Origin of the sequence: Streptomyces sp. NPDC015125, from assembly GCF_043080045.1 — a bacterium.
Classification (GTDB): Bacteria; Actinomycetota; Actinomycetes; order Streptomycetales; family Streptomycetaceae; genus Streptomyces.
This window is the reverse complement of record NZ_JBIBVF010000019.1, coordinates 109931-167601: the sequence shown is the minus strand read 5'-3', so window position 1 is coordinate 167601 and position 57671 is coordinate 109931. Positions and strand designations below refer to the sequence as shown.

Genomic DNA, 57671 nt, shown 5'->3' with positions numbered 1-57671 from the left:
GATCGGCATGACGTACTGGATCGAGATCGGCGGCTCCGAAGGTACGGCTGACTACTACGGCCGGGTCCCCGGCGCCCGGTACGAGATCGTCGAACACCACGGCACCTACCAGGACATCCTCGACGCCATCCGATGGGCGGTCGCGCAGCCTCCCATGAACGGCAAGCCGAACATGATCGTCGTCGACAACATGACGGTCCTGTGGGACATGCTCAGCGATGAGCAGGCTCTCTTCGCCCGCCGTCGGGCGGAGCGGAAGGCCCAGGAGAACCGGCGCCGCGCCCCGAGCCTCGACGACCCGGTCGTCATCGACTCTGACCTCTGGAACCGGGCCAAGGACCGATGGGGCGAGATCCTGTGGATGCTCCGGCGGCACCACGGCCCGACCCTCCTGCTTGCCCGCCAGGAGATCGTCACTGCGTTCGAGAACGACAAGCCGACCCGGGACAAGACGCGGAAGATCAAGGCGGAGAGGAACCTCGCCGCCGCCGTCGACGCAATCGTCGAGCTGCACGCCTTCGGTGAAGCACACCTGACCGGCGTCCGTACCCTCCACTGGGACGTGAAGCCGGGGGAGTCCGTGCCCTTCGCGGACTTCTCCATCGACACCCTGTTGCGGCGCCTCGGTTTCGAGGAGGCCGCCACCGCCCGGCAGGTCACCGAGGCCCAGCCCGAGGCGTACCTGCAGGAGCAAGACCAGCAACGCGCCCAGCAACAGCGGCGGCCTGGCGAGAACGAGCTGGCCGGCCCGAAAGCAGCCGCGCTCATCAAGAAGGCGTTGGAGGACCCGACCGACCCCGAGACGGCTCTGCAGGGCATCCGTGAGGAGTGGGGCATCCGCACCCTCAAGCAGATCCCCACCGAGTCCCGGCTCGGGAAGATGAGTGCGGACGACCTGATCACCCGCTCCCTTGCCTACATCAAGGCCCAGGCCGAGAAGCGCCAGCAAGGCGTGGGGGACCAGCAGCAGGGAGACCAGCCCGGCGCCGGGCAGGGCGAGGCGACCGGTGCCACCCCGCCGACCGTGGTCGAGCCGGCCCAGGCGCGCGAGCACAGCGAGACCCCGCCCGAGTCGCCGGCGCCTGCCCCACCCGCGCCCGAGCCGGAACCGCCGACCGAGGCCGCCGTCCCTCCTCCGCCGGACCCGCATGCCGAGGAGCCGCCGCCCGCCGAGACGCCCGAGGACACGAGCGCGGCCGAGGAGCCGCAGGACATCCAGGCCCGACCTGCGGCAAGACGCGCCCAGACGAAGAAGCCGAACGACCCGACGGAGATCGCACGCCAGGCGCTGCTCGACGAAGCCGATGTTCAGGCCCGCTTGAAGTTCACTACGCGGCGTGACCACCTCCAGCCCATCTACACGGAAGGGGAGCCGGGCCTGGCTCAACTCCGGGACTTTGTGCAGGCGCAGCGCGCCGAGGTGATCGCACTCCTTGAGGAGAACGACCAGGCCGTTCTCGCCGACGTCTACCGGCGCGCGCCTATGCCGGATCTCGGACTCGCGAGGAAGTTCGCTCCCTACTTCGACGGCGCACCCACAGGGCAGTGAGGTGACGCGCGCCCGGGGCCTTTGGGCGCGCCCACCGCTGTGGCCGCGCCTCCCTCCCCGTGTCACCTCACATCACCTCACGGGGCGCGCGGCGCGCCATTCGCCCCTCCTACAGGCGCGCCTCCGGCCGGCGGCCGGCGCGCCCATGATCGCCCTCCCGCCGCGCGCCCGCGCCATCCGCCGCGCGCCCTCCGCGGCCCCGGCGCGCCTCCGTGGGGCGCGCCGCGCGCTGATCTTGGCGCGCCACCGAGGCTGCGCGGTGGCGCGCGTCGAGGAGGCCGCGCCCTGATAGGCGCGCGGCGCGGCTACCGGGGCGCGCGGCGCGGCGCGCCTGATCTCGGCCGGTGCGCGCCTGCGTCTCCACAGCCGCGCGGCATGGCGCGCTCAGGACGGCGCGCCCCCGGGACGGATGGCGCGCACCCTGTGACCTGCGAATTCGCCGAGGCGCGCCCCCGGCGGCCACTGGGCGCGCGCCTACCCCGAGCGGACCGAACAGGTCCGCGAAGAAGGCGCGCGACGGGTACGGCGCGGGTCTTCGAGTGCGCCGTCGACCGCGGGGGTCCGTCGCGCCGCGCAGCGCGGGTACCGGTCGGGCGGGCGCGCCAGTTCCCCTCGAGCGCGCGTCTGCAGCGCGCTTGGCCGCGCCGACCGAGGGCGCCCGGAGACGACGAAGGGCGCGCCCCAGGCGCGCCCTCTCCCCATGATCCGGCCCGTGCCGCGCGCCCCTACGGCGCGCCTTGTCCCGCGGCCCGGCGGACCGCGCGCGCGTCTCGGCGCGCCTGCTTCTTGCCCTGCGTCAGCTCCTCGCGGACCTGGCGCAGGAGACTCGACAGTTCCTCCGGGTGCTGCTCGCCGAGGAGACGGAGCGCGCGCAGTCGGACGTTCGGCTCGCTCGGCATCCGGCCATGGCGTGCCTCGGCGTACTGGATGCCGTAGCGCAGGAAGCGCGCTTCCGTCTCGACCCGGTCACGGAAGTCCTTGATCCGGGCGTCGCGCGCCTTGCGGCTCTCGCCGGCCGTGGCCGCCGGCAGGAACCGGGCCGGTTCCTCCTCCATCAGACGGCAGATCGCCTCCGCCTTGCTCGCTACTCTCGGTGAGCGGAAGGCGAGGGCCTGCACGCGCCGCGGCACTGGTCCGGTGACCGGTTCCTCGCGGACGAATGCGGTCCACCGCCGGGCGAACGTCTCGTCGTCGAGCGCGGCGAGCTGCTTGGCTTCCTCGTGTGCGAGGTCGTCGACGACATCCTCGTACGGACGCGTGGCTGTTTGGAGAGCTGCCCGGAACGGAGCGATGCGGGCAGCCTGCTGGCTCTTACTCTCGCCCTCCTGGCGAGGCATGAAGCTACGCACTCTCTTGAGTGCCAGCTCCAGCGCATCGAGGGTCCGCGAGGCCATCTGGGGCGAGCACAGTGCCGCGCCCTGGACGTCGCGCGGAGCACCGGTCTTGGACCCGCCGGTGACGTATTGGACGACCGCGTTCATCAGGCCGTCGGGAGACATGCCCGACAGGCGCTTGATCTCCGCCTCGATGTCCTGCGCTTCGGCCATGCGGTCTGTTCCTCCTCGGGTTGGGCCCGCTGCTCTCGGGGCCGAAGGTGCACGTCTTTCTGCCGGGGCAGCAAGAGGTGGCCGCACCGAGCCTTGCGACAGCGTGTGCCGGATCATCGCTGAGCAGTGCTCCCCGGCCCCGAGTGCTCTGCATGCACCCGGTGGTCTCGATGCCTGGTGTCAGGCGCGTCCCTGGAGAAGGGTCACCGCGGTGTCCATATCCAATGACGCCTGACGGCTATCTCAACGCTGTTGTCGCGGCAGCGGTACGGCCACCTCGAGTGCTGATGGTACCCGCCGGCCGGAGGCCGGACGGGACCGTGGGTCTTACTCGGCCTGCTGAGCCGTCTTCTTGCTCGTCAGGGACTCGATCATCGGAGCGAGCTTGCTCGGCTTCCAGACGAGGTCGTAGCTCGTCTGTGAGGCCGCCAGGACACCGAGGAGGGTGGCCAGGGTGAGCTTGCCGTGCTCAAACTGGTCCCAGCCGCCGTCCGCCGCCACGGCGAAGACGCCGGCGACGAACGCGGCTACGACCGCGACGACCTTCTTGTACTTCGCCGACCAGGCGGGGCGCTGCACAACCGCGGTGAGCAGCGGGAGCACAGCGCCTACCTGGCCGCCGGTGGAGAGAGCTTCAAGCGTTGCAGACATGGGGTTGCCCTTCATGCGTGGATGCGTGACGGGCGGACTGTGCACGCGGCCGGCGCCTTACGTCGCGTCGTCGGCCAGGTCCTCGGCGATCTCCCGCGGCGGGGCCGGGGCAGGGCGCTCGTACAGCTTGGCAACCAGGGCGCGGAGCTGGTGGATGTACTCGACCGCGGCCGCCTTCCAGCGCCTCCACTGACGCTGTTCTTCCTCCAGGCGCTCGACGCGGTTCTCCAGCGTGGCCACCCGCTCGAGAGTCTGCGCGGTCGTGGCGCGCTGCTGCTCGAGGAGCTGGGTGAAGCCTTGCGTCACGGTCTGGACGGACGTCACGAACGTAGTGGCCTCCGCAGTCTCTGTCTCGGCATCGGTCTTGCGGTTGGTCTGGCGGTACACCATCCAGGCCCCGCCCAGCACGCCCGCCAAGCCGGACAGGGGGGTGAGGACAGGCGCCAGAGAGATGAGCCACTCCATGAGCGCCTCCTCGGTCATCGGTCGTCAGGTGGGATGCGCGGGGGCCGGGGCCCGAAAGCCCACGGCCCCCCGCAGCCGGCACGCTGCAACACGGCCACCCCTTACGTCGCCGCCTACACCGCCTCGGCAGGCGTGACCGGAGGAGCGACACCGGAGACTGCGTTCCATCCCGCGCGTACCGCCTCCAGGAGCTGCTCGTCGGTGATCGCTGTGGCCATGGCCACGGGATCTGTCGTATTGGCGGCCGCAGCCGCGGCGAGCACGCCCGGGTAGACGACCAAGGCGACCATCATGGACGCGGCCTGCGCCTCGGTCGGGGAAAGCACGGTCTTCGCGAGGTTCCAGCGCAGCGGGTAGCCGGGGGTATTGGCGGATTCGACGAACACTTCCTGCGCGACGATTGCGATGGCCATGCGGACACGAGGCAGTAAAGACTTCTCGCAGGCCAGGGCGCACATCGTGGACAGGGAAAGCGGCAGGGTAGGCATGGGTATGCCTCCTCACTTGGTATAGGTGACGCGGAGTTTCGGGGGGTTGGTCTGGCCGTAGCCACGGGCGCGGCCGTAGTACGTCGAAGACGTCGAGTTCGGGTCCAGGGCGATGCCCCGCCACTTGGTGGAGTCGAAAACGCTGGTTATGTCAACCCACTTGCCCTCGTTGCGGGCCCAGGAGATGGTCTGCGACTCGGGGTCCGAGGAGAACGTCGACGGCCTGGACGTGAAGCTGTGCGCCTTGATGACGGCCTTGCCGCCGCTGTTCGAGTACCAGTGATCGAAGTAGAGATAGACGTCCGCTTTCTGGATCACGGCGCCGGACAGGTCCGTGCCGAGCGACGAGGGGAAGCCGATCAACGAGCCTTGAGTGCCGTTCGTCGACGAGTAGTAGCCCTGGTAGCAGGAGTTCCCGTAGTACGAGTTGTAGGAGCCGCGGTTCGCGTAGGAGCCGGACCAGGAGCACGCGTAGGTCTTGGTGTACTTCTGCACCGGCGGTGTGGTGGAACCGCCGCCCGTGTTGTATTGGCCGGTCTCCGGGACGTGCGGCCCGATGTCCTCGACGTAGAACTTGCCGAGCGACGAGGAAGCCCCGTAGAGGGCAATGGTCTGTCCGCTCGGCCCGAAAGCGTTCACGAAGCTGATCAGCATGCGCTTCGTACCCGCGCCCAGATCGCTGCCGGGGACGATGTGTTCCAGTCGCGCCGTGAAGGAGTTGCCCACAGCCATCGGCCAGATCGCGACGTGCAGTTGCGGGCTCGTGATGGTGGGCGCGCCGCCCCCGCCGTTGCGCAGCCGTAGCTGGAGTTCGCCGCCCGCGACCGACGGGTTGGCTCGAACCTCAAGCACGATCCGATACATGCGTGTCGGGTCGATGTCGACGCTCAGCTCCACGAATCCCAGCTCGCTGCCGGAGGCCGTGACAGTGCTGGCCTGGTAGTCGATGGCGAGGATGCCGCGCGGCAGCTGGTCGAGGTACGTCATCCAGTCGGCACCGCCGACGGTGAAGCCCTCAGCAACCGTGAGGCGTTGGAAGCCAGCACCACCGTTCTGGTCAATAGTGGCGACCGGCAGCCCGTCCGAGCTGAGCGTCAGATAGTTGGGGCGGCCGGTCATAAGCGCCACAGCTTCCTCGCCCGCCTCGTCGTAGAGCTGCAGACCTTGCGGGCTGATCTCAGCTCGGGCTCCAGCTACGCCGGAGGCCATGACGATGCGGCATGAGGTGTTGTCGTACTGCACGGTGCCCGTGGTGCTGTCGGTCGTGGAGCACGCGACGCGGAGCTGCGTGGTGCCTGCCGGTGCCGCGTCGGTGGGCAGGCCGGTAATACGTGTCCAGGCGCCCTTGATGGCGAGGCCATCCCCAGTGGCGATGGTGCTGTATCCGAGGACGTTGCCTGAGGAATCGAGCCACTGGCCGTACATGCTGACCCGCAGGCCGTTCCAGTCCGTGGAGGCGAGGTAGTCCATACCGAGCCAGAGCTTCTGACCGGGGACGGCCGGCAGGGTGGCGAGGGTCATGGAGCGTGTGACGAGTGTGGTGTTGACGGCCGAGACCCGCAGGGCCCGCGGGGTGCCGTTGCCCGGTGTGACGAGAGACCAGTACGCGCTGCCGGCCACCCGCTGGTCGGAGATGGCTCCCTCGAAGGAGGGGTCGGCAATCAGGTTGCCATCGGTGCCGAGGGATAGCCGGTCGGAGGTGATCGCCCCGGCCTTGATGTGGGTGGCGTCGATCGTGCCGGCAAGGATCTTGGCCGCTGTGACCGAGTTCGCGGCCAGCTTGTCGGCGGTCACTGACAGTGCGGCGATCTTGTCCGCCGTGATGGCCAACGCCGCGATCTTCTCCGCGGTGATGCCGAGCGCGACGATCTTCTCTGCCGTCACGGAGTTCACGGCGAGTTCGGTGGCGCTGATCGACCCGGCGACGACCATGCCGGCCGTGACGACGGTGCGGGCCTCGACGTTGTCGAACCACACGCGGCCGACGGAGGCTTCCGACGCCTCGATCCGCAGGGATGCGCCTGCCGTTCCGACGGGCGCCTGTACCTGGGTGACGGCGCGTGCCCATGGACCACCGAGGACTGGCTCTGTGGTGGCGACGCCGTAACCGAGGGGGGCTCCGGCTGCATCGTCGTAGCGCAGGAATAGCTTCGCCCCAGTGCCGTCGAAGTCGGCGGAGACCTTGTAGTCGAAGGCCAGGTAGTGCCGTTCACCGGGCAGCACGGGCAGATACGCCAATTCCAGGCTCTTCCAGGTCTTACCTGTGTATGTGCTGTCCACGCTCAGTGCGGTGGCGCTGCTGTTGCCTGGGGTGACGAGTGTCCAGTCCGGCTTGTCGGCGACGAGCTGTGCGGTCAGGGGCCCCTCGAAGGACGCATCGGGGGCAAGGTTGCCCACGCCCAGGGCGAGTTGGTCGGCGCCGATGGCGCCGAGCTTGACCTTCGCTTGGGAGACCGCCTCGTCGGCCAGCTTGACCTCGGTGACCATGCCGTCGACGAGGTCCTGCTCCACGGCCTGGCGCGCCTTGCCCTGAACGGCCGCGGACGGGGCGCTGAAGAGTCCGGCGGTGCTGAGAGCGAGGAGCCGCACCCAGCAATCGGTGTAGTCGTTCAGCGCGATCGTGACGCTTCCGCCGGAGACGTCGATGATGGCCGCGGCGAGGGTGGTGACGTCCGGGGTGAAGTCAGCAGCCGAGCCGATGTGCACCTGCATGGCCGCGAAGTCGGTGGGCGGGGCGTCGGAGTCGTCCCACCAGCCGTCCCAGGTGGCCACCACACCGGACAGGGACGACGTCACGGTCGGGGCGCCGGGCGTGGGGGGCGGGGTGGCGGCCGCGGCTTCCGGGACGAGCGCGATCCCGCCGTCCGGCTGCACGCCGACCGACCCGGCGAGCTCTCCGTCCTCGGTGTAGATGTCGAGGGCCCCGCCCTCGACCGAGGTGTATGCGGCCTTGGAGGTGCGTTCGAGGTCCCGGAGACGCCGGTCATAGTCGGCCAGGAGCGCGGCGAAGCGCTTGGAGTCCGATTGATCGTCCAGGAAGTTGACCATGGCGCGGGATGGTCAACGGCCCAGGTCGTTAGTGTCGCGTCCTGGCTAGTAGTGGACGCTGTCACTTCGTTTCAGGGTGAGGGTGATGAACCCGTCGGCGCTGATCTCGTCACTGATGATGCGGTGCCACACGTCGATCGCGCCGACCCACGGGACGTGCACCTGGACGCGGATGTCGTCGCCCAGGGTCCAGGACCCGAACCTCGCATTGGGATGGTCGATGATCTGGATGGCGGGGATCTGCAGGGCGGCGGTGCGGCCATTGAGTTCCTGCTGTCCACGCCTGCGTAGCGCGTCAGCCGACGACAGCTTCTTGTCGGTGACGGTGACGACCCGGCGTAGCCGGCCCGCGGCCCGGGAGTAGTTGTGTACCTGCGCTCGCTTCATCTTCTGGCCTTCGCCGCGTCCGAGGACGACGACCTCGTTGGCGTAGTCGTCGCCCATGCCCTCGGGCCGGGCGATGGCGACGATGTTCTCGCCCTGGGCAAAGCGCAGGTCGGGGCGCTTGCGGCCCAGGCGGGGGCGGCCAAGTCTCAGCCGGTGGGTGATGGTGTTGCTCGTCGCGTCGTTCCAGGCGTGCGTCTCCATCCAGTCGAACTGGAACTGGTTGACGAGGGTGTCGAGGGTCTGGCCGCAGTCAGGAGAATCCCACCAGGCCAGCTCCCACGGGTCGCTGCCGTCCGAGGCGCCGAGTAGTTCGCCCTTGTCGTGCGTGTCGAGGACCAGGCCGACGTTGCCGTACGGCCGTGTCTGGACGTGCTTCCAGATCAGGCGTACTGCGTCGTACACGTCAATGCGCGGGCCGCCGAAGGGCTTCGGCGCCGGCGGCACCTTCCTCTTCGGGTTCGAGAAGTCGATGTACCCGTCGTGGTTCTTGTCCTTGCCCGCATACGGATTTTTCGGTGTGATCTTTTTGCCGGAGATGACGTAGGACTCGAACGGGATGCCGTGCGGGTACGCCGAGAAGCCTTCGCAGTTGATCGTGGCCTGTTCCCCGTCGTATGCCGTCTTGGTGACCAGGCCGCCCCAGCGGATTGCTCCGTCCACCTCCAAGTAGAGCTTGGTGCCCCACTCCTGCAGGATCGGGTCCCCGTCCGGTCCGAGCATCCGGGAGTACTCGGGCTCGATCTTGCCTGTCATCGCCCCCGGCCCGGACAGATCCCGCCGCGGGTTCGACGACAGAGTGAACGGCACTTCCCAGTCGAGGACTTCTTCGGTGATCGCGTCCTGGGCGATGAACCGCCAACCGGCCGGCACCGCTCACACCTCTTCTTCGTCGGGGCTCTCGACGAATTCCACGTCGGCGACGATCGACGTGCCGGAGTCGACGGACACGTCGCCGGTCTCCGAGCGGTACATGTACGTCTGCACCGTCAGCTTCTGCGTGGTGCCGCGTATCGAGCTGGAGATGGCGAGGTTGTCGGCGAGGACAATGGTGGAGCGGCGGGTGTTGGAACCGGAGTCATCGTCGATGTAGGTGTCTTGGCCGAGCATCGAACCGAACTTGGTCTGCATGCGGGCGAAGACGTCGGATCGAGTCATGCGGAATCCGGCGAACGTCATGACGATCTTGGCGCGTGTCGCCCACGACGGTACGTCGATGTCCCAGTTCGCCGCGCCAGGCCAGTTGTGCCATTTGTTGTCGGAGTAGGCCAGCGTTGTCAAGGAGCCAGGGAACGCGGTGTAGAGCACGCGTTCCCGGCGCGGACTCACCATGTCCCGAAGGTCCCTGATCATCGCCTGGGTGATCGTCGAGGTGTTCGCCGGGATGTCGAGCCGCGCCAGGGTGATCGCCGAATCCCCGGGGCGCACTTGCCGGATGTTCGTCGTCGTCTTCGGCACGTTGGAGACGATCCGCGTGAAAACGTACGGGCCAACGGTGGGGTCTGAGGGATTCGGCCAGGTCTCCCCGGCGGAGTAGGGGTTCTCGACGCGGGCGATGACCAGATCTGAGCGAGCCGACGCGCCGGTCGCGGCGACGTTCACCGTGTCCGACGACGGCAGCCGGCCCGCGTACGCCTGGTACGTCGACCCGGCAGCACGGTTCAGGATCGCGCACGCCCCCGACCTCACCTGCACCTGGGCCGCAGGCGACGACAAGGCCCTCACCGCCAGATCGCCGGAGCCGACGACCCCCTGCGCGCCTCCGAAAGCAGCGAACGCCAGAAGTCGCGCCACCTCGCTGGAGTGCTCGGCGCCACCCTCGGTGAACCACGGCACGCTGTCCCACATCTCTGCTGCTCCTCGCTGCTGGTCCTGGTGGACAGCGGAGGATCACGGGCCTGGGGCGTTAACGTCGCGCCCTGGTGCCCCTACAGGTAGGCGTAGGCATCGCGCCAGGCCACGGTCATGAACGCGGTGGCGGTCGCGTCGATGCCGCGTAGCAGGAAGTCCTGCCGGCCGGTCGGGATGAGCAGGTACTCAAGCAGCGGCGAGGACCTGGTGATGAGTCCCGCAACGCTTCCGCTGCCCCTGAGCACCGTACGCACCCACGGCCGCGGATCGACGGTGACCTTCTCGCCCGCTTTCAGCGTCAGGTCCAGGCCCAGCTTCCACCTACCGACCAACTCGCATACGGGTTGAGAGATTGGCCCGTTGATGGTGATCACTGGCCAGGCCGGGCGGTTACCGCCCACGATGATCTCTCCCGGGACGCGTACGCTCCCTTCGCCGACCATCGTCAACGGTTCCTTGAGCGGGCCCACGATCCCGCGGTGCGGGGGCGGCGCCATATCCACGCGCACCCACTGCTCGATGTCGTCGAAGCTGCCGGTGTGCGCGGTGGCGAACGTCGCGACGACTGGGGTGTAACCCTGTCGCGTCAGCTTCGACGCGGCCTTCGTCCACTGCCGAGGACGCCCGTACCAACGCCGCGCGCGGCCACCCTGGGTCGTGGACAACACTGCGGGCGTGGCCACACGGTCCCGGACCGCCTTCGCGTCCCATGCCTGCTTCATGACCGATACCGCGTCCAGGTTGGCGCCGTGTCGGTCCAGCAGGGTGCTTCCGGCGTCGACGGTGTCTACTCCGACCTCGAACGTGATGGTGGCGCCGGTGGTGAAGTCCTGCCCGTACCGCACACCGTCCCCCCGGGGAAGAGGGGTGTCGCCGACGTTCGCGTCCGTGTCCTTCACCTCGAAGTCGTCGAGCAGGTAGTAGCCAGTTCGCACGGTCCCGAAGGTGAAGGCCGCGCCCGGGTGAACTCCGTTCGAGCTATACGTCAGCTTGAACTCGCCCTCAGCCAGAGGCATACGCACCTCCCAGTTTGATGCGGCGAAGTTCGAACATCGCGTCTCCCAGGGCCTGACTTGGGCTCATGGGGGTGCTGTTCATGGTCAGGTTGAGGTCGCCGCCGACGAGCGGATTGAGCGTCGGGGCGGTGGTCGCGCGGGGCTTGTTCCTGCTCGAGCTCGAATAACGCATGCCGCCGGCCGCGTATTGCCGGAGGGCGCCCTGGGCGAAGTAGACGACCTGACCGCCGAACATCTCCGCAACCTTTTCGAGGATGGCCTTGCTCCGCTTGCGCTTTGCGGGCGACAAAGGCAGGTAAGCCTCCCCTTGCGTCTCCGGCTCATTCCATATGCGCGTTTCGCCCGGTCTGCCGATCTGGGCGATGTGATTCTCGGACCCTGCGGCGAACGCCTTAATCCGGTTGGTAGCGGCGCGGATGCCGCCATTGGCGTAGTGGACGATCCCGCCGTCCGCGTGGGTCCGGACCACGGCCGGCTTGCCGGATTCGCTGTACTGCACGGTGACGTGGATCGTCTTGCCGGTCATGCCGTTGATCGCGCCCTGGATACGCTGCACCTGGGAAATCGGTGTCCCAGTCGGGGCCGTGATCTTCACCGTCTTGCCGCCCTTGTCAACGTTCTGGATCTTGAATCCGAGATCCTTGAGCGCCTTCTGAGCAGTCTGCGTGGGGGCGCTGACCGTGATCGACTTCTTGTCCTTAAGCCCCGCGACCTTGTCCTGCACACCCTTCAGATCGCCCACGGCCTTTTGAATGATCGCCTGGACGGTCACCCTCTTCTTGTCCGGCGCAGCGGCGATGTCCGCGGCCAAGGCGGCGATGCTTACGCGGGCGCCGCCGGTCGGGGCGGTGACGGTGACCTTCTTGGAGCCCGGCACCTGGGTCACGGTGAAACCGAGAGCCTGGAGCTGCTGCCGGGCCGCCGTGGTGGGCGCTGAGATCGTGATTTGCTTGCCGGGCTTGATCCCTTCGAGCTGGCTGCGCAGCCCGAGGAGTTCGGCGGTGGCCTTCGGGATTCCGTCGGCCGTGATCAGGGTGGTGACGGTGTCGGGGACCAGACCCATCTGGTCTGCCAGGGCCTTCGCCTGTTCCTTCGGGATGCCCATGTCCATCGCGAGCTGGATGGCTTTTGTGCGGGCTCGCTCCATGGATGCCTGGCTCTTGTTCATCGCCTCCGACATGGGCATGAGGCCCTGTTCTGCCGACTCCTTCGCCTTCGTGGCCATGCTGAGCATCGAGTCGCGGAGTTCGGTGAGCTGGGAGTTCAAGGTCTGACCGTTGCGGCTGGCGGTGTTGACGAGCCCGTCGCTGTCGATGAGGGCCTTGCCCCAGCCGTCGGAACGCTCGATATTGCCCTTCATCGTCTCGTCGATCTGCAGCATCATGGCGTTGAGTTGCGCGGAGGCGTCGTGGAACGACTGGGTATTGCCGTTGAGCGCGTCCAGGGCCTTCTTCAGGTTGTCGACGCGGCTGTCTGCCGATTGCGTCTTGTCACTGAACCCCTGCACGGCGGCGGACAGGCGGCTGTACGCATCGGTGCCGGTCGAACCCCCCTTGTCCATCGCGTTGGCGGCTTCCTTGGCGTCCCGCTGGCTCTTCTTCAGCTCCCCGTTGACGTGGCCAAGAGCGTCCGCCGCATCCTGGTATTTCTTGCCCTGGTCCGTGTATTCGAGCTTGGACGCCTTACCGCCGGCGTAGTCCACGTACTCCCGGTTGGCGTCGGCCAGGGATTGCAGCTTCTTCTGTAGGCCCTCGATGCTGCCGCCCTGCTCCAGGTAGGAGTCGGTGAGCGTTTTGAGGCTCACGTCGGCGTCCCTCATGACGTCGACTAGCTTCCCCTTGCCGTCGGCAAGCTCGGCGTCCTGGAGGAGTTGCACCGCGTGCGCGCGCACGTTGGCGTCGACGACGCCGTTGGAATCGGCCAGGGCCCGGGTCAGTGACTGGATGCGCTCTTGGTGTGCCTGGGCTGCGCGGGCGTTCTCCTCCTGCTTGGAAGCGAGGAGACCGAGGCCGATGGTGACGCCGGCGATGGCGATACCGAGGGGGCCGCCGAGGGCGGAGGTGATGCCGCCGATGGCGGTGGACGCCACGCGGTTGGCCGCACCGATGCCCCGCATGGTGCCGGTGAAACGATTCCCCTGCGTGGCCGCGCCCTGGTAGGCGAGTCCCATCCGCTGCCACAGGCTGATCTGTGGGCCGATCGTGACGGCTGTACCGCGCACGGTGCTGTTCAGGGTGCGCATGGAGGTGCCTGCGGCAACGACTGAGGTGCCGAAAGAGCGCAGCATGCCGGCGACGCCCGAGACCACCTTGAGGGCGAGCATCGTGCCGAGAAGGACAGCCAGGGCGGTGTTCGCCCCGGGGACGACGGCCATCAGCGTGTTGAAAACGTTCAGCAGGCCGGAGAAGGCCAGCAGCAGGACGCCCAGCCCGGAGCCGGCTGCGGAGAGGTTCCCGATCGCCGTGGCGATGTTCGAGATGACCGAGATGATCTTGGGGCCGACGGACTGTCCGAGGGCACTGAAGAACGTCCCCAGGGCAGGCATCAGCTCGGTGCGGATCTGCCGGACGACGTCGGTGACTCCGCCGTCCTTCATCGACCGGCCGAGCCCGCGCATGAGGTCCCCGAAAAGGAGGTTGACCTCGTGGAACGCGGGCGCCGCGTCGCTGAAGAACTGCTTCATGGCCTTCTGGCCAGCGCCGGAGTTCGCCCAGCGCTCGAACCGGGTCATGCTGCCCTCGAGACCGTCGAGCAGCGCGTTGCCGGTGTCCATGGCGGCCTTGCCGACGCCGCCGAGGCCGCGGATCAGGCTGCCGGTGGTCCGGCCGAGCTGTGCGGCCTTGTCACCGGCGTGGTCCAGGAACTTAGCGAGGCTGCCGGTCTCACGGCCGGCCTTGACGGAGGCCCGCATCCACTGGGTCAGCCGCTCGCCGCCACGTGCGACCCGTTCCACGAACGGACCGCTGGCCACGAGGAAGTCCATAGTGGCCGCGCCCATGTTGGCGAGGCCGTCCGTCATGTGGCCGACGACCCGCGAGTTCGACGACGCGATGGTTTTGAAGTCCTTGCGGAACACGCCGGTCTGCATCGCCTTGGCGCCGCGTTCCGCCAGTGACCCCATCTGCGAGGCGGAGTCCCCAAGGGCGTCCTTCAGGAGCGGGAACACCGACTTTGCAAGGGGCTTGATGTCGTCGGCGACCTTGGAAAAAAACCGGTCGCTGACGGACATGCGGACCTTGCTCCAGGCCCCTTGTATCGAGGAGACGGCCTTGACTGCGTCGCGCGCCGATGGGGAGAGCCTGTCCAGTGCCTCCTTGAGCTTCTTCTGCTGCGCCTCGGTGACCTTGCCGTCCGCGGCGAGCATCTTCTGTGCCGCGTTCGACTGCTTGAGCGCTTCACCGAAGCCGCTGAAGGCAATCTTCGTGCCGATTGCCGCGGTGCCCGCCGCGGCAATCAGCCCGGGTATCGCGCCGAGGACACCGACCGCGGGCGCGGCTGCCGACACGAGTGCGGTCAGGCCGGCGCCGTACTGGCCGATGAGGGCGACCGCGGGCTCCAGAAGGGAGACGATCGCGCCGATGCCGAGCATCCGCAGGGAGCCGCGGCCGCGGCCGGGCAGACGCATCTGCACGGGGACGTTGACCGGGTTCCGGTCGGCCTCGCCCTGGGCACCGGTGATCAGATTGCGCAGGCCGCTGAGCAGTCCGCCTCTGCGCTCCCCGTCTCCGTCTTCGTTGGGGCGGACGGGGAGGTTGAGGTCGGTGGCGTCGAGACGGCGGCGGATGCCGTCGATCTCGGCGCGGAACCGCTCCTCGTCGACCTTGACCTTGACGGTGGCGGTGACGCCCTTGGATGCCTCTTTGACGACGTCCTTGAGGCGGCGCCGCAGCCCCTTGGCGTCGATCTCTACCTTGATCTTGGCGGCCAGCCCCTCGGCGGCCGATTCGACCTCGGTGCGGAGCTTCGCGGCGAAGCCTGCAAGGTCGGCGACGACCGGTACGTCGAGGCGACCGGCCTGCAGGCCCTCAGCCACTGCGGATCATTCCTCTCTGCATGGCGGCCATGAGCATTTGCCGGTGGCCGGTCATGCGGGGCGCCTGCTGCTCCGGTGCGGGCTGCGCTGACTGCGGTGCGGAACCGCTGCGTTGGCGTCCGGCGCCGTCGCTGGAGCGAGGCGGGCGGATGACGTGGGTCGGCTCCTCGCGCCGCTTGTCTGCGGCCAGGAGCCCGACCTCGTCGACGATCAGTGCCAGGAGTTCCAGGACCTTGGTCCAGCCTCCGATGGGGGCGGAGCGGACCTGGGAGTCGTCTGGCAGGCCGTCGACGAGGGAGATCAGCCGTCGGAGTCCGAGGAATCCGGGCTGCCCTGGTCGGAGCCAGACGCGTCGGGCGTCGATCCGGTGGTATCGGGAGAGGTCGGCTTCGACGTCTGCGAATCGGTCGCGGAGGAGTCGGCCGACCGAAAGAGTTTCCCCAGCTCAACTCCGTAGACGCGGGCCAGGCCGGTTGTCAGGCGGACGTAGTCGCCGATGTACGGGTGCTGTTTGAGGAAGTCCGGATGCTGGTCGCGGAGGAGGATGGCGTACGTCTCCCGGATCGCGGCGAGGAACTTCCGAGGCAAAGACGGCCGGCGGAACAGGGCAGTGACGACCTCAGTGATTCCGGCGTCACCGCCGGCGGAGTCGATGACGTCGCCGAGGAGTCCGACCAGGTCCAACTCGTCCGAGAGGATCGGATCGAGGGCTTCGGCCGGCAGCTCCGCGGGGAAGATGAACTGCTCTCCGCCGAACTTGACCGGGATGCCGTCGGGGTACTGGACCTCACGGCGTTCCGCGTCCAGGTCGATGACGAACGACATGTGCGTGACCTCTCGTGTCTGCGTAGCTGAGTCGCGGAGTGCGGCAGCGCGCGGACAGTGGCAAGCCGGTGGGACTTGTGTCGCGCGCTGCCGCGAGAGGTCACGAGGCGAGCGCGAACGCCGGGTCGTCGGTGAGGACGTACCAGGCATCGAGGTCGTCTCCGCCCTGGACCGCAAGCCGGAGAGGCAGCACAGCCTCCTTCGTCTTCGCGAGGTCCTTCGAGACGCCTTCCATCTGCATGCAGCGGGGAATGACGTACCTGTAGTGCTTGCCGCCGTCGATCACCTCGATGACGGCCATCACCTCGGTACGGGAGCCGATCCGCGGCGGCGTGAATTTGAAGTGCTTGCCTGCACCGCCGCCGCTGGGCGTGATCTCGCTGATGGTGCCGCCGCCGTACACGGCCTGGAAATTGGGGCCGGACCACTGCTGCAGGTCGACTTCGATCGTCGCTGCGTCCGAGGTTTGGAAGGTGCGGGTCGGGTACGAGGACTGAGCGGACTTGACCTGCTCGAAGTTCGGTTCGGAGTTGAACTTCAAACTGTCCTCGGTGGTGAGGCCCACGCTACGCAGAGCTGCGGGCATGGCCACGGTGGCGTCTGCCGGAGCGGTGGTGCCAACGGGGGCCAGGTAGATCCGGGTGATCGACGGGATGACGATCTCGTTGTTGTTGGCGGTTGTGCCTGCCATAACGGGTCTCTCCAAGGTGTCCGGTGCTGAGGCGGACACCTTGGAGAGCCGGGTGGTTAACGTCGCGTCGTCATGGGTGCAGGGTCACCGAGAGGTTCATCAGCCATCGAGGTTGGCCGTCGACGAGCGGTGACCAGACCAGAAGGCCGGATGGCCTCACGCCGTTGACGACGGGCCGGCCGGGCGTGTGCGGCGCTTCGACGATGTCCTGCGCGGCTTGGGCACAACGCACGAGGATGCGGCGTAGTTCGGCCTTCCCAGGCCAGCCACCCGGGTCCCCGTGGATTTCGAGTGTCACCTCAGGGGCAGTCGCCCAGTTCAGGTCCCGCAGATCTCCGCCTGGGCCGTGGCCAATGACCAGGTGCGGCCATGGTGCCTCGGGGATGCCGGACACGCGGTCGGGGCCGCCGAGGGCGTCGGCGGTCTGGTCGCTCTGTTGGAGCCACGCCAGGAGCACGGAGACCGGGTCGGCATCGGCGAGAGTCAGCTCGGTCATCAGGTGCGGGCAACGAAGCCCTGACCGCGCAGGCGTCGGGCATAGTCGGGGGACACGGGGATCTCCGCGCCGGGCGTGTAGTCAGTGCCGTTGATTCGCAGGTGGTGGGACAGGGTGACGGTTACGGGCTTCTGGTCCGCGCCGAGGGGCGGGCCGACGACGTCCGGCGCGCGGCGGGCACGCTCGGGGTGGGCCTCGACGGACTCGGCGATCTCCTCCGCTGCGGTGGCGGGCTTCTTGGTGATGGTGTTGGTAGCCATGGCGCGCACTGTGCGGGCGGGAGCCGCTTGTGTCGCGTGCTCAACGTCGGGCGGCGACGATGGCGGCACCGCGGGACATGAAGTGCGCGCCGTCGGCGACGAGGTTGCCGGGATAGACCGTGCCGACTTCGGCCTCGACGACCAGTCGGCCGCGGGCGGTGACGGTGACGGTGACCTTCTTCCCGGAGACGACGGGCGGGCTGGTGTTGATGTTCTTCGCGATGCCGTCCGGGTCGCTGTGGGTGGTGCACCGGCAGTTCTTGATGTTGGCGACGGCGCGGGACGTCTGGTCCTTGGGCTCCCGCATGTACGTCTTGTCGCCGAGGCCGCGATGCCGGCGGTCCCAGTCCATGGAGTTGATGGCGAACCGGAGGTTGGCTGGGACCTCTTGGCCCTGGGCGGCGATGTGGGTCGGGCGGACCTTGTCGTCGCCGACGGTGATCCAGCGCTTGACCGGCGGGGCGAGCCGCTTGGCCTCGATCTCCACGTGCTGAGCGATCCGCTGGACGTGGGGCGCCATTACTCGGGCGAGCGCCTCCTCGAGCCCGGGGGCAGCTGTGAACTTCGCCATCAGGGGACCTCCGGCGGGTTGAGGGTGGCGGTCGCCTGGACGTAGTCGGCGTCGGAGCACCTGGGAACGGTGTGGTTCCGGGTGCTGGTCAGTGTCCAGGTCCGGCCGGTCTCGTCCTCGACGGTGTCGCCCTCCTTGACCGGCCACGCCTGCGGGTCGAGGCGTACCGACCATGAGCCGTCGGTCTGCTCGAGGACCGACCCGGGCCAGGTGCCGCGCGGGGCCGGCTTCTGGTTGGGGTTCGGCGGTACGGGCACGCCGTTGGCGTCGCGCACCCAGGGGTGGGCGAGCGCGAGCACAGTCAGTGTGGCGTTCGGCAGGATCACGGCCATGCGGGGCAGCTCCCTTTCAGCGGCGCCGGTAGCGGGTGGAGGAGTACGGCCACGGCTGACGCGGCGGGATGGCGAGCGGTTGCCAAAGGCGGCGCTTCAACCGGGACAGGGTGTCGATGGTCGGCAGGGCGCCGGCCTGGCCGGTAGAGGGCGCCGAGTCGTATGAGATCGACTGTCCCTCCGCACTGACGGAGGAGACGCGGCGGCCCTGGGCGCCGATGCCGCCGGGCCGGTTGCGTTCGGACTCCGCGGCGTGGGCGGTGACGTAGCGGACGATGGGTCCTTCAGCGGCGCCGTTGAGACCCACGAGGAGGTCGACGTCGTACGTGCCGTCCCCGCGGTCGCGGTAAGCGGATACCCGCCAGTCGTCATCGACCTCGAACGGCCACGCCTCGGGATCGGTCAGGTCCTCGTCGGTACGCCAGTGGGGCGTGACCGCAGTGCGGGTGACTACGCGCGGAACGAGGGACCGCCCCAGGTAGCCCTCGACGTCGGCTTGCGCCCGGCGGATCGCAGTCGTGAGGTCGTCGCGCTGGGCGGAGGTGAGCGGGAGCGGCACGCTGAGATCGTCGGCGACGGCCTCCGGGGAGGTGACGAGCCCCAGCCCGAGGGGAAGGTCCAGTCGTACCGACTGGTCTTTGACGGGCTGGGAGCCACTGCTCGGGGTGAAGGTGACGGTGGCCCAGTACCGGCCGGGCGGCACGTCGGGCAACGCGAACCGGTATGTTCCGGGCCGCAGTCGAGTGCCCGGCCCTGCCGCGGCAACTTCGGTGGTGCGTTCCGGGCCGTGGTAGAGGACGAGGCTGGTGACCTGTCCTCCGGCCGGTTCGGGGTCGTAGCGCGCCCCGCCGTACATGGGTTCGTAGTCGACGACCGACACCCCGGTCCTCCCTTACTTCGTGGTACCGGTCGCGTCGGCCTGGGCGACCAGACGCTCGCGGATGCGGGCGGCGATGCTCTCGGAGACGTGCGCGCCCTTGGGCTGCAGCAGCCGCTCGATCGGGTTGCGGTGCGGGCCCACGTAGGTCCGCTCGACCAGACGAACGGTGCATCGGAGCGTAGAGCCGTACGGGGTGACGGGCTGGAACACGGCGTCGATGTCGGCCGGGGGCTGCTTGGTGGAGTCGTCGAGGATGATCTCGGCGATGTCGTCGGGGATGACCTCGGTCGGGGAGACGTAGCCCGGTTCTGCAGGAGCTTCGGGGGCCTCGTGGACAGTCGGCGGCTCCAGCGGTGCCACGTCGGGCGCCTTCGGGCTGGCCTCGATCATCGGCGTCTTCTCGGCGGCCGCCGGGGAGGTCGTCTCCTCAGTGGCCGGAGCGCCTGTGGGCTCCGCGGTGGTCTGCTCGGCTTCGTTGACAGGGGCGTCGCCGGCGTCCGCGGGTGTGGGCGCGGCGGTCTTGCGGGTACGGGTGGTGCCTGCCATGGGTGGCTCTCTCTCGGGGTGATGGTCTGGTCGGCGCGCACCCTGCACACCGGCCGGCGCTTGTGTCGAGCTCCGCCGCCGGGGTGGGCAACGCGGGGCGTACCGCCGCGCCGGACGCCCCGGGACCGCGCGCGGGGACGTCTGGCGCCCAGGGTCAGGCGGTGTAGGTGAAGCCGCTGGTCTTGGTGACGTTGCCAGCGTCGTCGACGAGGACGATGTTCACCGCCCCGGCCGCGCCCACGGGCGTCTTGACGCGCAGCTCGGTCGCGGAGACAACCTTGAGTTCGGTCCCGGCGGTTGCTCCGAAATTCACGGCGGAGACGCCGTCGAAGGCGGTGCCGGTGATGATGACCGTGGTGCCGCCCGCGGCCGGCCCGGTGGCTGGCGTGAGGGTGGCGATCGTCGCCGCGGTGAACAACCGGTCGATCACGGACTGAGGAACAACGTCCCCGGCCTCGTAGAGCAGGTGGCGGCGGGAGCCCTCGGGGAGGCCGTCGCCACGGCCGTAGGGCTCAGTCTGGTAAACGTTCTCGGTGATGCGCCTGGGCGGGTCGGTGAGCGCGACGGACGGGAACGCCGCCTTCGTGATCCGCTGCCCGTTCTCTCGGTAGAGCCCCATAACTGTCCTTCCGCTGCTTCCGGTGTGGTGGCCGCGGAAGGATGAGGGGTTGGAAGTACTACGGTCGCGCCCTGGGCCCGTACTAGGGCATGAACGTCGTCGGCGGACTGCCAGACGGGGCGGTCGGTTCGATGACGTAGCGACAGCGCCACACAGGTCGGGTCACCGCGTCGTCGCCTGGGTTGTCGCGGTGCCAGGCGGCCGGGTCGTGCTTCGCCTGCGCGAGGCGGACACGGAAGCCTTCGGGGATGGCGAGCCCCATCTCCTCGACGCGTTCACGCCAGTCGGCTTCGCCGCCGGGCTGCGCCTCGGTGGACGGGGCCGTGACGACCATCGTGCCGCCGTGCTCGTACCGCACCCCCGTCTCCCAGCCGCGGGGGGCGGTCGGCTGCGTCCTCTGCGCTTGTGCGGGGTGGTTCTGTTCGTGGGAGGCGGGTTCGAGGAGCGCCCGCAGGTCGCTGTCGAGGCTCATCGCTCGCACCGGCATCCGTTGGACTGCCCACGGCGGCGGTGCCGGGCGACGGTGTACGCCGTGACCGCGTCGCCGTACCGGCTAACGGTGTCGGCGATGGCCTTTGCCGTCACGCGGTCGGAGTCCAGGGCCGCGCGCAGAGAGGCAGCTGCCTTATCGTCCACGGCGGCTAGGAAGGCGCCGACGCTGCACTGTGGGCCCCGGTGGGTGGTGGGGGAGTTGGCGAGCGCGTCCAACTCTTCCGCGAGACCAAGGGGTTGTTTGTCGATCATCGGCGTCCTCCGTGTTCTTGATGGTGGTACGGGGAGGGGTGCGCCCGCCCACGGCGGGACGCACCCCTTTATCCGCGTCCGGGTCAGCCGGTCGGTTGGGTCCAGGTGCCGATGACGAAGGATTCGGGCCGTGGGACCTCGAGCGCCAGGCGCTCGTCCGCGCGGAAGGTGATCAGGCCCTTCTCGAAGTTGTCTGCGTTCTCCGAGGAGACGGTGACGCTGACGTTCTCCCTGTCGTGGAGCTGGGCGCCGAGGCCGAAGGCGCCGATCAGGAAGTCCGTGTCTGCCATGGCTGTGGTCTCGACGACGTTGAGGCGCCAGACCTTCTTCTCCGCGCCAATGGCGACGGCGACCGCGACGCGGAAGGCCCCGTTGTCGTCCTCTTCGACCTCAACGTTTTCCCACATGGTGGGCGACAGGACGATGCCGGTCGGCTCGTACTCGGCCAGCAACGCCTTGGTGATGGCGCGTCGGATCTGGACGCTGTACTTGTCGGTCGCCAGGCCGGTGTACTGCTGGACGCCGGGGGTGTTGTAGACGCCGGTGAGGGACTGGCCGTCGCCGACGGAGTGCAGAAGGTCCCAGTCCTCCTGGTACTTGACGCCCTCGATCATGCGCCCGTTGATGAACGTCTTCAGACGCGGTTCGTCCGACAGGATGTTCTTGTGCGCGTCGATCAGGTGCGCGACCTCGGCGACCGGGTACATCACCGGGGTCAGGGACAGCTTCGACCGAGGCGCGCGGCCCCAGGTGTCGGTGTCCGCGCCGGTCGGCGGGCTGGTGCCGTCGGCGGCGTAGCGTTCCTTGACCTGCCGGGCGTTGTTCGTCCAGCCGGTCTCCCGGGCACCGTAGAGGACGGCCTGCCGGGTGGAGGACTTCGGGAACAGATCCCGGATGTGCCACTTGCGGTAGGCCCGCTCGGCGATGCCCAGGTTCTGGACACTGCCGAGGGTTTGGTGCGTGACCGTGCCGGCGCTCAGGGAGAAGATGGACTTCCCCTCCAGCGCGGCGCGGATGTACGGGCGGTCGTCGAAGCCCGCGGCGCTGGCACGCTTGAAGGAGTCGGAGGCGATGAACAGGTCACCGAGGGACTTCTCCTCCATGGTCGGTGTCTTGCCGTAGTGCGCGGCCGCGGCCGGCATGGTGTCGGGGGTGTCGAGGTACTGCTTGATCTCGACCAGGCCCTGCTCGGCGTCGATGAGCGCCTTGATCTCCTGGGCCTCGCTAGAGACCTTGCGGAACTTGGTGGCCTGCTCAGTGGAGACGACGAACCCGCCGTCCTCGACCTTGAAGGACTTGCTGATCTCCTCGGCCTCGGCGCTCTTGGCCTGGAGCTGCTTCTGCAGTTCCTTGATGCGAGCGTTGTCGGGCATTGCTGCTCTCTCCCTGGTGCTGGGTGCGGTTGACGTGCGTCGCTCCGCCCGGCCAGCACCGGGACAGCCTCAACGCGAGGCGGGAGTGAAGAGGGAGAGAGGTGTTAACGTCGCGCGCTGCCTGCTCAGGGAGTCAAGAGCGGTCAGTACATAGGGTTTGACCTGCGGCATTTCATCGCGCGATCGGGGCGCCCGCGGGAGCGGGGTGCGGCTGAGTCGCGCGACTCAGCCGCATCATGGCGAGCATGGACTTCACTTCGTCCTCGTCCAGCCGGACAGTGTCCGTGTCGTCCTCCGCGTCGACGTCGTCCTCGGCGGGCGGCGGAGCGCCCTCCGTGGGCACCTCGTCTTCGTCTTCGTCGTCGGTGAACGTGTAGTCGTCCCACAGGTCCATGCCGGTGGGTCCGGCCGCGCGGTCCCGGGCGGGGGCGGGCTTCGGCGTGCTGGTGTCGACGGCGACGTCGAGGCTCTTCGCGGACAGGGCGGCGATCAGCGTGCGCACCTTGTCCCGTACGCCCGTGAGTTGACCCGGGTCGGCCTCGAAGGCGGTGATGCGGGCGGTGGCGTCGGCCAGGGCTTCCACCGTGGGCGTGACGACACGGGCGTCGACGTCCTCGGCGTTGGTGGCCGCGCGCTGGGCGTTGGCGCCCTCCGGGAGTACGACGGTGGCGAGTTCGACGGGCTGAGGGGTGCCGAGGCTGATCTCGCCCTTAGCGGTGACCGTGTACGGGATGGCGTAGTGGCTGCTGCGCCGCTCGTCCTCGCTGTGCACCGAGACGATGACACGGTCCGGGTAGGTGCCCTCGATGCACGTCCAGGTCTGGCCGTCCTGGTCAAGGAGTTCACGGATGCTGTCGGAGAGGCGGGCGCGGAACTGCTCCTGAGACTCGGGCAAGGGGTTAGGGGACATCACAGAAGCCTCCGGGAGGGGCGTGGGAAGACTCTTGGCCGCGGCGACCGTGCAGCGGGCGGACTTGTGCTCGACGCGCGGCACGACGGCTCGGGCGGCGGTCACCGCGGCGTGCGCGGACTTCGCTTCCGCGGCGCCGAGAGCGGCGTAGGTATTCATGACGCCGGCGGCGAACTGTTCGGCCTCGGCGCTGGGCTTCTTGCCCGCCGGTCCTTGCGGCAGGGTGGCGCCGGCCAGGAGGGACCAGGGGGTGTCACGGCACGCGGGCCGCAGAAGGGACATGTCGGGGAGGGCGGTGATCGGCCACCACGCGGTGATCTCCGGTGCGTCGCCCTTGGAGTCGTCCGGGTTGGTCACCCGCCGGTCGCTGGGGGGCCGGTTGAGCCGTATGTAGGACTCGCCGGGGACCATGGCGACGAACCCGCGGTAGATGCCGTTCGGGGCCGTCCAGGAGCCGACGATGCTCGTCGAGCCGGGCAGCTCGGCGCCGGTCTCCTCCTGCCACTCGCGCAGCGCCGCGGCGAGCGCGTCCTCGCTCTCCTCCAGGTGCCCTCCGGGAAATTCCCAGGTTCCGGCCGCCGGGTCTTCGTCGTCGAGCGCGCGCTGGATGAGCAGCACGCGGCCGGTGTCCTCGGCCTTGAGGACGAGTCCGGCGACCTTGATGCGGTCCGCGTCCTTCTCCGCGTCGAGTTCGACGACGTTGGGCGTCGCTTTGTACTCCATGCCGGGGTTGGTCGCGGCCTTGACCTCGAGCGCCCGCGTCATCGGGTGCGCGCCGTGCAGGACGGGGCTCACCTCAAACAGGTCGAGTCGGTGGATGACGCGGACGCCGTCACCGCGGCGGGTGGCTCCGTCGGCGGGTACGCGATAGCCGATGGAGAACGCAGCTTCGCCGTGCTGGTACCACTGCTTGACCTGCTCGTAGGTATCGCGTCCCTTGCTGGTGCGCCGGTTGTACTCGACGGTCGCGACCAGGGCGCCAGCCTCGGCGGGCCAGTCGGGGATCTCGGCGAACCTGGCGTCGCCGGGTAGCCACTCCTCGACGTCCAGGACGACGCCGACGGCGTCCTTCCATTCGTGGTGCCACACGGCCTTGACGCGGCGGGTGGCCAGGGTGTGAGCGAAGGCACTGGGGACGATGAGGTCGTGGACCTCGTCGACCACGCCAGTAACGGCGTAGATTGCCCGGCTGGTGCCTCGCAGAGTGTTCGGGTGTGACGATCTGGTGGATGGAGCGCTCGGCACGGCGGGAAACCTCCGGCGGTGGACAGTGGGCCGCCGGGCACCGTGCCGTTCGCATCTGCCTAACGTCCTGCGCTGGCTCCTGCAGGCTCCTGAGCGCCCTCGGTGGCCGAACGCGCCGTGATGTAGCCGCGGGTCCAGAACTGGTAGCCGAACTGCTGCTCTGCGTTGCCGAATCGGTCGTACGGGCTGGAGTCGGCGGGGTCGCCCTTCTCGTAGGCGGCCTTGCCCTCCTGCTGGAGCGCCAGGGCGGTGCTGCGGGTCAACTGCACGTCGTCAGCTCCTTCACTGGAACATCGAGTCCTGTACGCCGCGGTTGCCGCTTGGCGGGGCGGCGGGTTCGTCGGCCTGGCTGTGCGTGCGGGTCATGTGCGCACCATCCACGTCGACCGCCCACGCGTCAGGGTCGGTGTAGCGCCACACCTGACCCGCGCCGTCCCTGACCCACCCGGTCAGTGTGCCGTCTTGGGCTCGGTCCAACCAAGCCTGTTCGCCGTTGCTGCCGGTGTACGCAGAGAAGGAGTCAGCCGGGTCGGTCTCGTCGCCCTCGTCGTACATGTCACCCGCCCACGGCCGGGCGTCGTCGGCCGGCGGCTCCGGTGCATCGACCGGCTGTTCACCCTCGGCCAAGGGCTCTGCTCCCTCGGCGGGTGGTTCGGCGGCCGGGTCCTCTTGGGGAGCGGCAGGGCCCCCGGTCGGCGCAGCGGAGCCCTCACCCATGTCAGAGAAAGGGTCCTCGAAGGCTGGCGAGGGCTCGTCGCCTTCGATCACTTCCTTCTCGGTACCCTCGGGCCGCTCTTCCTCTTCGTCCCCGAACGGCTTACCACCCTTGGGGAGAGCCTTAATGGCGAATCCGTATCTGGTCACGGTCGGAGGATGACGGGCGGGGCCGCTTGTGTCCCGGCCACGCCCCCTGGACCAAGACCGTTCTTGCGTAATTGTGCAAGCGTCCGGATCACCTGGGAACGCAGGCTCTTCGAGGTGCCCCGGGCCCCTCCTCGGCTACGTGGGTGTACTCCCGAAGCACTGCGAGCACGGTCGCCTCATCGCCCCCGGCAACCGTACGCACGGGCCCGGTCGGGGACAGGGAGAGCGGGCGGCCCTCGTGGAGCTCCACCAGGGCGGTGGCGCGGTGTGACCCGATCACCGGGCGGTCGGCCCGCCCGGTGACCCGCACGCTGTAGGTCGCCCCGTCATCGAACGCACCGGTGACGGTGAACGGCACAGCTACCTCCTTCATCGGGTGGCGAGAAGGCCCAGGAGGAACGCCCGAAGGTCGTCATCCAGGTACCAGTCGCCGTTAAACATCGACTGCATGGACCGGGCGAGGGTGTCACCGGTGTCCGGTTGTGTCTGCTGGCGACGCAGGATGCGGCTGAGGGGACTGCGACGCATGCGGCGGGCGCCCGGCCGGCCGGTGTGGGTCTGGTTGAACCAGAACGCCCGTTGAGCAGCGTCCAAGTCGTCCAGGTGCTGGACGAGATGCTGCGCCAGGGCGTACCCGGCGGTGCCCAGGCCGCCGTCGGCGAGATCAGCAACGGTGATCCGTTGCCCGTCGGGCTCGTAACGACCTTCGACGCCGTCCACGGCCGTCACCCCGCGCGCGGCCGGAGTGCTGAGCCATGCCCGCGGCACCAGGCGCTGCACGCCACGTACCGCCCGCTCGGCGTCCGGGCCGGAGTCAGGACCGAACACGATGCCGGCATTCCCCTCGGGACCCATGTCGCGAATCTCGGCGAGGGCCGCCGCGACGGCGTCCGGCACCGCCGTGGCGTAGCGAGTGCGCAGGTCGGCCCACTCCCGGCGCGCGGCCGCGGCTTCGGCCCGAGCCGCGGTTATCTCGACCTCGAGGTCGGGGTCATCCGGCAGGGTGCCGCCGGTGCGCGCGACCTGAAGGTTGACCAGGCGGCGCTCGGTGAGCGCCACGTAGTCGTCCGCGCGCTGCAACGTGCCGTGCGGATCGCCGCCGAAGACGTCACCGAGAGCGTCGGCCAGACGGCGGGTCACGTCCTGGTCGACGTCGCCGCCGGCGGCCCGCAGCGCTGCCAGGTGGCGGAGCGTGGTCAGGCCGGGGCCACCGTCCGCGGCCTGATCTGGCGCCCACTGGGTGTGGTTGCTGCGGCCCGGGAGCCGCCCGGCGGCAAGCTGCGCCCACGTCGTGGGCTTCCACCAGGCGACGCGGCGCTGAGTCAGGCCGAAGCGTCCGGGCTCCGGCAGCAGGTCAGCCCAGTGGGAAACCCGGGAGGCCAGGGACTCGCCGTCGGCTCCGGGCAGGTCGAGGGCGCGGTGCAGGCGGGCCAGGCGCCGGGACTCCGGCCACTCCCGGACGCGGCGGGCGAGGCGGCCGAGGAAGGCGCGCAGGCGACGCAGACGTTCACGGGCGCCGCGGTACTTTTCGGCGATCTTCCGGGCTCCAGCCCGTACGAGTTCCGCGAAGCGCTTGGCGAGGCGGATGAGCGCGGCCACGATCCGGGCGAGTAGCCCCGGCTGGCGGCCGGCCTGCGGGGACACGGCGGTGACTCTGCGGGCGATCTGTCGGGCGGTGCCCTGTCGGGAGCCGTCCATCTGCTGGGTGAGGATGCGGGCGATGCGGTCGGCGTCGCCCGGGTCCATGCCCGCGGCCTGGAACTGCTGGAGGAGCGTGTTCACAGCCTCGCCGACGTGCCCGCCGACTGCTCGGGCGACGTCTGCATCGCCGTCGTTGTCGGGCCTGTTGGGGGCGCCTCCCATCTGGTCAGGGATGAGGCTGAGGAGATCGCGGGCCCGCGCGGCGAGGTCCTCGTCGCTCTCGTCGGGCAACGGCTCCAGGTCGTTGATGGTCCGCAGAGCGGCGCGCACCGTTGCAGTATGGGCGTCCTGCCGTGCCCGCTTGAGGGCCTGCAGCGCTGCGGTCCGGTCGCGGCCGGTGATGCCTGCGGCGTCCAGCGCCGCAGCGGCGTCTCGGCGCGCAGCCTGACGTGAGTCGCGCAGGGCCTCGGCGGTGAGGCGCTGGGCGATCTGCTCGCGCAGCGCGTGGATGTCGCCGGGCGGCTCGGTGCCAGCAATCGCCGCGTCGATGATGCGTGCGGCGACCGCCCGCGGGTGGTCCGCGACGATCCGGTCGGCATTGGACTGCGGGGATGGGTTGGGGTCCCGCGGAGCACCGGCCGGCGGGAGCTCCGGGGCCGGCGCAGCCGGGGCACCTGGCACAAGGGCAGTGTCGTCCGGACCGCTCTCGCCGTCCGACTGCGGCTCACCGAGCAGCCATAGCGGCATGGCTCCATGGACGACACGGCGGCGCGTACGGCCGTCCTCGCCTTCCAGGAAGAGGCTGCGTGTACCACCGGGGCCGTCCTCGACGCCCCGAACTCGGTAGACGCGCACGCCGTTGCCACGCTCGTCGGGGACGGCGACCGTGTCGTCTTCCGCGACCTGGGAGGCGTTCGACGGCCGCGGCCGGTTGAGTTCGGGCGGAGGGGTCCGGCCGATGGCACGGTCCAGGTGGTTGGCGGCGCGCAGGGCGGCGCGGCCCTCCGGGGTCGAGGGGTCGGCAGAGTCCCGGAGCTGTGCGGCCAGTGCGGCGGCTTGCTCCGGGGTGACGGGCAGGTCGGCGGTGATCCGGGCGGCGGCTTGCTGGGCGTCGGGGTCGTCGTCCGGGCCGTCGGCGAGGTCGCCGATGACGTCCCGGTCGCCCGTCGTGAGGTCGGGGTCGACGGTCGGGCCGGTGACGGGCTCGACGCGGTTCGGTGGCTCGTGCACGGTCAGGTCGTCCGGGGTGTCCGGGGCGTCGTCCGGCCCGAGGTCGGGTGGGCTGCCGTCGGTGCCCTGGGCACGTGGGATGACTGCGGTGGCGTCCACGTCGATCTGGCCGATCTCGCCCGTGGTGGTGTCGGCGAAGTCGATGGTGACGCGGTCACCGTCGCGGTTGATGCCGGTGACCGCCACGGTGGTGGGCGTGCCGTCGAGGTCCAGGACCACGACGTCGTCCTCCTTGAGGTCTGCGGCCGCCGGGTCGTCGATGCCGGTGACGGGATCGAGGCTCGGGGCGTCGTCGCGGACTTCGCCGGCGACCCGAAGGTCTCCGGCGCTCCGCGTGATGGTGCCCTCGGCGGTGGTGATGGTGACGCGGTCACCGTTGACCTCGTCGACTGGACCGAGCAGGGCGCCGTCGGCGTCGGTCACGATGTGTCGCGGGGTCACACGCTGCCCGGACGGGGTCCAACCGTCGGGGCGGTTGCCACCCGTGACGGTGAGGGTGTTCGGCGACAGTCCGTCGGCAGTGTCGTCGTTGTCCCAGCGTACGGACACCGTGGAGTTGGTGGCGCCCGTGACGGTGCCCTCGCGGGTCTGGAGCCCGTCAACACCGATCACAGTGCTGCCCGGGAACAGGCCCCGGCCGTTCCGGTCCGTGGGGACCACGTCGGGCAGGTTGCCGGTCTGGACGGCGCTCTGGGCGCCGCTGGCCGGGGACCCGGGCACCACGTCGTCGGGCGCCTCGGCCCGCGCCGCAGCGGCGTTCAGCGGCGTGAAGACGTTGCCGCGCTTGCCTGTGCCGTCCGGGTGCTCCGTAACGTACGTGCGGAGCATCCGCTCGGTTCGGCCGTTACGGGTGACCTCCACGTCGACGGGCGGGGTGAAGACGTACCCGGACCGGGTGGTGACGCGGCCGGTCCTCGTCCGGCCGTCCATGCGGACCATGTCGCCCGGCACCAGGTCGCGGACCCGGGCCCAGTGCGCGGGCTGGCCACCCACGGGCTCGGGCTCGCCCTGCGTCTCGTCGGTCGGCGCCGAGGGCTCCGCGGGGTCCGGCCCCGCGGGGGCGCGGCCCGGGGTGGGCTGCCGACGTGTGGCGGGCGCGGCAGCGCGCGCGGGTTCCGGCTGCGGCGTTTCAGCGCGGCCGCTCCCGTCCTCCTCGCCATCTCGGGGGCGACGGAAGGCCGTCGGCCGGCTCGGGTTGTCGACGAAGCGCAGGCTGGGGCCGGTGATGCGCGAGCTGTCGCCGTCGATCTCCTCGATCCTGTCCGCCGTGCTGGAGCTGTAGTCACCGCCGATACCGAAGGGCCACTGGCCGACCTGGCTCTGACCGCCAAGGCGCAGGTCACCTTTGAGCCGACCCCGCTGGGTAACGGGTCGGTCGTAGCCGTTCGGGTCCAGTGCGCTGACATCGTCACCCACCTGGGAGTCCCGCACGTCGACAGGAACCGTGTACCCGTCGGCGATCTGCTGCGCTCGCCACTCGTCGTAGTACCGGTCGAGAGCCTCCTCCCGGCCAAGGTATGCGTGTGCCGTATCGATCTGGTAGTCCGGCCAGTCGGTGAGTTTGCCGGAGTCGGCGCCGTCGACCATCCGTTTGGCGATGGCCTCGCCGAGGACTTCGCCGTTGGGCCCGCGCCAGGTACGGGCGCGCTCGACGGCGTTGGGGGCGTCCCACGGGAACGGGTTGCCGTCCGCGTCGCGGATCTCCTCCAACAGGCGCGCGTACTGGAGTGCCTGGTCCCTAGTCCGAGCCTGGTAGAGACCTTCCATCGAGCCTGGCGCTGCGACCCACCACCAGGGCGCGTTGTACTGCGTCTCCTGGTTCGCGTCGCGGATGGTGAGGCGTCCGCCCGGGGTCAGCTCCAAGGTGGGGTTGTCCGCGATGGCGTTCAGCCGGTATTCGGCCGGTCCGGAGCGGGGGCTGCTCCGGTCGTCCAACTCGCCGCGGCGGACGCGGTCACGGATCTCGTCGAGGTCGTTGAACCGCGGTGCGCTCGTGTCCGTACCGGGCGCGTCGGGGCTGGCAGCATCCGAAGCTCCGGTGCTGGTCGTTCTCTCCAGGGCGTCGGTGCTCGCCTCGGCCTGGTGGCGCTGTTCCTCCTCGTGGCGCTGCCGCTCGATGCGGTCGTTGTCGCGGTGCTGCTGGCGGAACTGGTTGTAGGTGATGCGGCCGTTGGCGTTGTACCAGTCGATCAGTTCCTCGCTGGCGTACTTCTTCCAGCGGCCGAACTTGGACAGCTCTCCGCCGGAGAACAGCTCGCGCTCGGTCGGTCGGTCGTCGCCGTACTTGTGCTCGCGGTTGTAGAAGTAGCCGTTCGTCGCGTCGAGGGCCTGCTGGTAGCGGGCCTCGTCGAAGTCGGCGAACTCCGCGCGGATGATGTCCTCGCGGGTGCGGCGCACTCGGGGGACGTCGGCGCCAGCGAAGCCGAGGGCTTCGTCGACGGCCTTCGCGCGGCGCTCGGCCTCTTCGGCGTCGGCCGGCGGGGTGTCAGGAAGGACGCTGCGAACCCGCTGGTCGGTGTAGCCGTCGCGGCGGTCCATCTCCTCGATGAGGCGCTTCTGGTCGTCGTCGCTGAGGTCGTTGCTCCACGCGTCAACCAGAGCGTCGTCGTCCAGGCTTGTGAGGTCGTCCGGCAGGGGCCTCCGCTCCGGCTCGGGCTCCGGTCGGTCGGCGGCACGCTGCTGCTCGAAGTTGTCGCGGACGGCGTGGAGGGCGCGCTGCAGGTTGCGGCCTTCCCCATCGCGCCACTGGGCAACGGCGCTCGGGCCCCACGGCCGGAGCCAGTCGAAGGGCTGCCCGTCGTGGCCGGTGATCTCCTCGAAGCGGCTGGCAAGGGCGCGGGCTTCCTCGGGGTTGTCCGTGGACAGGGACAGGCCGGGTAGGTTGTTGCCGTTCCGGGCCTGCGCGAAGTGCCACAGGGTGGTGCCGTCCTCCTGCGGTTCGGGCCACGTCGCCAGGCCACCACCCGGGGAAAGCGTCAGACCGTCCCGGTCAGCTGCCTGGGCCAGGGCTGCGCGGCGCTCCGGGGTGTCCTCGGCGGCGGTGAGTCCGTCGCCATTCTTCCAGGCGCGCCGCAGGGACGTGACGTCGCGGTGCCGTGCGGGCGCGCGGCGGCCGCGTGCGGCCGCGCCGTCCCTGCCGTCGCCTTCACCGCCGTCGCCCCGGGCGTCCGGGGTGTTGAGGTCGGGGAGGTCCAGGTGCGGCAGGTCGGGCCCGCCAGGTCCGCCGGGTCCGCCTCCGCCGTTGCGGCGCCGACGCCGGCGACGGCGCTGCCGATCGTCGTCCTGCTCCTCCTCGTCCTCCGGGGCCGGCTCGTTCTGCTCGTCGTCAGAGTTGTCCGGGGCGTCGTCGGGGCTGCCGCTGTCGTCCTCGTCGTCGGCGGGCGCGTCGGGTGCACCGGCGCCGCCTCCGTCGGGGGCGCCGTCCGGGGCGGCGGCGTCGCCGCCTGTGTCCCCGTCCCGACGCTGTCGGCGTCGCTCGACGTCGTCTGGGTCCTCCTCGGAGTCCTGGTTCGTAGCGTCGGAGGTGTCGTTGTCGTCGTGGCGGCGGTCGTCCTCGTCCTCGCCCCGCGCGATGCGGGCGGCGCGCCGGAATAGGTCTGCGGCGCGCTCCCCATCAGGGCCCCCCAGCTCGTACATCTCCGCGAGATCGTCGAGCCGGTCGGCGGCGGAGCGCAGCTCGGCGTCCGGGGCGTCGGAGTCCTCGGCCCGGCCCAAGGCGTCGCGGATCTCACTGACCTCGGGCAGATCGTCACCGCCCGCCCCGTCAGTGGCCTGATCTATGAGCCCGGACATGCGGTCGACGCGGTCCTTGGCGCTGCTGCGGTCGCTGTCCACGGTCGTTTGCGGCTCGTCGGTCGTGGGCTCCTCGACGTCGGGCTCGGAGGTCTCCGGCTCGTCGACGGGAGGGGCGTTGCCGGCGTCGTCGTTGCTGGACCGCTCGTCGGTGTCGTTGTCGGGGATCTCCTCGTCCGGGTAGCGCAGGCGTACCTGGGCGTCGGCGTTGTAGAAGCGCTCCTCGCCGTCGTCGGTGACGATGCGTGTCCGGCCGCGGGGCGTCTTGACCGGCGGTTCGGACACGGTGTGCGTGCGGCCCTCGGCGTCGGTGTATCGGTTGCCCGACTCCAGTTCGGCGGCGTTGCGCATGCGCGCCGGGCGCAGCCCTTCGGTGCTGCGGCCCTCGGCGTCGGCGATCATGTCCGGCGTACCGAAGAGGTCGTCGGGCTGGTCGTCGGGGTTGTTGAGGTCGGCGGCGCTGCTCGGCTGCTGGGTGGTCGGCCCGTCGACGTCGAAGAGTCCTCCGGGCTCCTCGGTCCTCCGCTTCGGCTTGGGCTCCGGCTTCGGGGCCCGGCCAGCGCGGCGGGCCTCTTCCACTTCCAGGACCTGCAGGCGGGTGCGGTCCGCGCCGGACAGCTCGCCCGCCATCTCCTGGCCCATCAGGTCGACGATCTCGTCGCGGATCTCGGCATCGTCCATCGAGGACGGGGCTTTGGACCCCTGGGGGCGTACGGCGTTGAGCTGGTCGGACACCTCGTCCGGGGTCAGGGTGACGGAGTCGCTTTCCTCCGGGTCTTCCGTGGTGCTCTGGTCCTGGTCGTCGTCTTCGTCGTCCGGCTCAGCCGTGCTCGGGGCGTCGGCCGGGGGCTCATCGCTGCCGCCGTTGTTCGTGCCGTCGGTGTTCGGGGCACCGTTCTCCTCGGAGTCGGCGGCGGCCGGGCTGTCGGCCGACGGCGCGTCACCGCTGCTGCTGGTGTCGGGGGCCTCCATCTCCTCCGGGTCCGGCTCGCCGACGTTGGTGTCGGTGTCCGCGGCGTCGCGGTCGCTGGACTCCGGGGCGTCGGGCTGCGGGGTGCTGCTGGGCTCCGGGCTGAGGCGCGCGAGGGCTTCGCGCACCTCGTCCTCGGAGAGGCGAACGGTGTCGTCCTGCTCCGGCGCCGGGTTCTCCTGATCCCACTTCGCGAGTCCGGCGACGGCCTGGTCGACGGCGGCTTGCAGGGGCGCGCGCTCCTCCCGCCGCTCCTCCGCGATCATCTCGCGGTCGTGCTTCTTGTACTTCTTCTTGTCGAGTTCGTCGGGGTCGATCTCCGGCTTCGCGTCGAGGTCGGTGATCCGGGCGACGATCTCCTCGAGTAGGTGAGACCGCTTGCGGGCGTGGTCGATCTGCGGGGTCAGGTCGGCGGCCGCGTGCGCGGACTGGAGCAGGGCTATCTGCTCGTCCAGCTCCGGCACCTTGGCCCGGTCTGACTCCTGCAACGCCGGCGCCTTGTCAAGAGCGTTGCCGAGGCGGGTGATCATGCCTGACCCGGCGCCCCTCTTCTGCAGGTCCTCCACGGTGCGCTCGAAGTCGGAGTGCCGCAGGTCGGGGAAGCCGACGTGCGCGAGCAGCTTGCCGTCCGCGTCGCGCTCCGTGCGGACACCGAAGTCCAGGCCGCGGAACTGCCCGAGGATGTGCCACTCGCTCAGGCCCTCGCGGTCGTGCGCCAGGAGGCGGGCGGTGATCTCCCGGTGCAGGGCCTTGCCGGCATCGGAGCGCTCGCCGTACGGGGAGCCGCCGAGGGTCATGCGGAACTGGTCGCCGGCCTCCTGGATGCGGGGCAGGGCCCGCTCGCGGCGCTGGATGCCGTCACGGGTGGCTTGGGACTCCTCGTGCAGTGCATCGAGGGCTTCCGCACGGCGGATGCGCTCGGCGGCCTCGTTGTGCTGGTCGATCTCCAGGTCCTTGAGGTGGCGGCGGGCCTTCATGAGCTGGCTCATGTAGGGGTTGCCGCCTATCTCGGCTTCCATGGTCTCGTAGTCGAACTCGGCGCCGTCGATCTCCTGGACGACGTCGCTGGAGTCGCCGTCCTCCGGCTCCGGCCGCTGGATGTCGATCAAGCCCTCGGCCTTGGCCGCGACAAAGCCAGCCTTCCAGCCGTCCATGGAGCCCTTGGTCGCGAAGATGTCGATCTCGACCTCGGGGTTCATGTTCCCGTAGCGCAGGACACGGCCGTTGCGCTGCTCCATCTGCGCCGCGCCCCAGTCGAGGTCGACATGCGAGAGGGAGATCATGCGGTCCTGGGCGTTCATGCCCGTGCCCGCGACGGCGCTGGAGCCGATCATGACCGCGATTTCGCCCTCACGGGCACGGCGGAACAGCTCCGTCATGTCCTCGGGCTTGCCGGACTTCTTGGCGTCCTGGACAAAGGCAATCTTGTCCTCGGGGACGCCGCCCGCGACCATGAGCCGCTTGAGTTCGGCGTAGGCGTCGAAATGGCCCTTGTTCTTGCCGCCCGGGACACCTTCGTTCAGGAAGATCATCTGGAGGGCGCCGGGGACGGGGTGGTCCTCGTCGCTGCCGTACGCGACCTTGTAGACCCGGTCCTTGTTGGCGTGGTACCGCTCGATGTGCCGGTCAGCGACGGCCTTGAGCTTGTTACCCGCCGGGGCGTTGGCGTCGATCAGCCGCGGGTCCAGAGCCACGCTGGTGCCCTCGTTGGACACCGCGAGCATGTTGTCCTCGTGGCGGTCGACCTCACCGTTATGGATGGCGCGGCCGCGGGCAACGAGCCCCTTGAGACGCTTCTTCTGGTCGGGTGTGCCGTCGACCATGATCAGGGTGGGGGCGCCGCCCTTGACCTTCGGCCGGGGAATGCCGACGTCGTCGGCGCGCTTGGTGTCCGCGACCAGGCCCCACATGGTCTTCATGGCGCGCTTGTTGTGGAACTCGGAGAACCGCTCCACCACGCGAAGGCCGGAGCCGTCGGGGGCGTTCTCGATGCGCAGGGTCTTGCGGCCGAAGGTGGCGGCCCACAGGTCCGGAGCACCCGCCTTGTAGGCGTCCAGTACCCACGGCGCCGCGAACTGGAGCATGGTGAACTGCTCGCTGATCGAGTTCGACAGCGGCGTGCCGGTGGCGAGCGTGATGGTGGCGCGGCCCCGGCGGCGGCGGTGCAGATCCGTGGTCTTCTGATGGAGGTCGACACCGCGGAGTGACGCCGGGTCGCCACCGGCCTCCTTCGAGCGGAAACCGACGCCCTTATACCGGTGGGCCTCGTCGACGACGAAGTAGTCGAAGCCGAGGTCGTCCCAGTACGTCTCGCCCGGCCGCCGCATCGGGGCGGCGTTCTTGTTGATGTTCTTCTGGAACGTCGCGATGCGCTGCTCGATCTTCGCGACGATGAACGGGTGGTTGGGGTTGCCGGCGTCCTCGTACTGGCGGTCAAGCTGCTCGCGCAGCGCCTCCAGCTCCCGGAACTCGTACTCGTCCTGAGCCTCCGGGCTCATCTTGATCGAGCCGAACGCCTCTTCGGAGAAGATGACCAGGTCCGGCTTGTTCGCGCGCAGCCACTCCAGCGTGCTGCCGCGCCGTTCGCCGGCCAGATCCGCCGAGGTGATCAGGTGGATATCGGCGTTCGGGTACAGGAACCGGGCCTCGTCCGCCCACTGCTTGGCCACGTGGTTGGGCACCACGGCCATGGGCTTCTCGATCTGCCCGGACGCCTTGAGTGCCTGGGTGCCCATGACGAGCGTTCCGGTCTTGCCGAGGCCCACCTCGTGGGCGAGGATCACGCCCCGCTCGTAAAGCATCCGGGCCGCGCCGGAGCGCTGCCAGGCGTGCGGGTTCCGGTCGGGGGTGAAGCCCTCGAGCGTGGGCGACATGCCCGCGTACGAACGGACGATGTGCCCGTTCATGATGCGGTTGTACGAGTCGGTGAGGACGCTCAGCCGCTCGGCGTTCGCCGTGGCGTACTTGGCGAACTCGGACCGCATCTGATCCGCCTTCTGCCGGATCAGACGTGAGGTCGCCTCGTCGACTTCCTTGCGCTTGTCGTCCTCATAGACGGTGAGCGAGCCGAAGCCGAGGATCGCGCGGGCAATCTCTACGGCGCTCTTCCCCCGGGTCCCCTTCTTCGGGTTGGCCGGGACGCCGTACATGAGGTTGTTGGCCTCGGGCACGCGGCCGGTGTTGAGAATCCAGCCGTACCGGTCGTCATGTGCGACACGGAGGGTGCGGTCGCCCAGGTACTCGCGCAGGAAGCCCTGCAGAAGCTCCGGAGGCGTCCAGTGGGCGCCCATCTCCGGGGTGAACTGGCCGATGGTCCGGTCCGGCGGCTGCACGGCCTCCAGCGCGGACACGTTTACCGCGTACGCCGGGTCCCGGTCGGCGGCCTTGCGTGCGGCGTCGAGCTTGTCGCGGACGGCCCCGGACAGGTAGGCGCTGGCCAGCTCCAGGCGGTCGGTCTCCGGATCGGTGAAGACCTCGTTGCCGAGGCGCTTCAACGCCTCTTGCGGGTCGGTGTCCAGGAGCCGCGCAACCTCGCCGAGGTCCACCTCGCCCTTGGCGGCGACGACCGCGGCCAGGGCCGCCTTCGGGTCGTCGGTCGAGGAGAGCGGCTGCCTGCGGGCGGCGGCGCGCTCGGTGAAGATGCGGGAGAGGACAGGCTCGCCCTTGACGGCGTCCCACCGCTCCAGGGCGAGGACCGCCGCGGCGTCCGGGTCGGCACGGAAGTAGCCCCACGCCGTGGGGCGGCCGCCCTTGGTGCGGTGCTGGCCGGGCTTGGACAGCGGCCCGTGCTCGGAGACGTAGGCGGCGTGCAGGTCCCGGAGCTGGGCGCGCAGGGCCTCGGCGCGCTCCTCCTCGTCGTTCTTCCGGTCCAGCTCGCGCAGCTCGGCGGCGATGTCGCGGAGCTGCATGAGGGAGCGGAGCTGGGCGGTGTTGCCGTCGCCGGGCTCCAGCAGGACCGGTTCGGCGCCGTTGACGTGCTGGTAGAACTGGCCGTCGTCGCCCTCGTATAGGCGGCCGGTCCAGTCGTTCGCGTGCTTCTCCCGGGCGGTCTGGAGCTGCACCGGGGGCCGGTTGTCGCCGTCAGGGTGCGGCTCGTAGCCGCGGCCGTCGGCCTCCGCCTTGGTGGCGATGTCGTCGAGCGCGGCGCGAAGCTGTTCGGCGGCCTTTGCCGGGTCGCCCTTGACGGTCACCTCGGGCCCGTACGGGCCGGACTGCGTGGTCAGCGTGCCGAGGATGTGCTCGGGGTGCTCGTCGAAGTAGGCGTTGATGTGGTGCGCGGTGCCGTTGATGTCCCGCTCGGGGGCGTCCAGCCATGACGTGTCGGTCGGCTCGGTGCCGTCCTCGCGGCGACGGAACACGAGGACGTCGGTGGTGACCCCGGTGCCGGCGTCGTTGAAGACGCCGGAGGGCAGGCGGACGGCGCCGACCAGGTCGCCGTACTTGGCCATCTGACGGCGGGCCTTGTCGCCCTTGGAGTCGAGCGTCTGGCGCGAGGTGATGACGGCGGTGATGCCGCCGGGCCGGACGAGGGCGATCTCCTTGGTGACGAAGCCGTTGTGCAAGCTCTCCGCCGGGTACCTCTTGTCATCGAACGGGACCCGAGCGAAGGGGACGTTGCCGATCGCGGCGTCAAAGGTGCCCGGCCGGGCGTCGGTCTCCGCGAAGGACTCGTTCAGGACGTTGGCGTGCGGGTAGATCGCCTGGGCGATCCGGGCCGTGGTCGGGTCCAACTCGACACCGGTCAGGCGCGCACCGTCCGGGGCGACGCCGAAGAACGTGCCCGCACCGGAACCGGCTTCGAGGACGTCACCGCGGTCGAAGCCGAACGCGCGAAGGCCCCCCCACATCGCCTCGGCGATGTGCTGCGGCGTGTAGTGCATGGACAGCACGCCGCGGGACGCCTGCCGGAACTCCACCGGCGTGAGCACGCGCTGCAGCTCGCTGCGGATGTCGCTGTACTCGGACCACCGCTCGTGGTCCTTGGCGAACTTGCCGTATCGGGTGCCGCCCTGCTGGTAGCGGGGCTCCTTCTCGTTCGGCTCGTTGGCGAAGAGGATGGGCACCGAGCCCCACCCGGACCAGCGGGCGAGGATGCGGCGCTCCTCGTCGGTGGCCGGCCGGTTCTCGGCCTCCACCTTCTTGAGGACACGGATGGCCTCGACGTTGGCGGCCGCACGCGCGCGGGCGCCCTTGGGCGCGTCGGCCGGGTCCGGCCGGAACCGCGCTACGCGTCGTACATCAGGTCCCTGATCTCCTGCAGGTGCTGCTCCATCGGCGTCTGCTCCGGCGCCTTCTCCGCCCCGGCCTCCGGCTCCGGCAGAAGCTCCGCCAGGACCATCGCCGTCGCGTCCGCCCGGATTTGCTTGTGCCGGCCGACCTGATCCTCGTACTCCGTCGGCTCCGGAACCGCCTTCTCCAGTGCCTCCTCGGCCACCAGAATCCGAGTCTCGATCTCCCTGGCCTTCGTCTTCACGAACGCCTCCGGATCGGTCATCGCCGCCCACTCCTGCGGCCGGTATGTCCGCCAGTGATCCCGAACCGTCGGGCTGTACATGCTCATCGTCGTCGCCTCCCAGCGCTGCACGGAGCGCGGCCTGCTGTGCCTCGATCTCCTCGCGGGAGATGACCTTCTGGTCGTCGTTCCCGCCATTGTTGCGGACTCCCTCGCGCATCGCCTCAATGCCGTGCAGAGCCACGTTGATAGACGCGAGCCGCGTCTTGGCCTTCTGCCGGTCGGAGCTGTCCGCGTCCCGGTCCGCGGCCCGTACAGACATCTCCCGGGACAGTTCCTCCGTCACCCGATGCAGCTCCGCGAGGAGACCCTCGGGAATGTGCAGGTTCCGGCCCTTGATGTGGTGACCCTTCTTGTTACTGGGCACCAAGGGGTTCACGCCGTCGTCCCAGCCGTACCGGTCCTGGAAGAGGCTGTAGAGGTACTGCCGCTCCTGGCTGGCGTCGGCGAGGCGGTCACGAAGACGCTCGTTCTGGTACAGCTCGACGAACATCTTCGGCACGAACACGCGGCGCTTTGTGCCCCAGGTCCGCTCACCGCGGGTCTCAGGGTCGTTGTCGTATGCCTGGACCACAGCAGCCAGAGCAGCGGCGCGCGAGGCGTATGCGCGGTCCCCGTGCCCCCAGCTGCGCTTGCCCCAGGTCCACCCGATCTCGCGCTCTGCGTATCCGTGCGTCTGGTCCCGATAGTCGACGTACGCGTAATCGCTCCGGCCGTCGATGCTGACCATGCCGTTGTCGTCGGGATTGTCGACACGCGCGACGAGCTGGTCGACTTCCGGCGTGGAGCTGCGCCTGTTCTGCTCAGCCTCCAGCGCGGCCATACGGTCCTTGCGGGCCGCCTTGACGTCGTCGGTCTCGTTGTACGACGAGCGGGCACGGCGAAGCTCGGTGTACTCCGCTGTCAGGGCCTCGTCGGTCAGGTTCTCGGGGGCGTCCCGATCGGTGATGGCCCGCCTTTCCCGCTCACGGCGCTCCCGCTTGACGTCCTCCATGCGGCCTTCGAGGACCCGCTGCGCCTCCGGTGGAGCCTTCCGAAAGTCCCGCCTGAGCAGGTCGTTGTACTCCTCGGACAGTTCTTCACCGGTGAGGTCCGCGACCGCCGGCCGGTCGGCGATCTTCTCGGCATGGCGGCGCTGCTGCTCGCCCACGATCGCGTCGTGCCGCGTCTGTAGGGCCTGGCGCATGGTGCGCTCGGCCTCGGCGTCATCGCCAGCGGCCTGGTGCATGCGGACCCGGTCGGCGACGCTCTTGCGTGCCTTGGCCAGGTCGTCCTCGGCCATGGTCGCCAGGTCGGTGTCTTCGTCGACGAGGGCATGCGAGCGGCGGCGGCGTTCGCTGTAGATCGCCCGCTCAACGTCGTTGGCGTCCTCCCCTCTGCGAGATCCGTACGTGCCGCGTTCCCGCTGTGACTCCTCGATGCGGGCGGCGATATCGGCGTCGCTGAGCGACGTTGCGTCTCGTGCCGCGGCTTCGTCCCGCTCCTGCCGACGGCGGTTCAGCTCTTCGTCGATCATCTCCATCTCGGAGCGCGCACGAATTCGGGTGGCCTCGGAGCGGGAGCGGTAGGACGTCGTAAACCGCTCATCCTTCATCTGCTTCAGGCGAGCGTCGTCCGCCGCGGCGATGGCTTTGCGCGGGGCCTCGGTTTCGTCGACGGCGTTGGCCGGGGCGCCTGGGGTGCCTGCGGCGGTCTCGTCGGTGATGTGGATGTTGCGGCCCTGACGGGCGAGCTTGGCCAGGACCTCCGAGATTCGTTCGTCCCGGGTGGCTTCGGTCATGTTCGACTGGGTCGAGTACGCCCCCATGGACGGGGCCCACTTGATGGCGCGGGTGGAGCCGACGGCGTCGTAATCCTGCTCGTTGCCCTTGATGGTGCCGCGGAAGACCATGACCCGCCTGGCGGGCTTGCCGTCCTTGCCCGGCTTCATCACCCACGCCGCGGTGATCCGGTCACGCTGGTTCGGGTTCTGGGCGGCGAGGTGTAGACGAGCCATCACTGCGGCGCCCTGTTTCGGGTACTGCGGCACGGGCACGGTGACGCCATTGATCTTGGCCTTCGGCGGGTAGCCGCGCTCGCTCGTCGCGGCGATCTGCGAGTCCGGGGCATAGAGAGTGATCGACCCGCCGTCGTTCACATAGTGGTAGCCGTCGACGCTCTCGACGGGCTCGGCGTCGCCCGGCAACACGTGCGCCTGTGGTCCCTCCGGTGTTCCCGGTGCCTGCGAAGAAGCGGTCGCCTCTGGGACGGCGCCCGTCGGCGCCGGAGTGCCCTGCGCTGTTCCCTCCGCGGCGTTGTCGCGCTGGAACCTCTCGGCGGCCGCGTCGATCACTTCGCTGACCGAACGGTTGTCGTCGGACAGCCAGGTCGCGACCCGGGTGTTGGGGTCCGACAGGTCGAGCGGCTTGCCGTCGTCCCCCATGGGGGCGTTCTCGGTGAAGGACTCGGCGAACGCCTGTGCATCTCGCTGGGTGGTCCACCGGCGGCGGAGCGGCGAACCGTTGCCGGTGGCGACCAGGTACCACTCCCCGTTCTGGTCCTGGCCGACGACGAACTGGCCGCGGCCGACGAGCTTGATCCGGTCGTTGCTGATCAGTCCTTCGAGGCGTCGCGCGGCACGCTGCTCGCGGAGACTGTCCGGGCCGAGGTCGTTGATCTGCTCGAGGTGCTGCTGCCAGTGGGCGCGTACGGCCTGGAGGGTGCTGAATCGCTGGCCGTTGCCGTCGCCCGGGGTGTCCGCGGGGAGCTGCGGCGCGGCCGCGGGCGCCGGGGTAGCGTCGAACTCCTTCCGGGCCCGCTGAATGGCACCCTGGATGTTCTCGCCCTTGGCGGAGCGCCAGTCGCGGGCGGCGTTGTCGAGCTGCGGGTCGGAGAAGTCGAACGGCTGGTTGAACTGGGTGAGCCGTCCGTTGACCGCGGTCTTGTCGAGGTGTTCGGCGAACCGCACGGCGTCCTCGGTGGTGCCGAAATCGCCGGCGGCGTCGACGCGCTGTCCGGTGCCGGTGGCCGTGAGGTAGAAGCGGCCGTTCCTCTCGTCACGGAGGATCGCGAGGCGGCCGGACGGAGTGGTCTGCAGGTCGTCGTCGTGCGCCACCGAGCGCAGGAAGGTCGCCATGTCAGGGCTCGTGCCGGGCTGCTCGGCGAGCTGTGTGAAGTGGCGGCGAACGGCGGCGGTGTCCGGGTGCCTGGCCCCAGCGGCGTGCTGCTGGTTCGGCAGGGCATCGACGGCGACCGGATGTGTGCCGTCCTCGGGCTCGTCCTGGTCGTCATCGTCGTCCGGGCCGTCGCCGTCGTCGTCGCCGATCGGGCGGCCCTTGTCGTCCTGCTCGTGCGGGCCGTTCGGGGTGTCCGGGTCACCGTCGTCGTCCCGGGCCACGCCGTTGCCGCGGCGCGAGTCCTGGTTGCGCCGCTCGTCCTCTTCGGCGACCTTGTTCTCGTCGTCGGTGGGCGCACTGCCGTCGGGGCGCGCGACCATGCTGACCCACTTGGCACTGGTGGTGTGCCGGCGGCCCTTGAATTCGTTGGGGCCGCTCTGGTCCTGGACGAGGATGCGGTCGTGTGGGAGTGCGCGGACGACGCGTGCGAGTTTGCCGCCCCACAACCTCACCGTTCCGCCGGTCTCGATGAAGCGGCCCTTGCTGTCCCGGGGGTGCAGGGCAGGGTTCCACGGCCGACGCGTGACCTTGACCTCGAGGTCGCGACTCAGGTCCTGCGACTCAGCCTGTGCAGTGGGGCGATTCAGCATGGCGCGGACCATGCACAGTGCGGGTGGCTAGCGTCGCGCGCTGAGATTCCGCCGGAGAGGCGTCCGGCCCGCGAGGGCGCGGGCCGGACGGGGCTCGGCCGAGGAGAAACCAACGGTGAGGCTGGTGTTTCGACTTTCGTCAGGTCCGCGATGGGGCCGCGCTCACGCGCGGAGGGTGGTGCGGTTGGACCTTGAAGTGCGGGTTTTCGTATTCCGCCATGGGGCCTCGGTCGAGCAGCTGACCACTACGCCACGGCGGTCTGACAGAGGCGTGGCTTCCGCGAGATCACATCGTTTCGGTGAGTATGTGGATGGCGAACCAGCCGGAGAACCCCAACCACCCGACGGCGAAGGCGGCTCTGCCGACCTTGCTGGTTCGGGTGCGGAACAGGCGGCGGAAGTTCTCGGACAGGGTGTCGCCGTCGCGCTTGTTGGCCAGGGCTATGCCCTCGGCTACGGCGAAGATGGCGGTCCAGGCGATCCAGACGTACGGCCACATGGCTGGTCACTCCTCGGGGTCGGTGGTGTAGTGCAGGCGGCAGCGGCAGTTGATCGTGAGAGCGATGGGGGCGAAGGGGTCGCCGGGGTAGCGGAGGCTGGCGCCGTCGACGGTGTACGGGGCGCCGACGGGCAACGTCTTGCCGTGGAGAGCCTTGTGAGCGGGCCGTACGCGGTCGTCTCCGCGGGTCACCCAGGTCCGGACGACATCGGAGCCGGCGTGCTCTGCGGCAGCGTCGGCGGCGCCGTTGATGGTCGCCACGGCGCAGGCTTCGGCCAGCCGTGCCACCAGGCTGGGGGCCGCGGAGCGGTAGCAGAAGGCGACCGCGTTCTCGAGGTCGCTGATCGTCGGTACGCCATGCTGCGCGTCGAACAGGGCGGTGGCCAGTTCGCGGAGGAACGCCGTCATGGCCTCGCCGGCGTACGACGCGGTGACGATGGCGGCCGCGGCCGCAGACGGCGGAACCTCGTCCGTGCCGGTGAGGGCCTGGCCGACGTTGCGGGCGGTGGCGATGGCGGCCTTTTGCAGGATCGGGGTCAGGGTCTGGCTGGTCTCCTCGGCCCAGCGGGCGGCGCTGACGACGCGGTCCTGGTCGAGGTCGGCGTCGACGCGGCGCACGTCGTCGTCGCTCTCGGGCTCCCAATACCGCGTGTACTTGCGGATCTTTGGGGCGCGGAGCCGGGCGAGTACGACGCCTTCCTGCCGTGCGAGGAGCGCGGTGATAGATGCGGCCACGGCCATGGAGAGGGCGTCGAAGTCGTCGTCGGTGACCTCGTATCCATCGTTCTTGGGCAGGGCCTTGGTCTCGATCGAGGTGCGGGCGGCGTCGACGTCCTCGGCGGCGTCTCCGGGCGGGGTGGTGTTCTGAGTGCTGCGGGCGCGGTCGACGTCAGCGGCCGCGTCACCGGGGCCGCTGACGGTGGTGGCGCGGGCCGCGGTGACGGCGTCGGTGGCCGTCGAACTGGTAGGCAGGGTGAGGGAGGCGCCCTGGTCCCGTGCGGCGACAACGTCCGCGGCGGCGCTCGAGCCAGCCTCCAGAGCGCGGGCGGCGGCGACGTCGGCGGCCGCGACCTCGGGAGCGGTGCCCGGGGGGAGCAGGGCCCCGGTAGGCGCGGCGCCGGGCGTGCCCGCGGCGGCTTGGTCGGGGCCGAGGCCCAGCGCGGTGGCGTCTCGGTCGTTGGCGGGCACGGGAGCCTTCTGCGGGGAGATCCACAAGGCCCGGGACTGCGGGACGTTGAACGCCGGCCGCCCTGCGATCTCCCGGTACTCGTCGATCGTGATGAGCCCGGCTTCCCACTCCTTGCGGGCTTCCTCGCGAGCTTGGCGGCGGGGGAACTCCAGCGCCTGAACGCTGGAGGTGTCGAAGCGAACGGTCCACTCGTCATCGAGGTCCGGGTCGAACCCGGAGGCGATCAGGTTGAGGTGGGGCAGCTCCGTGTGGTCCCAGAAGTTGTATTCCTCGCGGTCGGCGTTCGCGTAGGTCCGCTCGCTGGCGTTGCCGACGATGCTCTCGGGGACGCCGAACGCGGCCAGGATCTCGCCCTTGGCGGTGCTGGACAGCGTCTCGTAGGCCATCTCGCGGGGGCGGGCGGAGGTGTCGACATAGGTGACGCCGCCGGGACCGGTGCCGACGAGGGTGAGCTGGCCGGCGTTGTGCGCGCCGGGGGCCAGTCGCTTCTGGATGCGGTCGACTTCGCGCTGGTCGACGCCGTCCAGGTCGATTCCGACGATCCCGCCCGGTCTACCGTCATTGTCAATAAAACTGATGTTGTATGTGCGGGCCTTGACGTCCAGGTCGATGGACAGACCCGCCGCTTCGAGCGGGGTGACGCCACAGACCGGGTCGATGGGGTGGGGGTCTCTGATCCAGATGACGTGCTTGGGCAGCAGCTCCCGGACGTGGCCGCTGTAGTCCGTGAACTCGAAGTGCTTCACGTAGTCGGCGTTGCGGTCGTCGGGGATGATCTGGACGCGGTCCGGGGGAAGCAGGTCGAGGCGTACGAGGGTGCCGCCGCGGCTGTAGGTCTTCTCGATGAAGACACCCTTCTTCGACAGAAGGAGCTGTGCGCTCAGCCGCTTCTTGAAGACGTCACCCGTCTCCAGCGGATTGGCCTTCTTATTGAGCAGCTTCAACAGCGGGTGGCTGTCGAGGGTCTCCTCGAAGCGGCGCTCATCACCGCCGCGGCCGATCTGGATCGGGAGGGTGCTTACGTGCTTGCTGATCGCCTCGATGGACTTGAAGGTCCAGATGGAACGCTCGTAGCCCTCGACGATGACGCGTTCCATGTCCCAGCCGTCCGCGCGGCCGGGCGTGCCCCACACGTTTGTGACGCCGGCGTACGTCATCGATACGTACGCGTTGCCCGCGAGCAGGTCCTTCGTCTCGGCGGGCGGCGGTGGAGGGGCGGTTGAGCGGGGGACGAGGAGACCCCGGAGCGCAGGGAGGAACTGGCGGGGCATCAGGCGGCCCCCTCGGCCCCGTGCTCGTGGGAGGTGAGCCAAAGGCCGACGAGGACGACCGGGAGGAAGACGCCGATCCAGCCCAGTGGGATGCAGAGGGCGAACGCGCAGCCGGTAAGGCCGCCGTACCCGGTGATGCAGACGGCAACGCGGGCGATGTGAGCCCAGCGGGCTGCGTTTGGCTTCGGACGCATGAGCACGCCCGTGGTGAGGAGTCCGGCCATCGCGGCGGAGAGTCCGGCAGCCCAGTGGAGTGCGCTCAACGCCGCGAGGACGCCGAGCAGGCCGGACGAGGTGAGGAACAGGCCGGCGGCTTCACGCGCGAGCGCCCATGAGGTTCGCTGAGTAGTCACGCCGCGCACAGTGGACAGCGGGCGGCGTTAGTGTCGCGTGGTCAGCGCGGGGGCCGGGACACCCCTCCGACGTACGCCTCGATGCCGCGGCGCTGGATGCGGCCGCCGGGGACGACCCGAGCGTTGGTGGGCGGGACGGGGATCTTCCGTTTGGCGCGGGTGCTCTGGTCTCCGCCGATCAGATGCCGGTTGTCGATCTTTGCTGAGCAGTCCTGGCCGGTGACCTCGTCGTACGGGCGTCGGCATCCCTTGCAGTAGACCTCGAGCGCGTCGATGCGCTGTCCCTCGGCGGCCTTGAAGCTGCCGCGGTAGTCAGCCATCTTCGCGATCTTCGGTATGACCTCGATCTCCGCGGCCACGACCCAGACGTGGGAGACGTCGGGCTTCTCCTCCTCGGCCGGAGGCGCGGGAGGGCCTTCGGAGTCGGACACGGGAGGAGCGTTCTCCGGGGTGAGCCAGGAGACCAGAGACTCCTGCAGGTGCGACCTGCCGGTCTCGGATGCAAGGGGAGTTGTCGCGGTAGCCACCGTTCCTCCGGATCGCTGTGGGGGTTGACGTAAGGGCCAATCCCCTTCACACCCCAAACGTCAACGGTCGCGTTCTGTTACACCTAAGAGGACACCGGTTCCATTGCCCGTGAACTCCGCCAACCCGTTCAGTTGGGAAGTTGAGAGGTCCGGTTCCGGGTTCTGCTACGGGTTTCTGCGTTGCTGAGTCTCCTTTTCTGATGGTGTCGCTTCGTAGACGTTGCGTGCGCCCCTGGGGGCCATGTCTGCCGTCGATCTTGGCCCTTGGGGCTGGGGGGCGGTTGGCGTCTCGCGCGCCTTTCAGAGCACTACTCTGGGGGACATGTCAGACACGATCCGAGTCCGCTTTGCCCCCTCCCCGACTGGAATGTTCCACGTCGGAGGAGCACGCTCCGCCCTCTTCAACTGGGCCGTCGCCCGACAGCAAGCGGACGGCAAGTTCGTGCTGCGCATCGAGGACACCGACGAGGCCCGGAATCGGCCAGAGTGGGTGAGCGGCATCTTGAGTGCCCTGTCCGCCATCCACATCAACGAGTCGGACCCTGCTTTCGAGGGGCCGTACTTCCAGTCCCACAACATCGCGGGACAGAAGGAAGCGACGATCCGGCTGTACCGCGAGGGCAAGGCGTACTACTGCGATTGCACCCGCGAGGAGCTGGTCAAGCGCACCGGCTCTCAGCACCTGGGGTACGACGGATTCTGTCGGGACCGGGGCCTGGAGTACGAGGAAGGACGGGCGCTGCGGTTCCGCACGCCGGACACGGGCGTGACGGTCGTGAGTGATGTGGTGCGCGGTGCCACGGAGTTCCCGAACAACGCCATCGAGGACTTCGTCATCGCGCGAGGCAACGGCAACCCTGTGTTCGTGCTGGCAAACGCTGTGGACGACATCCGAGAAGGCATCACGCACGTCATCCGTGGCGAGGAGCACCTGTCGAACACGCCCAAGCAGCAGTTGCTCTGGGAGGCGTTCGACGCCGAACCGCCCGTATGGGCGCACCTTCCCGTGATCGTCAACGAGAAGCGCCAGAAGTTGTCGAAGCGGCGCGACAAGGTCGCGCTTGAGGACTACCTCGCCGAGGGCTATCTGCCGGACACGCTGACGAACTACCTGATGTTGCTCGGGTGGGGGCCCGGTTCCGATGTGGAGATCCGACCGTACGCCGAGCTGGAGAAGCTGTTCCGGCTGGAGGACGTGAACAAGTCCTCGGCGTTCTTCGACGTGAAGAAGCTCGCGGCCTTCAACGGGGAGTACATCCGTGCGCTGCCGCTGGAGGGCTTCATCCGGGCGTGCCACCGGTGGCTGGAGGCGCCCCATGCCCCCTGGGCGCCGGATCAGTACGACGAGGCGAAGTTCCGGGCCGTCGCCGAGCTGGCGCAGACCCGGATCGCGGTACTCAGCGAGATCACGAAGTACGTCGACTGGCTGTTCCTCGACGGGGCACCGTATGACGAAGCGTCGTGGGCGAAGGCGATGAAGGGCGGCGCGAGGGACATCCTGGCGTCCACCCGTACACGGTGGGCCGCCGGTGAGTGGACTGCGGAGGCCCTGAAGGAGGGCCTGGAGGCTGCTGCGGCGGAGCACGGTCTGAAGCTGGGCAAGGCACAGGCGCCAGTCAGGGTTGCCGTCACCGGCCGTACCGTCGGCCTGCCGCTGTTCGAGTCCGTGGAGGTATTGGGCCGAGATAGGACGCTGGACCGCATTGACACCGCGGTCGGCAAGCTCGTCGCGGAGTGACGACCGAGGCGGGCCCGGTACACGACCGAGCCCGCCTCCGGGGTGGTGACTGCTGATCTGTGTGCGTGGGCTATCGGAGGGCGCGCCCACGCTGCATGTGCTTGCACCTAACGCCGCGCTCGACATCCCGGAGCGACGGCACACGGGGCTGTCCGCATATGGTGCACACGCAGTCCCAGTCAGCGGACCGCGTCCCTGGGTAGGGCACCCGCGGTTCGTAGCCCGCAGCGCGCAGCGCCTCCACAGCTGCCCGCCCTTCTTCCGTGGGCTCGATGGGAAGCGGCTGCACCGGCCGGGGAGACGGCCGTGGTTCCTGGCGCGGAGGGAGGCTGGAGATCTCGGTGCGGCCCCCGATCAGATCTCCGAGGCTTATCCACCGCCTCGGCTGCGTGGGTGGGGTCATGACGGATGTGCCTTTCTGGCTCGCAGCTATCGGAGGTCCACCAGCCGGTGGGCCGTGTCGGCGGGCGCCGCCGGCATCGACCACAGCGGGCAGATCGGGATCGTCTTCTGGTCACACTCGGAGCTGACGAGGGTGCGTTGGAGGTGGTCGTACGCCGCGCAGCCACCACCGCACACCGAGGCGTGGGAGCAGGACCGGCATCCGGGAGCCACCTTGCTGACCAAGGTCAGCTCGTTGGTGTTCTTCACCAGGCGGGGCACGATGCCGCCGTTGCGCCAGGTCCCGTAGTGCAGGTCCGTGTCGAAGAACGCGGAACAGATGTAGACCCGGTTGTCGGGGAAGATCGCCAAGCGTTCGAGGTTGCGGGCGGTGCAACCGCCGTATCCCTGGGCGCTGATGGCGGAGAGCTGGTCGGGGGTGGCGAAACTCGGCGGGTAGAAGACGCGCACCCGGCGGCCGGCGGAGTGCCGGCGGATGTCCTGGCACAGTTCCATCCACTCGGCGGGCGGGATCTGGAAGTGCGGCTTGTCCTTCCCGAGGCCGGTGGGGGTGAAGTAGTGGAAGGACAGCATCTCCAGGCCGATCCGGTCGGCAAGGTCGATCGCGTCGAACACGTCATCGCGGTTGTCGGTGGTGACGGTGAAGATCGCGCGGGTCTGGAACCCGGCGGCGATGGCCCGCTCCATGCTGCGCAGGAGCGGGTTCCAGGTGTTCGTGCCGCGCATGGCCTCGTGCGTCTCGCGGCGGGCGCCGTCCATCGAGAACGAGAACGAGTCGAGGCGGTCGTCCAGCACCGGCCAAACCTTCGGGGGGATCAGCCCGTTGGAGGTGATGACGGTCTTGTAGCCCTGGCGTTTGCACACGTCGAGGATGGCGTCCAGCTCAGGGTGCGTGGTGGGCTCGCCGCCCAGGAGGTAGACCTTGTACTGGCCGTATAAGACGCGGAGGCCGGACAGGATCTCCTCGACCTTGGCGGGGCTCATGCGGATCTCGTTGTCGAGCCGGTCGCCCATGTAACAGTGTTGGCAGCGCAGTGTGCAGCGGTGGGTGATGTAGAGGAACAGGAACGGTTCCTTGGCCGCGGTGGCGTGGGGCGTGCCGGCCTGAAGAGTGTCGGTGTCGGTCATGGTGTCGCCTTCCGCTATCGCAGGGTGTGCAGGGAGTCGGCAGGCCGGGCGCCCCAGGCGGACACGGTCCACAGGATGCACAGCGGAGTGATCTCGCGGTCGCAGGAGTAGAACCCGTCCTGCTGGTAGGCGGGGAGCTGCGAGTAAGCGGGACAACCGCCGCCGCAGGTACCGGTCTTCGGGCATCCGGTGCACACCGGGTCGGCGCTGAGGTAGCTGTTCAGCTCGTTGTCGGGCGACGGGTTGAGGACCAGACGGCCGTTCTCGAACCGCGCGAAGTGCCGGTCGTCATCCATGAAGACGGGGCAGGCGTAGACCGTGCCGTCCGGGTAGACGTGCGGCCGGTCCAGGGTGCGGGCCGGGCAGCCGGGGTAGCCGCGGTCCGCCCAGTAAGCCTGTTCCTCGGCGGGAACCCAGCTGGGCGGGTAGTAGACGGCGAGGCGGGGCTCGGGCGGGTGTGCCTCGATCTGGGCGCAGAAGTCCATCCACTCGCTCGGGCTGAGGGGCTGGAGGAACCGTGCGCCGTTGCCGGTCTTGCCGAGGTTGTGGAAGGACAGGGTGTGCGCGCCGAGCTCGGCGAGGAACGGGATCAGGTCCAGGGCGCCGGCGGCGTTCGTCTGGGAGACCGTGCACATCACCCGGACCTGGTAGCCGCGGCGGCGGGCCTCGGCGATCCGGTCGGTGACCTTGTCGAAGTTGTGCGGGTTGCCGCGGATCTTGCGGTGCAGGACGGGGTCGGCGGACTCCAGGGAGAAGTTGAAAGAGCCAAGCGACTCCGGGGGGATCTGGTCGAAGACGTGGTCCTCGAAGTCGCCGTTGCTGGAGATGGTGACGGTGTACCCCCGATCCCCGGCCTCGCGGACGATCTGCGGGAGCTGCGGGTGCAGGGTGGGTTCGCCGCCCAGGATGTACAGCTTGTCGTGCCCGCCGGTGATCTTGAAGTAGTCCATGATCTCGAGGGCCTGTTGGACGGTCATGCTGTTCGCCTCGTTGAGGCGGGTGTTGCCGACGTAGCAGGTTTTGCAGCGCAGGCCGCACGCGGTGGTCGGGTAGAGGAAGACGAAGCGCTCGCGCGGCTGGGTGTAGATCGGGGCGCGGATGCCGGCCGTGGGCATCCCGAGGTCGACTGCGGTCATGAGGAGGTCTCCAGGGAGGTCGAGAAGGCGAGGCACTGCGCGGCGAAGATCCGGCGCGCCGTGCCCTCGGAGAAGGGGATGGGGCACACGTGCGGGCTAACGGGCGCCATGGTGACCGGCGTTTCGATGTCGAGCCGTCCGGCGCGCTGGACCAGCCCGGCCCCGAACCAGCGCTCCAGCCCGACGCCGACGGGGGTCTCGGTCCACCGCGGCGTCCCCTCGCGCTCGGCCCACGTCTGGGCGAGGCTTGCTTGCTGACTGCCCTCGGGGAGTGTCAGGTGCTTCTTGTGTTCCTGGACGCGGGGCATCGGCCACTGGGCGAAGTACGCAGAAGCCCTCTTCTCCAGCGCGGGCAGGACCTCGACGTGGTCGAGGACGTGGAGCTTGGGGTCCTCGAGGAACTTGAAGACCACGTCGCCCTTGCGGAAGACCGACAGGGGGCAGTCGGCCTGGTAGCAGGCAGACCGCTGGATGGCGGGTACCGCCTCGATAGCCTGCTCAGTGAAGGTGAGCAGCGTGTCCAGGCTCGCCATGTCGAAGACCTCGCCGCAGTGGTCGAAGTCCAGACCGGCGTCATGGTGGAGGGCACGCAGGGCCAGGGCAAACGCGGTCTCGGAGGGCCGGTCGCTGTGCTTGAGCAGCACGAAGATGTCGATGTCGCTCGTGGGTTTGGCCGCCTGGCGGGCGTACGAGCCGCCGACGAAGGCCACGGCCAGGTTGTCGCCGAAGTGCTGCTCGGCGAGGCGTACGGAGCGTTCGGTGGTGGTCAGGGTCACGTGCTGCCTCCGAGAGGGACGGGGACGGTGGTGGTGGCAAGGACGTGGTCGGCCGCGGCCAATCCGGCGACGGCGGCCTGGAGGATGCCTTGGGCGAGCCCGGTGCAGTCCCCCGCGGCGTACAGGCCGGGGAACGAGGTCTCCATGTGCTCGGAAAGGGCCAGCTCGTCCCAGAGGCTTTCCAGCTCCAGGCCGATCACGGCGATCCGCTCCGCTTGGTCGGCTTCGAGCGGGTGCCCGGCGAAGACGGGCATCAGTTCCTCGAACACGGCGCGCATGGCGGTGTGGACGGCGTTCGGGAGGATCGCTGCGAGGTTGGCGACCTGGTAGTCAGAGAGGGAGGGCGCGTGCCCAGCACGCTGGGCGAAGTCCTCCAGGCTGCTGCAGGTGAGCTGCTTGTCGCGCCAGTCGGGGTACCACTGGAGTACGGGTTTGCCCGGCCGGTCGCTGCGCAACGACCGGTAGGGGCGCAGCAGGTATTCCTCCACCCATTCGGCGCTCCGGGGGCTGCCGTGCTCATCGCGGAGCTGGGCCAGGAGCGCGAAGTTTCCGAGCTGGGAGGTACCGGCTTCGGGGATGACATGCCCGTCGAGGAGGGTGTGGTCGCCGTAGTCGGTGAACTTGATGCGCCCGCCGCCGGGGCCGGCGCAGAAGCAGAACGTCTTCACCTTCACGCCGTGGCGTACGAGCGTGGTTTTGAAGTCGTCGTGGACGAGGGCTCCGCGGCGCAGGAGCCCGAGGGGCGCCTCGAATCGCAGCCCGACCGAGGGGGTGGGGGCGGTGTGGGCGAGGCCGAGCCGCCGGATCTGGGTAGCCCACCAGCGTTGCCCGCGCCGGCCGACAGCGGACACGACGTAGCGCGCGGCGACCTGCTCATCTACCCCGGGAGCCTGGAGGCGGGCGATGAAGCCCGCCTGGTCATCCGGCTGGAGTTCGGTGACCTCTACACCGAGGCGTAAGGTCACCCGCTCAGTGCGAGCCAGCCGGGCGTGCAAGCGGTTGATCACGACGCGGACCTGGTCGGAGTTGAGCGAGGCGACGGGGTAGTCCTTGACAGCGAGAGCCGTGCTGTGGGCCAGGGCTCGCCGGAACGTCGGCCAGGCGACCCCGCACATCCGCTCCAGGACCTCGTCGGTAAGTGCGTCGGCCCGCTCGGCGCCCAGGAGTTCCGCCAGACGCCGCCCGCTGGGAAAGCGAGAGAGCTTCACGCCGTCGCCGTAGTGGATGGAACCGCCGAAGCCCGAGATCACGTTGCAGATGCCGCGGCATCCATGGCACGACTTTCCCCGGTCCACCGGACAGATGCGACTGGTGTGAACGCGGCCGGCGTCCACCAACAGCACCCGGGCCCCGCCCTGCGCGAGCCGGTCAGCCGCGAGCATCCCCGCGGGGCCAGCCCCAATCACCAGTACGTCGGCAGCAGTTCGCGACGTCATACCCGCACCTCGGCATTCTCGGCGATCCACTGGCGTGCCATGGCCGCGCTCTCGCTCAGGCCCCGGTTGGCGTCAGCGAGAATCTGTAGGACATCGGGGTCGTACAGGTGGCTGTAGCCGTCCGTTCGCTCCTCCAGAGCCGGGGTTCCACACAGGTCCACGATCCGGCCGGCCAGCGGCCCGAGGGCGGCGTCCCGGACCTGTTCCTGGTAGTCAGCGTGCAGGTTGGTGGTGGCGATCACGGTGTCGTACGGGCCACCATCGAGCGCGCGCTCCAGACCGGGCCGACCGCCCACCACCGTGACGTTGCCGAGCCCGCCGACCAGCCGCCGCAGCTTGCGCGGCCCGCGCGTCATCATCACCACGCGCTCGTATCCCTCCGGAGGCGCAGCAGCGACCGCTCGGGCGAGCATCCCGCCGCCGATGACGAGCAGCTGCATCGGCTGCCGCGCTCGCTCTTCGAGCAACAGGGTCGGCAGATCGCTGTAGTCGGCGACGGGGGCGACCAGATCGAAGCGCTCGCGGGCGCGGGCCGCCAGAGTGAGCGCTTTGCGGCTGACTTCGTAGATCGGGTGGGTCGGATAGAGGCGAGCCGCGGCGTTCTGGACCTGCACCTGGATGAGACGTTCCCCAGGGATGAGCGAGCGGGTGCCGGCCGCGATCTGCGCAAGCCGAGTCAGGGCCGCCCGGTGCCCGGTGGTGCTGGCCTGCCCCAGCAGCGCAAGGGCTGAGGGGATCAGTTCTGCGGCGGCATACCACTCGACGCGCTGGCAGGTGTGCAGAAGCAGGGCCGCTGACGAGAATGGCGGCGGAGAGGCGCACAGCGCCTGATGAGCCGTGCCCAGGTCCGTGAGGGAATGCGTGCTGTCGTCTGCGAAGACACAGGTGATGGGCTGCATGAGCGGTCCCCTTCCATTTCCACTTGTCGCGCGTGGGGAGGAGCCAGGCCCCTCCCCACGCGACCCTTCCGGCGCCGATCCTTCGTCCAAGCGCGGCTGCCGGGGAGTGCGCCCGCCCGCCAACCGGCACCGGTCAGGTATCAGGGCGTTCGGGCAGTCGAGCGGGGCCGGCCGCTTGTTTGGCGGCCGGGGCGCTTCTCAGGCGCCACCTCCTCCGGGATCGGGACGTCTCATGCACGGGCACGACGGTCCTGACGTTGGCCGGAAGGAAGCCCCCAGTCTCGGTGGCCGCGGACCGGTTGCGAACGGCCGCGGCGGGGGTCTAAAGGTCAGGCGTCTTCGGGCTTGTCCTTCTGCTCCTTCTGCCGGGACTTGTACGCGGCGTTCATGTACGCGTGGAAGTCCTCCCCGGCCCTGTCGCCCGATGCCTCCTGCTCACGGAAGCCTCCGAATCGGGCCCAGTACTTTCGGCAGTGCTCTCGACCCATGAGGTACTCGGCCATGGAAGAGAGCCGCTGCCCGCGGGCGATGCCCAGACGGTGGCGCAGACCGAGGGCAGCGATCTGCTGGTTGGCAGTCAGGAGTTCCACGTACTGCTCGGGGGTTAGGTCCTCCTCCTCGGGGTCATGGGCCTCGGGAATCCACAACGCGGCGAGGTGGGGGTTGCTGGTCAGGTGGGTCAGGTAGTCCTGGTGGATGCGAGCCACGGCGATATCGAGGTGCTGGCGGTGGTGCCGTTCCCTTTGTGCGATCTGGACGGCTCCAACGGCGGCGAGACCGAGGATGGCGGCGTGCGAGATCTTCATTGGGTGCCTTTCGCTGTGATGAGCGCCTGCGCCTGGGCGACCAGTTCGATGGCGCGGAGCAGGCTCTGTACAAGGCGGGCCAAATTCTGTGCCCGTTGCGCGGCCGACCGCGGGGAAGCGCTCCCCGCCAGCGGCTGGAGGTAAAGACGCCGGGACGCCTCGCCGAGCGTGGCCTGCGCCCTGGCGGCCGCCTCCGAGTCGGCAAGGATGTCGAGACACTGGGTGCGCAGGTCTTCGACGATGCCCCGGCCGTACCTGGTGAACTCCTCGGCCATGCTCAGCGCGTCTTCGACCGCAGGGAGACCGGCGCCGTGCAAATCCCAGGACAGCGCCGTCTCGACAAGGGCCAGGACCTCGTCCGTGCCGAGGGCCTTGGTCGTCAGCGCAGCCATTTGGTCACCTGGTCCGCGGTCAGGATCTGGTACGTCCACGCCTGCGTGATGGCGTGCGCGCGGTTCCGAGCTTGCAGATTGGCCAGCAGCTCACGGCCGTTCCGACGGATGACATCGACCTCCCGTTCGAGAGCGGTGGCCATCTGCATGGCCGTCATCTCGCGTGCGATGAGCGGCACAAGGTCACGCTGTTCACGGGGCAGATACAGCGCCGCGGGGTCCAGCAGCTTCGGCCGGTCGATGGACGCGGTGGCGTAAGCAATAGCGAGCGCGGCCGCCGTCTCGCTCACGCCGTTCAGCTTCCGCTTCGCGAGCTTGAGGTAGCCCGCGGCCGTGCCCTCTCGGATCTTGAGGCTCTGCGCGACCGCGGCGAGCATGCTGCCGTCGGCCAGCCCCTCAAGGACCTGTCGCTCCCGGGGAGCCAGGATGACCTTCGCTATGGTCCTGGTCATCAGACCGCCTCCACCTTTGCGCGGCGCCACGCCGGGGCGATGGCCTGCCCGCCCGGCAGTTCACGGCGGGTCTCCTGGGCTGCGACGTGTGAGCGGGCCAGCATTCTGGCGATACCTGCGGAAATGGCCAGATCGGGCAGCTCCTTTTGGAGCCAGTCGTACTGGCCAGCCGGATTCAGGTCGATCAACCACCAACGACCGCTGGTGTCTACGAGCAGATCGATCGCCGCGAAGGACAGGCCGTAGTGGTCCAGGAGGTCGGTCACGCCCCTGCGCACTGCCTTCGGAATGCATGTATGGCGGTAGGTGAGGGCGTCGTAGTCACTGCGGAAATCGGCCTGTGCGGCGGGGCTGTGCGCGTCGATGCGGGCCGCATACATGTCCGCGCCAACGACGACCAGCCGAACTTCAAACTCCTTGGTGATGGCGCGCTGGAGCTGGTGGGCGCTCAGACCGATTGAATCGTCGACGGCTTCCACACGGCTTGTGTGGAAGGACCGGTAACTTCTGTGATCGACGAGCGCGGGGCTGACCAACGACTTGCACACGGCCCCGCTGGGCGTGGCGGACAGGAAGTCGCCGGCGCCAGTGGGATCGTTGCCGATCCAAGTCGCAGGCACGCCCAGTCCGCAGCGGGCTGCCTGGGCCAGAACCTCTGCCTTGAGCTGGGCGGCCCGGGTTGCGGCGGGGTGGTTGACATGCACACAGTTCAGCGCTGCCAGCACCCCGACGAGCCCGGCAGCCGATTCACGCTGAATCCACGTCGTCTCGGCCTCCGACAAGCCATCCGAGGCGATCCGTGGTGTGCCGGGGTGCCACCACAGCACGGCGCCGATGTCCTCCAGCGCCACCGTGTGGCCGCGGTTCTTCAGCGTGCCAGTCCACGTATCGCCGTCGAACATCCCGTCCAGCCGCACGTGGTGGGGAAAGTCGGCCAGGTCGAGACGAAGGACCGGCACGTCCAAGTTGGCCAGTTCGAGAACGATCCGGTCGGCAGTCCCGTTGTCGTCCTGGGTGACCAGACAGACCGGGTGGCCCTGCCCGGCCGCCTGCCTCGCGGTGGGCGCTGCTACCACAGGTCTGCCGTCCCGGGGAAAACGTCCATCATCTCGACCTCAGTGGCACTCGTCATGCCACCACAGGTCTTGCTCCGCTCGAAGGCGTCGGCGACGCGCGGCGTGCCGTCCGCTCGGACGGTCAGTTGCAAGTCGGAGTCGAAGCGCTCACTGGAAGGGGGTGTGGACGTCGGGACGTCCGTCGGGCCGGTGAAGAGATGCAGAGCAAACGGGGCGTGGGTGGCCGTTGCCACGAGGGTCTCCTTGCCTCGGATGGAACAGATGGGGTGTGGTCGGCGCGAGAGGGAGGGGCATGCCTCGACAGCGGCCGGTGGTTGCGCAGATACGGCGTCCCACAGAACTCCTTGGGTAGTCGGACATCGCAGTGCCGATGACCTCAAGAAGGTGCAGTTAACAGACCAGCCCTGCTCCGGGTGATGCGCCGTGATGTGCGCGGCCTCCCGATCGGAAGACTCGGGCGGCGGACACTGGGGCTGCTGCTCGCACATGATGATCTGCGGAATCGGGATGCAGTGACGTCTTCGAGAGGTGCGGGGTTGTCGCTGCCGGCCGACCCGCTTCAGGGCAGGTTGTGGCGGGCCGGCCGGCAGCGCCGGGCACCCAGGGGGCAGAGGGTGCCGGTCTGTTCCCTCGCGAGTGCCGGCCGTCCGACCACCCGGAGGATTCGAGGTGGCGGTTCCGCCGCAGGCGACGACGGAACCGCTGACCTTCGTCATGCGGCCGCATCCAACGGTTCAGCCTGCGCGGGTTCGTCGTCGAGCGCGTGCTCTGCCCCTGACTCGCGGGCGTATCGGCGGCGAATAGCCTCTTGTGCGGTGGCAAAGGGGGGTAGGCCGAGCCTGGCGCGGCGCTCATCGAGGTGCTGCGCGTCATGAACAGGCAGCAGCTCAACGCTGGTGGCGCTGATGCGGTACTGGGTGCCGTAGGTCTGGGCATGGCCGGCGTTGACGCGGCACCGGTCGAACAGGTGCGCCCACTGCCGACTGGTCGCCTCGCCGCTTTCCACCGCGGCGGCGATCAAACGCAGTGCCGAGCGCTGGAAATCAGGGTCGGTATCGGCATGCAGGGCGATCCGCGCTGCGGCATCGGCGCCCTCCGCGCCGACCATGCTCCGGCCGGGCCATCCGTGATCCCCTATAACTCGGCGGAGAACTTGAGCGTTTGCGTGGTCGCTGTGCCGACCCATACCGATCTCGGCGTGGCTGAGCGCGCGGAAGAGCTTGCTGCGGCGCCCACGCGCTTCCTGGGCGCGGTCAATGAGGTCGCGGGCGATGTCGGGCCGCTGGGGTTCAGCCATGGTCAGCCTCGGTCCC

43 protein-coding genes and 1 pseudogene (1 of these 44 cut by a window edge) are annotated in these 57671 nt (G+C 69.3%); 2 read left to right on the top strand and 42 right to left on the bottom strand.

What is annotated here, in order from left to right:
- Window positions 1-1549, top strand: the 3' portion of a protein-coding gene (locus ACF088_RS30770; protein WP_392379152.1) for a hypothetical protein. Its footprint begins 140 nt before the window's first position; 1549 of the gene's 1689 nt are visible here — the last part of the coding sequence; its start codon lies beyond the left edge, outside the window; its stop codon occupies window positions 1547-1549.
- Window positions 1550-2274: 725 nt separating this feature from the next.
- On the opposite strand, the gene ACF088_RS30765 is transcribed toward ACF088_RS30770, so the two are convergent.
- From ACF088_RS30765 to ACF088_RS30620, 30 genes are all read right to left on the bottom strand, one after another.
- Entirely contained in the window at window positions 2275-3096 is an 822-nt protein-coding gene (locus tag ACF088_RS30765) for a hypothetical protein (RefSeq protein ID WP_392379151.1), read from the bottom strand.
- 327 nt (window positions 3097-3423) lie between these two features.
- Complete coding sequence (locus ACF088_RS30760) at window positions 3424-3747, bottom strand: hypothetical protein (RefSeq protein ID WP_392379150.1); 324 nt, start codon at window positions 3745-3747, stop codon at window positions 3424-3426.
- Between the two features lie 57 nt (window positions 3748-3804).
- Entirely contained in the window at window positions 3805-4212 is a 408-nt protein-coding gene (locus tag ACF088_RS30755; protein ID WP_392379149.1) for a hypothetical protein, read from the bottom strand.
- Between the two features lie 113 nt (window positions 4213-4325).
- Complete coding sequence (locus ACF088_RS30750; protein WP_392379148.1) at window positions 4326-4700, bottom strand: hypothetical protein; 375 nt, start codon at window positions 4698-4700, stop codon at window positions 4326-4328.
- 12 nt (window positions 4701-4712) lie between these two features.
- Complete coding sequence (locus tag ACF088_RS30745; RefSeq protein WP_392379147.1) at window positions 4713-7748, bottom strand: hypothetical protein; 3036 nt, start codon at window positions 7746-7748, stop codon at window positions 4713-4715.
- Between the two features lie 45 nt (window positions 7749-7793).
- Window positions 7794-9005 carry a hypothetical protein gene (locus ACF088_RS30740; protein WP_392379146.1) on the bottom strand — a complete coding sequence of 404 codons (1212 nt, stop codon included), beginning with the start codon at window positions 9003-9005 and terminating at the stop codon, window positions 7794-7796.
- A 3-nt stretch (window positions 9006-9008) separates the two neighbouring features.
- Entirely contained in the window at window positions 9009-9980 is a 972-nt protein-coding gene (locus ACF088_RS30735; RefSeq protein WP_392379145.1) for a hypothetical protein, read from the bottom strand.
- Window positions 9981-10060: 80 nt separating this feature from the next.
- Window positions 10061-10999: a hypothetical protein gene (locus ACF088_RS30730; protein ID WP_392379144.1), complete on the bottom strand. Its 939-nt coding sequence runs from the start codon at window positions 10997-10999 to the stop codon at window positions 10061-10063.
- Window positions 10986-15032 carry a hypothetical protein gene (locus tag ACF088_RS30725; protein WP_392379143.1) on the bottom strand — a complete coding sequence of 1349 codons (4047 nt, stop codon included), beginning with the start codon at window positions 15030-15032 and terminating at the stop codon, window positions 10986-10988. Before ACF088_RS30725 ends, ACF088_RS30730 begins: the two co-directional genes overlap by 14 nt.
- 300 nt (window positions 15033-15332) lie before the next feature.
- Window positions 15333-15857 carry a hypothetical protein gene (locus tag ACF088_RS30720; RefSeq protein WP_392379142.1) on the bottom strand — a complete coding sequence of 175 codons (525 nt, stop codon included), beginning with the start codon at window positions 15855-15857 and terminating at the stop codon, window positions 15333-15335.
- Window positions 15858-15957: 100 nt separating this feature from the next.
- On the bottom strand, window positions 15958-16548 hold the full coding sequence (locus ACF088_RS30715) for a hypothetical protein (RefSeq protein WP_392379141.1): 591 nt from the start codon (window positions 16546-16548) through the stop codon (window positions 15958-15960).
- 70 nt (window positions 16549-16618) lie between these two features.
- Complete coding sequence (locus ACF088_RS30710; protein WP_392379140.1) at window positions 16619-17044, bottom strand: hypothetical protein; 426 nt, start codon at window positions 17042-17044, stop codon at window positions 16619-16621.
- Window positions 17044-17304 (bottom strand): hypothetical protein, encoded by a 261-nt coding sequence (locus ACF088_RS30705; RefSeq protein ID WP_392379139.1) that lies wholly within the window; start codon window positions 17302-17304, stop codon window positions 17044-17046. The genes ACF088_RS30710 and ACF088_RS30705 overlap by 1 nt, the downstream gene beginning before the upstream one ends.
- Window positions 17305-17344: 40 nt before the next feature.
- A complete protein-coding gene (locus tag ACF088_RS30700) occupies window positions 17345-17875 on the bottom strand; it encodes a hypothetical protein (RefSeq protein ID WP_392379138.1) in 531 nt (176 codons plus the stop codon).
- Window positions 17875-18207: a hypothetical protein gene (locus tag ACF088_RS30695; protein ID WP_392379137.1), complete on the bottom strand. Its 333-nt coding sequence runs from the start codon at window positions 18205-18207 to the stop codon at window positions 17875-17877. The genes ACF088_RS30700 and ACF088_RS30695 overlap by 1 nt, the downstream gene beginning before the upstream one ends.
- 16 nt (window positions 18208-18223) lie before the next feature.
- Window positions 18224-19087 carry a hypothetical protein gene (locus ACF088_RS30690; protein ID WP_392379136.1) on the bottom strand — a complete coding sequence of 288 codons (864 nt, stop codon included), beginning with the start codon at window positions 19085-19087 and terminating at the stop codon, window positions 18224-18226.
- Window positions 19088-19099: 12 nt separating this feature from the next.
- Window positions 19100-19633, bottom strand: a complete 534-nt coding sequence (locus ACF088_RS30685) for a hypothetical protein (RefSeq protein ID WP_392379135.1) — start codon at window positions 19631-19633, stop codon at window positions 19100-19102.
- A 154-nt stretch (window positions 19634-19787) separates the two neighbouring features.
- Window positions 19788-20252, bottom strand: a complete 465-nt coding sequence (locus ACF088_RS30680; protein WP_392379134.1) for an IPT/TIG domain-containing protein — start codon at window positions 20250-20252, stop codon at window positions 19788-19790.
- Window positions 20253-20334: 82 nt separating this feature from the next.
- The gene (locus tag ACF088_RS30675; protein WP_392379133.1) at window positions 20335-20724 is read right to left on the bottom strand and encodes a hypothetical protein; all 390 of its coding nucleotides are present in this window, start codon (window positions 20722-20724) and stop codon (window positions 20335-20337) included.
- Window positions 20721-20996 carry a hypothetical protein gene (locus tag ACF088_RS30670; RefSeq protein WP_392379132.1) on the bottom strand — a complete coding sequence of 92 codons (276 nt, stop codon included), beginning with the start codon at window positions 20994-20996 and terminating at the stop codon, window positions 20721-20723. Before ACF088_RS30670 ends, ACF088_RS30675 begins: the two co-directional genes overlap by 4 nt.
- Window positions 20997-21079: 83 nt before the next feature.
- Window positions 21080-22369, bottom strand: a complete 1290-nt coding sequence (locus ACF088_RS30665) for a phage major capsid protein (protein ID WP_392379131.1) — start codon at window positions 22367-22369, stop codon at window positions 21080-21082.
- Between the two features lie 172 nt (window positions 22370-22541).
- Window positions 22542-24443 carry an NUDIX domain-containing protein gene (locus tag ACF088_RS30660; protein ID WP_392379130.1) on the bottom strand — a complete coding sequence of 634 codons (1902 nt, stop codon included), beginning with the start codon at window positions 24441-24443 and terminating at the stop codon, window positions 22542-22544.
- Between the two features lie 140 nt (window positions 24444-24583).
- Window positions 24584-24793, bottom strand: a complete 210-nt coding sequence (locus tag ACF088_RS30655) for a hypothetical protein (RefSeq protein WP_392379129.1) — start codon at window positions 24791-24793, stop codon at window positions 24584-24586.
- 13 nt (window positions 24794-24806) lie between these two features.
- A complete protein-coding gene (locus tag ACF088_RS30650; RefSeq protein WP_392379128.1) occupies window positions 24807-25388 on the bottom strand; it encodes a hypothetical protein in 582 nt (193 codons plus the stop codon).
- An 88-nt stretch (window positions 25389-25476) separates the two neighbouring features.
- Window positions 25477-25746, bottom strand: a complete 270-nt coding sequence (locus ACF088_RS30645; RefSeq protein ID WP_392379127.1) for a hypothetical protein — start codon at window positions 25744-25746, stop codon at window positions 25477-25479.
- 11 nt (window positions 25747-25757) lie between these two features.
- A complete protein-coding gene (locus ACF088_RS30640) occupies window positions 25758-42278 on the bottom strand; it encodes a hypothetical protein (RefSeq protein WP_392379126.1) in 16521 nt (5506 codons plus the stop codon).
- A gap of 286 nt (window positions 42279-42564) precedes the next feature.
- Window positions 42565-42777: a hypothetical protein gene (locus ACF088_RS30635; RefSeq protein WP_392379125.1), complete on the bottom strand. Its 213-nt coding sequence runs from the start codon at window positions 42775-42777 to the stop codon at window positions 42565-42567.
- A gap of 6 nt (window positions 42778-42783) precedes the next feature.
- On the bottom strand, window positions 42784-45237 hold the full coding sequence (locus tag ACF088_RS30630; protein WP_392379124.1) for a phage portal protein: 2454 nt from the start codon (window positions 45235-45237) through the stop codon (window positions 42784-42786).
- Complete coding sequence (locus ACF088_RS30625) at window positions 45237-45590, bottom strand: hypothetical protein (protein ID WP_392379123.1); 354 nt, start codon at window positions 45588-45590, stop codon at window positions 45237-45239. Before ACF088_RS30625 ends, ACF088_RS30630 begins: the two co-directional genes overlap by 1 nt.
- Window positions 45591-45631: 41 nt before the next feature.
- Complete coding sequence (locus ACF088_RS30620; RefSeq protein WP_392379122.1) at window positions 45632-46021, bottom strand: hypothetical protein; 390 nt, start codon at window positions 46019-46021, stop codon at window positions 45632-45634.
- A 418-nt stretch (window positions 46022-46439) separates the two neighbouring features.
- On the opposite strand from ACF088_RS30620, the gene gltX reads away from it, so the two are divergent.
- A complete protein-coding gene (gene gltX, locus ACF088_RS30615) occupies window positions 46440-47855 on the top strand; it encodes a glutamate--tRNA ligase (RefSeq protein ID WP_392379121.1) in 1416 nt (471 codons plus the stop codon).
- A gap of 429 nt (window positions 47856-48284) precedes the next feature.
- Here the strand turns inward: gltX and ACF088_RS30610 are convergent, their stop codons facing one another.
- From ACF088_RS30610 to ACF088_RS30555, 12 genes and pseudogenes are all read right to left on the bottom strand, one after another.
- Entirely contained in the window at window positions 48285-49385 is a 1101-nt protein-coding gene (locus ACF088_RS30610) for a radical SAM protein (protein WP_392379120.1), read from the bottom strand.
- A 14-nt stretch (window positions 49386-49399) separates the two neighbouring features.
- A complete protein-coding gene (locus ACF088_RS30605) occupies window positions 49400-50521 on the bottom strand; it encodes a radical SAM protein (RefSeq protein ID WP_392379119.1) in 1122 nt (373 codons plus the stop codon).
- Window positions 50518-51297 carry a nucleotidyltransferase domain-containing protein gene (locus ACF088_RS30600; RefSeq protein ID WP_392379118.1) on the bottom strand — a complete coding sequence of 260 codons (780 nt, stop codon included), beginning with the start codon at window positions 51295-51297 and terminating at the stop codon, window positions 50518-50520. The genes ACF088_RS30605 and ACF088_RS30600 overlap by 4 nt, the downstream gene beginning before the upstream one ends.
- A complete protein-coding gene (locus ACF088_RS30595; protein WP_392379117.1) occupies window positions 51294-52733 on the bottom strand; it encodes an FAD-dependent oxidoreductase in 1440 nt (479 codons plus the stop codon). Before ACF088_RS30595 ends, ACF088_RS30600 begins: the two co-directional genes overlap by 4 nt.
- Entirely contained in the window at window positions 52730-53632 is a 903-nt protein-coding gene (locus tag ACF088_RS30590) for a hypothetical protein (RefSeq protein ID WP_392379116.1), read from the bottom strand. The genes ACF088_RS30595 and ACF088_RS30590 overlap by 4 nt, the downstream gene beginning before the upstream one ends.
- A gap of 329 nt (window positions 53633-53961) precedes the next feature.
- A complete protein-coding gene (locus ACF088_RS30585; RefSeq protein WP_392379115.1) occupies window positions 53962-54438 on the bottom strand; it encodes a DUF6082 family protein in 477 nt (158 codons plus the stop codon).
- Window positions 54435-54830 (bottom strand): DUF6415 family natural product biosynthesis protein, encoded by a 396-nt coding sequence (locus ACF088_RS30580; RefSeq protein WP_392379114.1) that lies wholly within the window; start codon window positions 54828-54830, stop codon window positions 54435-54437. The genes ACF088_RS30585 and ACF088_RS30580 overlap by 4 nt, the downstream gene beginning before the upstream one ends.
- Window positions 54818-55282, bottom strand: coding sequence for a LuxR C-terminal-related transcriptional regulator (locus tag ACF088_RS30575; RefSeq protein WP_392379113.1), 465 nt, complete (start codon window positions 55280-55282; stop codon window positions 54818-54820). The genes ACF088_RS30580 and ACF088_RS30575 overlap by 13 nt, the downstream gene beginning before the upstream one ends.
- Window positions 55282-56358: an MvdC/MvdD family ATP grasp protein gene (locus ACF088_RS30570; RefSeq protein ID WP_392379112.1), complete on the bottom strand. Its 1077-nt coding sequence runs from the start codon at window positions 56356-56358 to the stop codon at window positions 55282-55284. The genes ACF088_RS30575 and ACF088_RS30570 overlap by 1 nt, the downstream gene beginning before the upstream one ends.
- A complete protein-coding gene (tgmA, locus tag ACF088_RS30565) occupies window positions 56352-56591 on the bottom strand; it encodes a putative ATP-grasp-modified RiPP (RefSeq protein ID WP_392379190.1) in 240 nt (79 codons plus the stop codon). The genes ACF088_RS30570 and tgmA overlap by 7 nt, the downstream gene beginning before the upstream one ends.
- A gap of 153 nt (window positions 56592-56744) precedes the next feature.
- A pseudogene (locus tag ACF088_RS30560) lies at window positions 56745-56846 on the bottom strand (DUF5999 family protein); the annotation flags it as partial.
- Between the two features lie 224 nt (window positions 56847-57070).
- Window positions 57071-57655, bottom strand: coding sequence for a DUF6624 domain-containing protein (locus ACF088_RS30555; protein ID WP_392379111.1), 585 nt, complete (start codon window positions 57653-57655; stop codon window positions 57071-57073).
- Window positions 57656-57671 lie beyond the last annotated feature (16 nt).

Excerpts from the sequence above, each read along its gene's own strand:
- ACF088_RS30640 (WP_392379126.1), bottom strand. The coding sequence starts at position 42,278 with ATGCTGAATCGCCCCACTGCACAGGCTGAGTCGCAGGACCTGAGTCGC.
- ACF088_RS30765 (WP_392379151.1), bottom strand. The coding sequence starts at position 3,096 with ATGGCCGAAGCGCAGGACATCGAGGCGGAGATCAAGCGCCTGTCGGGC.
- ACF088_RS30590 (WP_392379116.1), bottom strand. The coding sequence starts at position 53,632 with ATGCAGCCCATCACCTGTGTCTTCGCAGACGACAGCACGCATTCCCTC.
- ACF088_RS30720 (WP_392379142.1), bottom strand. The coding sequence starts at position 15,857 with ATGTCGTTCGTCATCGACCTGGACGCGGAACGCCGTGAGGTCCAGTAC.
- ACF088_RS30705 (WP_392379139.1), bottom strand. The coding sequence starts at position 17,304 with ATGGCTACCAACACCATCACCAAGAAGCCCGCCACCGCAGCGGAGGAG.
- ACF088_RS30665 (WP_392379131.1), bottom strand. The coding sequence starts at position 22,369 with ATGCCCGACAACGCTCGCATCAAGGAACTGCAGAAGCAGCTCCAGGCC.
- ACF088_RS30555 (WP_392379111.1), bottom strand. The coding sequence starts at position 57,655 with ATGGCTGAACCCCAGCGGCCCGACATCGCCCGCGACCTCATTGACCGC.
- ACF088_RS30575 (WP_392379113.1), bottom strand. The coding sequence starts at position 55,282 with ATGACCAGGACCATAGCGAAGGTCATCCTGGCTCCCCGGGAGCGACAG.
- ACF088_RS30610 (WP_392379120.1), bottom strand. The coding sequence starts at position 49,385 with ATGACCGACACCGACACTCTTCAGGCCGGCACGCCCCACGCCACCGCG.
- ACF088_RS30680 (WP_392379134.1), bottom strand. The coding sequence starts at position 20,252 with ATGGGGCTCTACCGAGAGAACGGGCAGCGGATCACGAAGGCGGCGTTC.
- ACF088_RS30695 (WP_392379137.1), bottom strand. The coding sequence starts at position 18,207 with ATGGCCGTGATCCTGCCGAACGCCACACTGACTGTGCTCGCGCTCGCC.
- gltX (WP_392379121.1), top strand. The coding sequence starts at position 46,440 with ATGTCAGACACGATCCGAGTCCGCTTTGCCCCCTCCCCGACTGGAATG.
- ACF088_RS30605 (WP_392379119.1), bottom strand. The coding sequence starts at position 50,521 with ATGACCGCAGTCGACCTCGGGATGCCCACGGCCGGCATCCGCGCCCCG.
- ACF088_RS30585 (WP_392379115.1), bottom strand. The coding sequence starts at position 54,438 with ATGAAGATCTCGCACGCCGCCATCCTCGGTCTCGCCGCCGTTGGAGCC.
- ACF088_RS30635 (WP_392379125.1), bottom strand. The coding sequence starts at position 42,777 with ATGTGGCCGTACGTCTGGATCGCCTGGACCGCCATCTTCGCCGTAGCC.
- ACF088_RS30755 (WP_392379149.1), bottom strand. The coding sequence starts at position 4,212 with ATGGAGTGGCTCATCTCTCTGGCGCCTGTCCTCACCCCCCTGTCCGGC.
- ACF088_RS30730 (WP_392379144.1), bottom strand. The coding sequence starts at position 10,999 with ATGCCTCTGGCTGAGGGCGAGTTCAAGCTGACGTATAGCTCGAACGGA.
- ACF088_RS30745 (WP_392379147.1), bottom strand. The coding sequence starts at position 7,748 with ATGGTCAACTTCCTGGACGATCAATCGGACTCCAAGCGCTTCGCCGCG.
- ACF088_RS30735 (WP_392379145.1), bottom strand. The coding sequence starts at position 9,980 with ATGTGGGACAGCGTGCCGTGGTTCACCGAGGGTGGCGCCGAGCACTCC.
- ACF088_RS30595 (WP_392379117.1), bottom strand. The coding sequence starts at position 52,733 with ATGACGTCGCGAACTGCTGCCGACGTACTGGTGATTGGGGCTGGCCCC.
- ACF088_RS30580 (WP_392379114.1), bottom strand. The coding sequence starts at position 54,830 with ATGGCTGCGCTGACGACCAAGGCCCTCGGCACGGACGAGGTCCTGGCC.
- ACF088_RS30700 (WP_392379138.1), bottom strand. The coding sequence starts at position 17,875 with ATGGCGAAGTTCACAGCTGCCCCCGGGCTCGAGGAGGCGCTCGCCCGA.
- ACF088_RS30710 (WP_392379140.1), bottom strand. The coding sequence starts at position 17,044 with ATGACCGAGCTGACTCTCGCCGATGCCGACCCGGTCTCCGTGCTCCTG.
- ACF088_RS30670 (WP_392379132.1), bottom strand. The coding sequence starts at position 20,996 with ATGATCGACAAACAACCCCTTGGTCTCGCGGAAGAGTTGGACGCGCTC.
- ACF088_RS30630 (WP_392379124.1), bottom strand. The coding sequence starts at position 45,237 with ATGCCCCGCCAGTTCCTCCCTGCGCTCCGGGGTCTCCTCGTCCCCCGC.
- ACF088_RS30750 (WP_392379148.1), bottom strand. The coding sequence starts at position 4,700 with ATGCCTACCCTGCCGCTTTCCCTGTCCACGATGTGCGCCCTGGCCTGC.
- ACF088_RS30685 (WP_392379135.1), bottom strand. The coding sequence starts at position 19,633 with ATGGCAGGCACCACCCGTACCCGCAAGACCGCCGCGCCCACACCCGCG.
- ACF088_RS30715 (WP_392379141.1), bottom strand. The coding sequence starts at position 16,548 with ATGGCAGGCACAACCGCCAACAACAACGAGATCGTCATCCCGTCGATC.
- ACF088_RS30675 (WP_392379133.1), bottom strand. The coding sequence starts at position 20,724 with ATGAGCCTCGACAGCGACCTGCGGGCGCTCCTCGAACCCGCCTCCCAC.
- ACF088_RS30760 (WP_392379150.1), bottom strand. The coding sequence starts at position 3,747 with ATGTCTGCAACGCTTGAAGCTCTCTCCACCGGCGGCCAGGTAGGCGCT.